General features: G+C 67.5%; 44 protein-coding genes, 2 tRNA genes and 1 pseudogene (2 of these 47 cut by a window edge). 26 read left to right on the top strand and 21 right to left on the bottom strand.

Translation table 11 applies throughout. The features are described 5' to 3' along the window. Positions 1-2,335: the 3' portion of a two-component regulator propeller domain-containing protein gene (locus ACE3OK_RS07590; RefSeq protein ID WP_374248931.1), read on the top strand. It extends 680 nt beyond the left edge of the window; 2,335 of the gene's 3,015 nt are visible here — the last part of the coding sequence; its start codon lies beyond the left edge, outside the window; its stop codon occupies positions 2,333-2,335. Between the two features lie 6 nt (positions 2,336-2,341). On the opposite strand, the gene ACE3OK_RS07585 is transcribed toward ACE3OK_RS07590, so the two are convergent. From ACE3OK_RS07585 to ppsA, 5 genes are all read right to left on the bottom strand, one after another. Next, positions 2,342-5,452, bottom strand: a complete 3,111-nt coding sequence (locus ACE3OK_RS07585; RefSeq protein ID WP_374248930.1) for an efflux RND transporter permease subunit — start codon at positions 5,450-5,452, stop codon at positions 2,342-2,344. Position 5,453: 1 nt separating this feature from the next. Next, entirely contained in the window at positions 5,454-6,863 is a 1,410-nt protein-coding gene (locus ACE3OK_RS07580) for an efflux RND transporter periplasmic adaptor subunit (protein WP_374248929.1), read from the bottom strand. Next, positions 6,860-8,164: a TolC family protein gene (locus ACE3OK_RS07575; RefSeq protein ID WP_374248928.1), complete on the bottom strand. Its 1,305-nt coding sequence runs from the start codon at positions 8,162-8,164 to the stop codon at positions 6,860-6,862. The genes ACE3OK_RS07580 and ACE3OK_RS07575 overlap by 4 nt, the downstream gene beginning before the upstream one ends. A gap of 103 nt (positions 8,165-8,267) precedes the next feature. Then, a complete protein-coding gene (locus ACE3OK_RS07570) occupies positions 8,268-8,672 on the bottom strand; it encodes a hypothetical protein (protein WP_374248927.1) in 405 nt (134 codons plus the stop codon). Positions 8,673-8,756: 84 nt separating this feature from the next. Continuing rightward, the gene (gene ppsA / locus ACE3OK_RS07565; protein ID WP_374248926.1) at positions 8,757-11,141 is read right to left on the bottom strand and encodes a phosphoenolpyruvate synthase; all 2,385 of its coding nucleotides are present in this window, start codon (positions 11,139-11,141) and stop codon (positions 8,757-8,759) included. Between the two features lie 69 nt (positions 11,142-11,210). On the opposite strand from ppsA, the gene ACE3OK_RS07560 reads away from it, so the two are divergent. The 4 genes from ACE3OK_RS07560 (at position 11,211) to ACE3OK_RS07545 (ending at position 12,853) form a co-directional block, all read left to right on the top strand. Continuing rightward, a complete protein-coding gene (locus ACE3OK_RS07560) occupies positions 11,211-12,032 on the top strand; it encodes a pyruvate, water dikinase regulatory protein (RefSeq protein ID WP_374248925.1) in 822 nt (273 codons plus the stop codon). 104 nt (positions 12,033-12,136) lie between these two features. Beyond that, positions 12,137-12,634 carry a DUF1249 domain-containing protein gene (locus ACE3OK_RS07555; RefSeq protein ID WP_374248924.1) on the top strand — a complete coding sequence of 166 codons (498 nt, stop codon included), beginning with the start codon at positions 12,137-12,139 and terminating at the stop codon, positions 12,632-12,634. Positions 12,635-12,678: 44 nt separating this feature from the next. Beyond that, positions 12,679-12,754 (top strand) — tRNA-Ala (locus tag ACE3OK_RS07550). Between the two features lie 23 nt (positions 12,755-12,777). Next, positions 12,778-12,853: transfer RNA gene (locus ACE3OK_RS07545), tRNA-Glu, on the top strand. A 77-nt stretch (positions 12,854-12,930) separates the two neighbouring features. Here the strand turns inward: ACE3OK_RS07545 and ACE3OK_RS07540 are convergent. After that, a complete protein-coding gene (locus ACE3OK_RS07540) occupies positions 12,931-13,368 on the bottom strand; it encodes a hypothetical protein (protein WP_374248923.1) in 438 nt (145 codons plus the stop codon). A 91-nt stretch (positions 13,369-13,459) separates the two neighbouring features. After that, the gene (smpB, locus tag ACE3OK_RS07535; protein ID WP_374248922.1) at positions 13,460-13,954 is read right to left on the bottom strand and encodes an SsrA-binding protein SmpB; all 495 of its coding nucleotides are present in this window, start codon (positions 13,952-13,954) and stop codon (positions 13,460-13,462) included. Between the two features lie 59 nt (positions 13,955-14,013). On the opposite strand from smpB, the gene ACE3OK_RS07530 reads away from it, so the two are divergent. After that, complete coding sequence (locus tag ACE3OK_RS07530; RefSeq protein ID WP_374248921.1) at positions 14,014-14,445, top strand: type II toxin-antitoxin system RatA family toxin; 432 nt, start codon at positions 14,014-14,016, stop codon at positions 14,443-14,445. Then, a complete protein-coding gene (locus ACE3OK_RS07525) occupies positions 14,445-14,708 on the top strand; it encodes an RnfH family protein (protein WP_374248920.1) in 264 nt (87 codons plus the stop codon). Before ACE3OK_RS07530 ends, ACE3OK_RS07525 begins: the two co-directional genes overlap by 1 nt. Here the strand turns inward: ACE3OK_RS07525 and ACE3OK_RS07520 are convergent. Continuing rightward, positions 14,705-15,100 (bottom strand): outer membrane protein assembly factor BamE, encoded by a 396-nt coding sequence (locus ACE3OK_RS07520; protein ID WP_374248919.1) that lies wholly within the window; start codon positions 15,098-15,100, stop codon positions 14,705-14,707. The two genes, ACE3OK_RS07525 and ACE3OK_RS07520, sit on opposite strands and share 4 nt — an antisense overlap. A 144-nt stretch (positions 15,101-15,244) precedes the next feature. On the opposite strand from ACE3OK_RS07520, the gene fur reads away from it, so the two are divergent. Further along, positions 15,245-15,643 (top strand): ferric iron uptake transcriptional regulator, encoded by a 399-nt coding sequence (gene fur, locus ACE3OK_RS07515; protein WP_374248918.1) that lies wholly within the window; start codon positions 15,245-15,247, stop codon positions 15,641-15,643. A gap of 117 nt (positions 15,644-15,760) precedes the next feature. Here fur and tsf read toward each other — a convergent pair whose 3' ends face one another. Further along, positions 15,761-16,642, bottom strand: coding sequence for a translation elongation factor Ts (gene tsf / locus ACE3OK_RS07510; RefSeq protein ID WP_374248917.1), 882 nt, complete (start codon positions 16,640-16,642; stop codon positions 15,761-15,763). A gap of 164 nt (positions 16,643-16,806) precedes the next feature. Further along, positions 16,807-17,589 carry a 30S ribosomal protein S2 gene (rpsB, locus tag ACE3OK_RS07505; RefSeq protein ID WP_374248916.1) on the bottom strand — a complete coding sequence of 261 codons (783 nt, stop codon included), beginning with the start codon at positions 17,587-17,589 and terminating at the stop codon, positions 16,807-16,809. Between the two features lie 530 nt (positions 17,590-18,119). Here rpsB and ACE3OK_RS07500 point away from each other — a divergent pair. The 9 genes from ACE3OK_RS07500 to ACE3OK_RS07460 are packed head-to-tail and all read left to right on the top strand — an operon-like array spanning position 18,120 to position 27,760. Beyond that, positions 18,120-19,121 carry an N-acetylornithine carbamoyltransferase gene (locus ACE3OK_RS07500; RefSeq protein WP_374248915.1) on the top strand — a complete coding sequence of 334 codons (1,002 nt, stop codon included), beginning with the start codon at positions 18,120-18,122 and terminating at the stop codon, positions 19,119-19,121. A 41-nt stretch (positions 19,122-19,162) separates the two neighbouring features. Continuing rightward, the gene (locus ACE3OK_RS07495; RefSeq protein WP_374248914.1) at positions 19,163-20,383 is read left to right on the top strand and encodes an argininosuccinate synthase; all 1,221 of its coding nucleotides are present in this window, start codon (positions 19,163-19,165) and stop codon (positions 20,381-20,383) included. After that, the gene (locus ACE3OK_RS07490; protein WP_374248913.1) at positions 20,376-21,470 is read left to right on the top strand and encodes an acetylornithine deacetylase; all 1,095 of its coding nucleotides are present in this window, start codon (positions 20,376-20,378) and stop codon (positions 21,468-21,470) included. Before ACE3OK_RS07495 ends, ACE3OK_RS07490 begins: the two co-directional genes overlap by 8 nt. A 6-nt stretch (positions 21,471-21,476) precedes the next feature. Further along, on the top strand, positions 21,477-22,823 hold the full coding sequence (locus tag ACE3OK_RS07485) for an acetylglutamate kinase (protein WP_374248912.1): 1,347 nt from the start codon (positions 21,477-21,479) through the stop codon (positions 22,821-22,823). Continuing rightward, complete coding sequence (gene argC / locus ACE3OK_RS07480) at positions 22,820-23,785, top strand: N-acetyl-gamma-glutamyl-phosphate reductase (protein ID WP_374248911.1); 966 nt, start codon at positions 22,820-22,822, stop codon at positions 23,783-23,785. Before ACE3OK_RS07485 ends, argC begins: the two co-directional genes overlap by 4 nt. Continuing rightward, on the top strand, positions 23,782-25,074 hold the full coding sequence (gene argH, locus ACE3OK_RS07475) for an argininosuccinate lyase (RefSeq protein WP_374248910.1): 1,293 nt from the start codon (positions 23,782-23,784) through the stop codon (positions 25,072-25,074). The genes argC and argH overlap by 4 nt, the downstream gene beginning before the upstream one ends. Then, on the top strand, positions 25,071-25,340 hold the full coding sequence (locus tag ACE3OK_RS07470; protein ID WP_374248909.1) for a YciI family protein: 270 nt from the start codon (positions 25,071-25,073) through the stop codon (positions 25,338-25,340). Before argH ends, ACE3OK_RS07470 begins: the two co-directional genes overlap by 4 nt. A 3-nt stretch (positions 25,341-25,343) precedes the next feature. Further along, positions 25,344-26,480, top strand: a complete 1,137-nt coding sequence (gene proB / locus ACE3OK_RS07465; RefSeq protein WP_374248908.1) for a glutamate 5-kinase — start codon at positions 25,344-25,346, stop codon at positions 26,478-26,480. Continuing rightward, entirely contained in the window at positions 26,477-27,760 is a 1,284-nt protein-coding gene (locus ACE3OK_RS07460) for a glutamate-5-semialdehyde dehydrogenase (RefSeq protein ID WP_374248907.1), read from the top strand. The genes proB and ACE3OK_RS07460 overlap by 4 nt, the downstream gene beginning before the upstream one ends. 36 nt (positions 27,761-27,796) lie before the next feature. Here the strand turns inward: ACE3OK_RS07460 and motB are convergent. Then, positions 27,797-28,738: pseudogene (motB, locus tag ACE3OK_RS07455) on the bottom strand (flagellar motor protein MotB); the annotation flags it as partial. A 3-nt stretch (positions 28,739-28,741) separates the two neighbouring features. Continuing rightward, entirely contained in the window at positions 28,742-29,596 is an 855-nt protein-coding gene (motA, locus tag ACE3OK_RS07450) for a flagellar motor stator protein MotA (protein WP_374248906.1), read from the bottom strand. A 223-nt stretch (positions 29,597-29,819) separates the two neighbouring features. Between motA and ACE3OK_RS07445 the strand changes: the two genes are divergently transcribed. The 5 genes from ACE3OK_RS07445 to ACE3OK_RS07425 all read left to right on the top strand — a co-directional run bounded on the left by ACE3OK_RS07445 (position 29,820) and on the right by ACE3OK_RS07425 (position 39,465). Continuing rightward, positions 29,820-32,054, top strand: coding sequence for a CHAT domain-containing protein (locus ACE3OK_RS07445; RefSeq protein ID WP_374248905.1), 2,235 nt, complete (start codon positions 29,820-29,822; stop codon positions 32,052-32,054). Between the two features lie 26 nt (positions 32,055-32,080). Then, a complete protein-coding gene (locus tag ACE3OK_RS07440; protein ID WP_374248904.1) occupies positions 32,081-33,721 on the top strand; it encodes a ShlB/FhaC/HecB family hemolysin secretion/activation protein in 1,641 nt (546 codons plus the stop codon). Positions 33,722-33,734: 13 nt separating this feature from the next. Further along, a complete protein-coding gene (locus tag ACE3OK_RS07435) occupies positions 33,735-38,267 on the top strand; it encodes a beta strand repeat-containing protein (RefSeq protein WP_374248903.1) in 4,533 nt (1,510 codons plus the stop codon). Positions 38,268-38,436: 169 nt separating this feature from the next. Continuing rightward, complete coding sequence (locus ACE3OK_RS07430) at positions 38,437-39,027, top strand: OmpA family protein (RefSeq protein WP_374248902.1); 591 nt, start codon at positions 38,437-38,439, stop codon at positions 39,025-39,027. 51 nt (positions 39,028-39,078) lie between these two features. Then, positions 39,079-39,465 (top strand): DUF4280 domain-containing protein, encoded by a 387-nt coding sequence (locus ACE3OK_RS07425; RefSeq protein WP_374248901.1) that lies wholly within the window; start codon positions 39,079-39,081, stop codon positions 39,463-39,465. A 77-nt stretch (positions 39,466-39,542) separates the two neighbouring features. Here ACE3OK_RS07425 and ACE3OK_RS07420 read toward each other — a convergent pair whose 3' ends face one another. From ACE3OK_RS07420 to ACE3OK_RS07380, 9 genes are all read right to left on the bottom strand, one after another. Next, positions 39,543-41,105 carry a hypothetical protein gene (locus ACE3OK_RS07420; RefSeq protein WP_374248900.1) on the bottom strand — a complete coding sequence of 521 codons (1,563 nt, stop codon included), beginning with the start codon at positions 41,103-41,105 and terminating at the stop codon, positions 39,543-39,545. Then, positions 41,102-41,458: a hypothetical protein gene (locus tag ACE3OK_RS07415; protein ID WP_374248899.1), complete on the bottom strand. Its 357-nt coding sequence runs from the start codon at positions 41,456-41,458 to the stop codon at positions 41,102-41,104. Before ACE3OK_RS07415 ends, ACE3OK_RS07420 begins: the two co-directional genes overlap by 4 nt. A 9-nt stretch (positions 41,459-41,467) precedes the next feature. Further along, complete coding sequence (locus ACE3OK_RS07410; RefSeq protein ID WP_374248898.1) at positions 41,468-42,013, bottom strand: DUF4123 domain-containing protein; 546 nt, start codon at positions 42,011-42,013, stop codon at positions 41,468-41,470. 176 nt (positions 42,014-42,189) lie between these two features. Beyond that, positions 42,190-44,412 carry a type VI secretion system tip protein TssI/VgrG gene (tssI, locus tag ACE3OK_RS07405; RefSeq protein WP_374248897.1) on the bottom strand — a complete coding sequence of 741 codons (2,223 nt, stop codon included), beginning with the start codon at positions 44,410-44,412 and terminating at the stop codon, positions 42,190-42,192. Between the two features lie 146 nt (positions 44,413-44,558). Beyond that, complete coding sequence (gene tssH / locus ACE3OK_RS07400) at positions 44,559-47,222, bottom strand: type VI secretion system ATPase TssH (protein WP_374248896.1); 2,664 nt, start codon at positions 47,220-47,222, stop codon at positions 44,559-44,561. After that, positions 47,213-48,313, bottom strand: coding sequence for a type VI secretion system baseplate subunit TssG (gene tssG / locus ACE3OK_RS07395; protein ID WP_374248895.1), 1,101 nt, complete (start codon positions 48,311-48,313; stop codon positions 47,213-47,215). The genes tssH and tssG overlap by 10 nt, the downstream gene beginning before the upstream one ends. Next, the gene (gene tssF, locus ACE3OK_RS07390) at positions 48,310-50,145 is read right to left on the bottom strand and encodes a type VI secretion system baseplate subunit TssF (protein WP_374248894.1); all 1,836 of its coding nucleotides are present in this window, start codon (positions 50,143-50,145) and stop codon (positions 48,310-48,312) included. Before tssF ends, tssG begins: the two co-directional genes overlap by 4 nt. A 117-nt stretch (positions 50,146-50,262) precedes the next feature. After that, on the bottom strand, positions 50,263-52,071 hold the full coding sequence (locus ACE3OK_RS07385; protein ID WP_374248893.1) for an MltA domain-containing protein: 1,809 nt from the start codon (positions 52,069-52,071) through the stop codon (positions 50,263-50,265). Between the two features lie 116 nt (positions 52,072-52,187). Next, on the bottom strand, positions 52,188-52,874 hold the full coding sequence (locus tag ACE3OK_RS07380; protein ID WP_374248892.1) for a response regulator: 687 nt from the start codon (positions 52,872-52,874) through the stop codon (positions 52,188-52,190). A 251-nt stretch (positions 52,875-53,125) separates the two neighbouring features. On the opposite strand from ACE3OK_RS07380, the gene ACE3OK_RS07375 reads away from it, so the two are divergent. From ACE3OK_RS07375 to ACE3OK_RS07360, 4 genes are all read left to right on the top strand, one after another. Next, positions 53,126-54,280: a TraB/GumN family protein gene (locus tag ACE3OK_RS07375; RefSeq protein ID WP_374248891.1), complete on the top strand. Its 1,155-nt coding sequence runs from the start codon at positions 53,126-53,128 to the stop codon at positions 54,278-54,280. A gap of 61 nt (positions 54,281-54,341) precedes the next feature. Next, the gene (gene tssK / locus ACE3OK_RS07370) at positions 54,342-55,772 is read left to right on the top strand and encodes a type VI secretion system baseplate subunit TssK (RefSeq protein WP_374248890.1); all 1,431 of its coding nucleotides are present in this window, start codon (positions 54,342-54,344) and stop codon (positions 55,770-55,772) included. A 3-nt stretch (positions 55,773-55,775) separates the two neighbouring features. Next, on the top strand, positions 55,776-57,194 hold the full coding sequence (locus ACE3OK_RS07365) for a DotU family type IV/VI secretion system protein (RefSeq protein ID WP_374248889.1): 1,419 nt from the start codon (positions 55,776-55,778) through the stop codon (positions 57,192-57,194). Next, a protein-coding gene (locus ACE3OK_RS07360; protein WP_374248888.1) for a type VI secretion protein IcmF/TssM N-terminal domain-containing protein crosses the window boundary here: on the top strand, positions 57,191-57,671 show its start. It continues 3,116 nt past the right edge of the window; 481 of the gene's 3,597 nt are visible here — the first part of the coding sequence; it begins with the start codon at positions 57,191-57,193; its stop codon lies off the right edge, out of view. The genes ACE3OK_RS07365 and ACE3OK_RS07360 overlap by 4 nt, the downstream gene beginning before the upstream one ends.

Raw genomic sequence — 57,671 nt, 5'->3', positions numbered from 1 at the left:
GGGCCTGCCGGATGCGCCGCTGCTGCGGTTGTTGCAGCGGCGCGACGGCACCCTGCTGGTGGGAACCGAGCGCGGCGTGTACCGCCGCATCGGTGGCGATCAGTTCACGCCGTTGTCTTCGGCGTTGCCGAATGACGCCGTTCCCAGCCTGGCCGAGGATGGCGATGGCAAGCTGTGGGTGGGCACCGTCAACAATGGCCTGTTCCGCCTCGACGATGGCGGCGTGGAGCACTTCACCAGTCGCCGCGAATTGCCGAACAATCGCGTGGTGTCGCTGCTGGTCGACCGCGAGGGCAGCGTGTGGGTGGGCACCGATGCCGGGCTGATGCGCCTGAGCAATCCGCCGTTCACCACCTGGGGCGTGGAGCAAGGCCTGACCGATGACTATGTCCGGGCGGTGGCCGAGTCCCGCCATGGCGGCATCTGGGTCGGCACCGGCCGCGGCCTCAACCTGTGGCGCGACGACGCCATCGTGGCGCACTACACGCATGCCGACGGGCTGCCGGGTGATTCCATCCTCAGTTTGCTGGAAGTCCCCGATGGCAGCCTGCTGGTGGGCACCTACACCGACGGCGTGTTGCGGTTGCGCGATGGCAAGGTGGTGGCGCGCTACGACAATGCCGCCGGCATGCCGGGCAGCAACCAGGTGCGCGCATTGGCGATCGGTGGGGACGGCGATGTCTGGATCGGCACGACCCGCGGGCTGGTGCGCCTGCGTGACGGCAACTACCACCGCGTGGACCTTGGGCCACGCTTGCCGCGCGCGTTCGTGACGGCGCTGCTGACGGCCCGCGACGGCAGCTTGTGGGTGGCGACCTCGGACGGTGTGGCGCGGGTCGTCAATGACCAGGTGCATCCGCTCGACGTGCATTCCCTGCGTGGCACGCAAGTGGTGTTCGGATTCCACGAGGACGCCGATGGCACGGTGTGGATGGCCACCGATCGCGGCTTGTTGCGTGAACGCAACGGCCGGCTTGCCGGCATCGGGCTGGAGAACGGCCTGCCGGTAGACACCCTGTTCGCGGTGGTCGATGACGGCCTGGGCTCCTTCTGGCTGACATCCAATCGCGGCGTGCTGCGGGTGGCACGCAGTGAAGTCGACGCGGTATTGGCGGGCCGGCACCATCGGCTGGCATTCGATCATTTCGGCGAGGCCGACGGACTGATCAGCGCCCAATGCAATGGCGGCTCCGGCCCGTCCGCCCTGCGCGACAGCCATGGCCGCATCTGGGTAGCCACGGCTCATGGGGCAGCCATGGTCGCCCCCGGCACCCTGAAGGCCTACCGCAGGCCGCTGCCACGCGTGGTCCTGGAGCAAGTGCTGGCCGATGACAAGCCGCTGCCCACCAACCGGGTGCTGCGCCTGCCCGCAGGTACCAGCAAGCTGGAATTTCATTACGTGGCCCCCAATTTCGTGATGCCGCGTTTCCTGCGGTATCGCTATCGATTGGTGGGGGTGGATGACGGCTGGATGGAGCGTGGCAGCGAGCGGTTGGCGCAGTACACCAACCTCGGCCCCGGCCGCTACCGCTTCGAGGTCGAGGTCTCCGCGCCGGGGTTGGGGCAGGGTTGGAGCCGGGACATCACGTCGATCAATGTCGAAATCGCACCACAGCCCTGGCAGCGGCGCAGTTTCATTGCGGTGGCGGTGTTGCTGGGGTTGCTGCTGGCGTACGGGTTCTATCGGTGGCGCGTGGGCAGCCTGCGCCGGCATGCCGTGCAGCTGGAAGTGATGGTGGCGCAGCGAACCGCCGACCTGCACGCGCAAACGGAACGGCTGCGCGAGTCCGATCATGAAAAATCCGTGCTGCTGGACCGCCTGCGGCAACAGTCGCAGGCGTTCGAGCGGATGGCGCACGAGGACGCGCTGACCGGCATCGGCAATCGCCGCAGCATGGACAGTCGCCTGGCGCAGGTGTTCCAGCGCGCGGTGCGCAAGAACCAACCATTGAGTTTCGCCTTGTTCGATATCGACCGCTTCAAGCAGGTCAATGACAGCTATTCCCATGATGCCGGCGACCGTGCGCTGATCGCGGTGGCGCACGCGCTGCGTGATGGCGTGGGCCTGCCCGACATGGTGGCGCGCTGGGGGGGCGAAGAGTTTGCGGTGCTGCTGCCGGGGATGCCGCTGGAACAGGCGCGCGCACTCTGCGAACGCCTGCGGCAGGCCGTCGAGGCCATCGACTGCAGTGGCTACGCCCCGGGCTGGAAACTGACCGTCAGTGTCGGCGTGGCCGAGCGCACCGGCCTGGGCCACCACGAAAAACTGGTCAGTCGCGCCGATACCCGGTTGTATGAGGCGAAGGACGATGGCCGCAACCGGGTGTGCGGCTGAGCCGAGTCAATCCATGCGCCGCCCCTTGATCCACGCATAAATCACCGGGATCACCACCAGCGTCAGCACGGTGGACGACACCATGCCGCCCACCATCGGTGCGGCGATCCTGCGCATCACCTCGGAGCCGGTGCCGTGGCTCCACATGATCGGCAGCAGGCCGGCCATGATCGCCACCACCGTCATCATCTTCGGGCGAACGCGCTCCACCGCGCCGCTGACGATGGCGCGGTGCAGGTCGAAGGCAGACAGCGTCCGGCCTTCCGTCGCGCAACGTGCCTGGATGTCTTCCAGCGCGTGGTCGAGGTAGAGCAGCATCACCACGCCGGTCTCCGCGGCCACCCCGGCCAGTGCGATGAAGCCCACCGCCACCGCCACGCTGAGCTGGTAGCCCAGCAGCCACAGCAGCCAGACCCCGCCGACCAGCGCGAACGGCACCGACAGCATCACGATCAGCGCTTCGCTGATGCGCCGGAAGTTGAGATACAGCAGCAGGAAGATCAGCGCCAGCGTCACCGGCACCACCACCTGCATGCGCGCCTTGGCCCGTTGCATGTATTCGTACTGGCCGCTCCAGCTCGCGTAAGTGCCAGGCGGCAGCCGCACCGATGTGGCCACGGCCTCCTGCGCGCGCCGCACGTAGGCACCGAGGTCGCTTTCGCGGGTGTCCACGTAGATGTAGGCCGCCAGCTGTGCGTTCTCGGTGCGGATCGACGGCGCACCCTTGCGGATGTCGATCGAAGCCAGTTCGCCCAGCGGCACCTGCGCGCCGCCGGGTGTGGCCACCAGCACTTGCGTTGCGATCTGCTCGGGCGTGTCGCGCAGTTCGCGCGGATAGCGCACGATCACCCCGAAGCGTTCGCGGCCTTCCACCGTGGTGGTGACCAGTTGCCCCCCCAGCGCGCTGGCGACCACGTCCTGCACGTCGCCCACCGACAGCCCGTAGCGGGCCAGTTGCGGCAGCTGCGGCACGATGTCGAGGTAATAGCCGCCGGTCAGGCGTTCGGCGTAGGCACTGGTGGTGCCGGGCACCTTGCGCACCGCCGATTCGATTGCGCGCGCGGCCTGCTCCAGCTCGGTCAGGCTGTTGCCGAACACCTTGATCCCCACCGGCGTGCGGATGCCGGTGGACAGCATGTCGGTGCGCGCCTTGATCGGCATCGTCCACGCATTGGCCACGCCGGGGAACTGCAGCGCCTTGTCCATTTCCGCAATCAGCTTGTCCACCGTCATGCCATCGCGCCACTGGTCTTCCGGCTTGAGGTTGATGGTGGTTTCGAACATCTCCAGCGGCGCCGGGTCGGTGGCGGTCAACGCGCGGCCGGCCTTGCCGAACACCGATTCCACCTCCGGGAACGACTTGATGATGCGGTCCTGCTGCTGCAACAGCTTCTGCGCCTGCGTCACCGACAGGCCGGGCAGGGTGGTGGGCATGTACAGCAGGGTGCCTTCGTTGAGCGTGGGCATGAATTCGCTGCCCAGTTTCGATGCCGGCCACAGCGACGCCAGCAGCACCAGCCCGGCCACGCCGAGGGTGAGCGCGCGGTGCTTCAGCACGCCGTGGATGACCGGCCGGTACAGCGCGATCAGCAGCCGGTTCACCGGGTTCCTGTGCTCGGGCACGATCTTGCCGCGCACGAACAGCAGCATCAGCACCGGCACCAACGTCACCGACAGCAGCGCGCCTCCCGCCATGGCGAAGGTCTTGGTGAACGCCAGCGGCTTGAACAGCCGGCCTTCCTGCGCTTCCAGCGCGAACACCGGCAGGAACGAGACGGTGATGATCAGCAGGCTGAAGAACAGCGCCGGCCCCACTTCGCGGCAGGCCTCGACGATGATCCGCGCGCGCGGCTTGCTGCCGTCGTCGCGCTCCAGGTGCTTGTGGGCGTTCTCGATCATCACGATGGCGGCGTCCACCATCGCGCCGATGGCAATCGCGATCCCGCCCAGGCTCATGATGTTGGAGTTCATGCCCAGCGCGCGCATGGCGATGAAGGCGATCAGCACCCCGACCGGCAGCATGATGATGGCCACCAGCGCGCTGCGCACGTGGAACAGGAACAGCACGCAGACCAGCGCCACGATCAGGCTTTCCTCCAGCAGTGTGCTGCGCAAGGTGGCAATGGCGCGGTCGATCAGCTGCGAGCGGTCATACACGCTGCGGATGCGTACGCCCTCCGGCAGCCCGGACTGGAGTTCCTGCAGCTTCTCTTTCACCGCCAGGATGACCGCGCGCGCGTTCTCGCCATAGCGGGCGATGGCAATGCCGCCCACTGCTTCGCCTTCGCCGTCGAGTTCGGCGATGCCGCGGCGTTCGTCCGGCACCAGCTCGACGTGGGCGACGTCGCGCACCAACACCGGCACGCCGCCGTCGGCCTTCAGCACCAGGTTTTCGATGTCCCCGATCCCGCGCAGATAGCCGCGCCCACGCAGCATGTATTCGGTTTCCGCCAGCTCCAGCGAGCGCCCGCCGACGTCGCGGTTGCTGGCCGCGATCACATCGTTCACGTGCTGCAGCGGGATGCCGTATTCGCGCAGTTTGACCGGGTCCACCGTCACCGAATACTGGCGCACGAAACCGCCGAGGCTGGCCACTTCGGCCACGCCATGGGCGGCGGTGAGCGGATAGCGCACGAACCAGTCCTGCAGCGCACGCAGCTGATCCAGCGAATGGCGCTTGCTCTCCAGCACGTACTGGTACACCCAGCCGACGCCGGTGGCATCCGGCCCCAGCGTGGGCGTGACCCCGGCGGGCAACTGGCGGCCGGCGGAGCTGAGGTATTCAAGCACTCGAGAACGCGCCCAGTAGAGGTCGGTGCCGTCTTCGAAGATCACGTACACGAACGACGCGCCGAAGTAGGAGAAGCCGCGCACCACCTTTGCTTTCGGCACCGCCAGCATCGCGGTGGTCAGCGGATAGGTGATCTGGTCCTCCACCACCTGCGGGGCCTGGCCCGGGGCTTCGGTATAGACGATGACCTGCACGTCGGACAGATCCGGCTGCGCGTCCAGCGGCGTGTGCAGCAGCGCGTGGATGCCGCCGGCGATGAGCGCCACGGTCAGCGCCAGCACCAGGAACACGTGCCGCGCCGACCATTCGATGATCCGGGTCAGCATGTCAGTGCTCCATGTCGGACATGTCGTGGCCGCGCATGTCGTGGCCGGCGTGCGGGTCGGGCTTGGGCTTGTCGGGCATCGCGTGGCCGGCGTGCGGGTTGGCGGCCGCTTGCGATGCTGCGGGCATGGCGTGGCTGCCCATGTCGTGGCCGGCATGCGGCGTCGCCTGCGCTGGCGTCATGTCCTGCAATGCGGCGCGCAGGTTGCTTTCGGCGTCGATCAGGAAATTGCCTTCCACCACCACGCGCTCGCCTTCGTGCAAACCCTCCAACACTTCGACGCGGTCGCCGTTGCGCTGGCCGGTGGCGATCGGCCGCGGCGCGAAGCGGCCCGTCGCCACTTCAACCAGTGCGATCTGGCGCTCGCCGGAATCGATCAGCGCCGAACGCGGGATGGTCAGCCCTTCGCGGCCATCGTCCCCGGCCAGTGCCACGTTGCCGAACAGGCCCGGCCGCAGCCGCCCGTCGGGGTTCGGCAACGCCACCCGCACCGCCAGCGTGCGGCTGGCCGCATCCAGCACGGGCTGCAGGAAACTCACCTTGCCATCGAACGACTGGCCGGCCAGCGCCGGCGAGGTGAAGCGGGCGGGCTGGCCCAGCCGCACCTGGCCGATCTGCGCGGCCGGCACGTTCACCGTCACCCACACCATGGACAGGTCGGCCAGCCGCAGCAGGGTGTCGCCGGCGACGAAACGCGTGCCTTGCACGACGGGTTTTTCCACGATCACGCCGCTGGCCGGCGCGGTGATGGCAAGGTTGCCCGGCGGCAGGTGGGCGATGTGCTCCAGCTGGTCGGCACTGATGCCCCAGTTCAGCAGGCGGCGCTTGGCGGCGTCGCGCAGGCGCTGCATCGATTGCAGGCTGGCAGCGTCGCCGCCGCGCAGCTGACGCAGCGCCGCATCGGCCACGCGGTAGTCTTCCTGCGCGGCCAGCAGCTGCGGGCTGTACACGGTCGCCAGCGTCTGCCCGCGCTTCACCGCCATGCCGGTCTGGTTGGCCTGCAGGGTGTCCACCCAGCCGTCGAAGCGCGGGGCGATCACGTGCTGGCGGGTTTCATCGACGGTAATCGTGCCGCTGGCCTGCAGGCCGGCAGCCAGTGGTTGCCGCTGTACCGGCTCGGTGCGCACGCCGAGGGTCTGGATCTTCTCCGGCGACAGCGCCACCGTGCCGGGTGCGGCATTGGCTTCGTCCTCGGCATACACCGGGATGTAGTCCATGCCCATCTCGTCCTTTTTCGGCACCGGCGAGGTGTCGGGCAGGCCCATCGGGTTGCGGTAGTACAGCGGCTTGCGCGCTGCGGGTGCAGTTGCGGTGGTGGTAGCTGCGGGTTTCGACAGCCGGCCCAGCGCGATGCCGCCGCCCAGCGCGACGATCAGGCCGGTGGCGATCAGGATGCCGTGGGAATGCTTCATGGGGTGTCTCCTTCGAGGGCGCGCACGCTGGCGGCACCGAGCTGTTCGTCGCGGGTGGCATCGAGTTGGGCAAGCCGGGCGTCCTGCCAATCGTTCAAAGCATCAAGCAGGGCGTTGAAATCGACCTCGCCGACCTGATAGCTGGCCAGCGCGGAACGGTAATTGGCTTCCGCCTGCGGGATGCGGGTGGTGCCCAGCAGGGCGCGCTGGCGCTGCGCGCTGCGCCACTGCGCCCAGGCCACGCTCAGTTGGCCGCCGAGCGTCGTGTGCACACCCTCGGCACGCGCCTGTGCGGCGTCTTCGAGGCGTTGAGCTTCGCGCTCGCGGGCATGCAGTGCGCGTCGCTGCAGTGGCAGCTCCACTTCCAGCATCAGCTCATAACCGTCGATGCGGTGGCCGCGCTGCATCGCGCCGATCCCTACCGAGATATCCGGCCAGCGTTCGCGCTGGCGCAGCCGCAGGCCGTCCTGCGCCGCCTCCACCTGCGCGTTTGCGGCCTGCAGGGCCGGGTGGCTGCCCTTGTCGAGCCGGGCCAGTGCATCGCCCAGGCTGGCGCTGGCCACCGCCAGCTGCGGTGCCTGCAGTGCGGGCGCGAGCGGTGCATCGGCGCGGCGGCCCAGCAGCAGGTTGAGCAGCATCCCCGCCTCATTGCCGGTCTCTTCCAGCGCGATGCGTTCCCCGCGCAGGCGGGTGGTCTGCACCTGTGCGCGGATGGCGTCCTGCTGCGGCACCATGCCCAGCGCGTAGCGCACGCCGGCGATTTCCTCCAGCGATTGCAGCAGCGCGATCTGTTCATCGACCAGCCGCAGCGCCTGCCCGGCGTGCCAGTAGCGCACGTAGGCGGCTTCGGCCTGCGCCAGCAGGTCCAGCGCGGCGGCTTCGCGGCCGGCGTCGATGGCGTCGGCATTGCGTTCGGCGATGCCGCGTGCCAGCCCGCGCTTGCCCCACAGCGGGATGCGCTGGCGCAGCTGGTAGCTGGTGGCGCCCACGTTGGCCGGCAGCAGACTGGGACGGTCCGGCGAAATGCCCTGCAACGAGATGCCGAGGCTGGGATTGGGCAGGCTGCCGGCGGCGATGGCCTGCGCTTGCGCGGCTTCGGTTTCCGCTTGCCGGGCGCGCAACTCCGGGTTGTGGGTCAGCAGCCAGCTGCGAATGGAGGCGACATCGGCACCGGGTGGGGTGGCGTCTGCTTGTTGGGCGGCAACGGGCAATGCGGGCAGCAGGCAGGCCAGCAGCAGCGTGCGCGAACACCATTGCGCGAGAACCGTGCGCAAGATGCGGTGGAATCTGGAAACGGGCATGTTCGACCTCGATCAATCCGGATCGCCGATGCGCGTTCGACGCGCACACGGCATGGCAGCGGCGATGCCGTGTGCATCGCCACCGGGAGCGAGGGTCAGGGGGTCAAATCAGCAGGATGGCTGCCGGATGCGCGGTGGGCCGCTTCCATGGAATGGGCGGCGGGATGTCCGGTTGCAGCCTGGCCTGTGCCAGCGTCGGCAGCAGGGCCACAGTCATGGCCGGCACCAACGCCGGCAGCACGGGCACGGCGGGGATGCGGGCAACGTCAGGGCTGGGGGTGCCTTGGTCGCAATGCGCCGCGCACAGGCTTGCATCGTCGCCTGCCGGCGGCGGGGCATCGTGGCAGTTGCCATCGTGGCCAGCCATCGCCGGCATGACCTGCGCGACCGTCGCCGATGGCCCTGCCGCGCACAGCGCATGCCATGCCAGCGCGGTCTGCGACCACAGCAGCGCCAGCATCGCGACGAGCGCGATGCGAAGGCGAAGGCGGTGGCGCAGCGGTTTCATCGGGAATTCGGTCGTCGGGGTCGGGCTGGACGGAGCGCGGCCAGTATCGACCTTGCCCCGGGGGCAAGGTCAAGCCGCGATGCGTCAGTGCTTGGCCTTCGCCAGCGCCAGCCAGGTATCGACCACGGTGTCGGGGTTCAGCGACACCGATTCGATGCCCTGTTCCATCAGCCACTGCGCGAGATCCGGATGGTCGCTGGGGCCCTGTCCGCAGATGCCGACGTACTTGCCCTTGGCGCGCGCCGACTGGATCGCCATCGACAGCATTTTCTTCACCGCCGGGTCGCGCTCGTCGAACAGGCCGGCCACGATGGCGCTGTCGCGGTCCAGGCCCAGGGTGAGCTGGGTCATGTCGTTGGAGCCGATCGAGAAGCCGTCAAAGATCTCCAGGAACTCGTCGGCCAGCAGCGCGTTCGAAGGCACCTCGCACATCATGATGATCTTGAGATCGTTCTCGCCCTGCACCAGGCCGTTCCCGCGCAGCTCCTCGACCACCTTGCGGCCTTCGTCCAGCGTGCGCACGAACGGGATCATCACCCACACATTGTCCAGGCCCATCGCCTCGCGCACGCGCTTGACCGCCACGCATTCCAGCGCGAACGCGTCCTTGAAGCTGGGGTCGATGTAGCGCGAGGCGCCGCGGAACCCGATCATCGGGTTCTCTTCATGCGGTTCGTACTTGCCGCCGCCCAGCAGGTTGGCGTATTCGTTGGACTTGAAGTCCGACAGCCGCACGATCACCGGCTTCGGATACACCGACGCGGCAATCGTGGCGATGCCTTCCTTCAGGCGTTCGATGTAGAACTCCACCGGGCCTTCGTAACCGGCGATGCGGGCGTCGATCTTCGCCTTGGTGTCGGCGTCCTGCTTCGCATATTCCAGCAGCGCCTTCGGGTGCACGCCGATGTGGCTGGCGATGATCATTTCAAGGCGGGCCAAACCAATCCCGGCGTTGGGCAGCTGGCCGAAGTCGAAGGCGCGGTCGGGGTTGGCCACGTTCATCATGATCTTCAGCGGCGCCGGCGGCATGTTGCCAAGATCCGTGGTGGTGCGCTCGAAGGGCAAGGCACCCTGGTAGATGAAGCCGGTATCGCCCTCGGCACAACTGACGGTGACCGTATCGCCATCGTGGATGCAATCCAGTGCATCGCCGGTGCCGACCACTGCCGGCACGCCCAGTTCGCGGGCGATGATCGCCGCGTGGCAGGTGCGGCCACCGCGGTTGGTGACGATGGCGGCGCTGCGCTTCATCACCGGCTCCCAGTCGGGATCGGTCATGTCGGCGATCAGGACGTCGCCGGGCTGCACGCGGTTCATGTCGTCCAGCGAGCGCACCACGCGCGCGGTGCCGCTGCCGATCTTGTGGCCGATGGCGCGGCCTTCGGCCAGCACCTCGCCGCGAGCGCCCAGCGCGTAGCGCTCGATCTGGGTGGCATGCGCGCGCGACTTCACCGTCTCCGGGCGCGCCTGCAGGATGTACAGCTTGCCGGTGTGGCCGTCCTTGCCCCATTCGATGTCCATCGGCCGGCCGTAGTGCTGTTCGATGACCAGCGCCTGCTTGGACAGCTCCTCCACGTCGGCATCGGTGACCGAGAACCTGCCGCGCAGTTCGGCCGGCGTGTCCTCGGTGCGCACGCGCTCGCCCGGCGCATCGGAATAGACCATGCGCAGCTGCTTGCTGCCCAGCGAGCGGCGCAGGATCGCCGGCTTGCCGGCCTGCAGAGTGGGCTTGTAGACGTAGAACTCGTCCGGGTTCACCGCGCCCTGCACGACCATTTCGCCCAAACCATGGCTGGCGGTGACGAACACCACGTCGCGGAAGCCGGACTCGGTGTCCAGGGTGAACAGCACGCCGGAGGCACCCACATCCGAGCGCACCATCAGCTGGATGCCGGCGGACAGGAACACGTCCTCGTGCTTGAAGCCGTGGTGGACGCGATAGGCAATCGCGCGGTCGTTGTACAGGCTGGCGAAGACTTCCTTGACCTTGCGCACCACGTCGTCGGCGCCGGTCACGTTGAGGAAGGTTTCCTGCTGGCCGGCGAAGCTGGCGTCCGGCAGGTCTTCGGCGGTGGCGGAGGAACGCACGGCCACGGCGATGTCGGCTGCGCCGCTGTCGGCGCAGAGCTGCGCGTAGGCGCTGCGGATGTCGGCATCCAGCTGCGGCTGCAGCGGGGCGTCGATCACCCAGCCGCGGATCTCCGCGCCGGCGGCGGTCAGCGCCGGCACGTCCTCCACGTCCACCGTCGCCAGCTTGTCGTAGATGCGCGCATGCAGGTCGTTGTGGGCGATGAAATCCTTGAACGCATCGGCGGTGGTGGCGAAGCCGCCCGGCACCGAGACGCCCAGGTCGGCCAGTTGGCCGATCATCTCGCCGAGCGAGGAGTTCTTGCCGCCCACCTGGGCGAGGTCGGACAGGCGCAGGTCGTGCAGCCAGAGGACATTCTTGGCGGAAGCGAGGGAAGTCAAGGCAGGCTCCGTGGGGGCAGGGCAGCTGGAAGTCCGCTATTTTAACCTGCCCGCCAGCGAGGAATGCCGATGGATTCCGCCCGCCCCGTTTTTTATGTCTCCGACGGTACCGGCATCACCGCCGAAACCATCGGCCACAGCCTGCTGACCCAGTTCAGCGGCTTGCGCTTCGTGAGCGATCGCTTGCCGTTCGTGGACTCCGCCGACAAGGCGCGCGAGGCGGCGGCGCGGGTGCGGGCTGCCGGGGAGGCGTTGGGCCTGCGCCCGATCGTGGTCAATTCCTGCGTGGATGAAGCGCTGAACCGCATCCTGGCGGAAAGCGGGGCGTTGATGCTGGACGTGTTCGCGCCGTTCATCGCGCCGCTGGAGCAGGAATTGGGGTGCAGCCGCGAGGCACAGATCGGCCGCGCGCACGGCATCGTGGACTTCGACATCTACCACCAGCGCATCAACGCGATGAACTACGCGCTGACCCACGACGATGGGGTGAAGCCCGACTACAAGGATGCCGACGTGATCCTGGTGGCGGTGTCGCGCGCCGGCAAGACGCCCACCTGCGTCTATCTGGCCCTGCAGCACGGCGTGAAGGCGGCCAACTACCCGCTGACGCCGGAGGATCTGGAAAGCGAGCACCTGCCCGCCAAGTTGCGCCAATACCGCGGCAAGCTGTTCGGCCTGACCATCGACCCGCTGCGTCTGCACCAGATCCGCCAGGAGCGCCGGCCGGATTCGCGCTACGCGCAGCTGGACACTTGCCGTCGCGAAGTCGCGCAGGCCGAGACGATGCTGCGCCGCGAGGGCATCGAACTGCTCAGCACCACCAATGCCTCGATCGAGGAAATCTCCAGCCGGGTGATGAAGCACCTGGGCATCAGTCGCGAAATGTACTGAGCGCGTGCAGTCGGCAAGCAGGCAGCCGGCCTCTTCAAAACTAGGCCGGAAGCGGCCTGCCGTCAATCCTGCCGGAGCGCGATGGGCGCGTGTAGGATCAGGCCATGCCGCTTGCCACCGTTCATCGCAAACCACTGCCCATGCTCAGCCGCTTCGGCTGGCTGATGGGCCTGTATGCCGAGAACCATGCCCGCATGCAACGCCTGTTCGAAGCCGGCGATCTGGCTTGCGGCCACTACGTGTCGCAAGTGGGCGATGGGCTGGACGTGCACCTGCACGTACTGGAGCAGCATGCCTATACCACCGAGCTGCGCCTGAGTTATGGCCTGCTCGACCCGCAGACCGGCATGGCCGATCCGTCCGCCAGCCTGCGCCTGTACCGCGACGCGCGACAGGTCGAGGCCACCCATTGCTACGCCGGTCGCCGCTGGCAGGACGTGATCGGCATGTATCCGCCGCCACGGCGCGTGCTGGATCATCGCCTGCGCATGAACACGTTCCTCGGCAAGTGGTTGCAGTACCTGGCCGAACGCGGGCATGGCGTGGCGACCTTGCGCCTGCTGGATGACGCACCGCCAAAAAAAGTTGCAGAAAACGCTTGACGGTTCCCGATTTCACCCCCAGAATGCGCGTCTTTCCAGCCCGTGGGGCCATAGCTCAGCTGGGAGAGCGCCTGCATGGCATGCAGGAGGTCGCCGGTTCGATCCCGGCTGGCTCCACCACGTTTCACAATGTTTCCGGTTCTGTCCCCATCGTCTAGAGGCCTAGGACATTACCCTTTCACGGTAGCGACCGGGGTTCGAATCCCCGTGGGGACGCCACCTTCGGAATCGGCAAGCAACGCACCACGCAAACGGCCACCTTCGGGTGGCCGTTTGCGTGGTGGCTCAGAGATAAATCATGCGTTGCTGGCGCAGGATTTCACTCGTGTGAAAGAGTAGCTTTGCAACACCCAGCCACCGTTGCCGCTGGTACCTACCCAGAGATACACCCATTGCTGGGAAATTTCGCCGCCGCACGAACTAATGCCGATGGTTTGGCCTGGGCTGCCGCCGGCGGGAAGCGGGACAGGCGGGTAGGGATCACTGAAGGTGTTGCCGGGGGAGGGCGTGTCCACGCGAACCGTGGTCTCCCCCAGACTGTCAAAGTCACCCAGCAATTGTCCCTGTTCGGTTCTGGATGCACGGTCGATCAGCCAGCGTTTGACAGCAGCAGCCTCTGCAGTATTCGCGCGATAGGTGGCTTGAACGCTGGATCTGTACTTGACCTGCGCCTGCAAGGGGAGCGATGCGACGCAGGCAAGGACGATTGCGAAAAAAGCGATCCTCAGGCGCATCGAAATTCTCCTGAAATGGGACTTTCTGGCGGGCAGTCGCTTGAACCTACTATTGGATGGGGGGGGGGGATGTCAACAAGTCTGCGGTGCCTCACGCGTCCTTGTTGTGCCGTCGCATCAGCCGCTGTTTCTCGCGATTCCAGTCGCGTTCCTTGCTGGCCTCGCGCTTGTCGTGGGTTTGCTTGCCGCGTGCCAGTGCCAGCTCGGCCTTGACCTTGTTGCCTTTCCAGTACAGCGCGGTGGGAATCAGGGTGTAGCCGTCGCGCTGCACGCGACCGATCAGCATGTCGATCTCGCGACGATGCAGCAGCAGCTTGCGGGTGCGGCGGTCGTTGGCCACCACGTGGGTGGACGCCTGGATCAGCGGGGTGATCTGCGCGCCGATCAGGAACAATTCGCCTTGCAGCACCACTGCATAGGCGTCGACGATGTTGGCGCGGCCGGCGCGGATCGCCTTCAGCTCCCACCCCTGCAATGCCAGGCCCGCTTCGAATTTTTCCTCGAAGCTGTATTCGTGGCGCGCACGCTTGTTCAGCGCGATGGTGCCGACGCCGTTTGCCTTATCCTTGTGGTTCTTCTTGCTCATCCCGCCATTCTCGCCGATTCGCCCGTGCAGCGGTGCGGATTGCCTGCACGGACCCTTCGATGCCCATCATCCAGCGCAGTGCCTTGGTCGAACATTCCACCGCGCGCATGTTCGCGCTGGTCAACGATGTGCTGGCGTATCCGCGCCGTTTCGACTGGTGCCGGCAGGCGCTGGTGCTGGAGGCGGGCGAAGGACGCCTGCTGGCGCGGCTGGACCTCGGGGTTGGCGGGTTCCACACCTGGTTCACCACCGAAAACCTGCTCAGCCCCCCGCACCACATCGACATGGCGCTGCGCGACGGCCCGTTCCGTCAATTGCAGGGGCGCTGGGAATTCCATGCGTTGGACGAGTGTGCCTGCAAGGTGCTGCTGCGCCTGGAATTCGAACCCCTGTCGCGGTTGCTGGCGCCGGCCCTGCAGATCGGGATGCAGGGCCTTGCCGACCGCATGGTGGACGATTTCGTGCGCGAGGCCGACAAGGGGGGCGATTGATGCAGGTGCAGCTTGTGCGTGCCTGGCCGGAACGTCACGAGGCCGTTGTCGTGGATGTCGCAGCCGCGGCCGACATCGCGGCGGCGTTGGCGGCCGCGGGCTGGCAGCTGGATGCGGAATTCGTTGCGTTGGCGGTGTTCGGGCAGGCGGCCACGCCGGCCACGCGGTTGCATCCCGGCGATCGCATCGAGTTGTTGCGGCCCCTGCAGATCGACCCCAAGCAGGCGCGCCGGTTGCGTGCCCAGCGCGGCAAGCCGCGTTAACGACGCCGCTTCTTGTCCTTGTCCTTGGCCAGGTTGGGGCCGAAGTACTTGATGGAGTCGCGTGCCAGCTCGGCATCCTGCTCCGGGAAGTATTCGCCTTCCCAGCGCGACAGCTGGCCGTTTTCGAACCACAGCGTCATGGTCTTGACCACCGGCTTGCCGGTGCGGCCGATGCGCTGGCTGGCCACGTAATCCCAGCGGTTGTGGTGGAAGGGGTCCTGGATCGATGGCGTTCCCAGCAGCATCATCACCTGGCGCTGGTCCATCCCGGCCTGCAATTGGTCCACTGCGGTCTTTTCCAGCAGGTTGCCTTGGAAGACGGGTTGCCGGTATTGCAGGCCACAGCCGGTTGCCAGCAAGGTTGCAAGGAAAAGAGGCAGCAGCTTTTGCATCGGCGGGGCGGGGCAGTGGTGGAAGCGCCGATGATACACTCCAATGCCAGCTGTTCGGCTGGTTCGTTTTCCGGCATGAGCGGCCCGCGATGTTCCGTTCACGCGCCGTTACCCACTACCGGGCGTACCCACGGAGGAACACCGATGTCGCAGGATCTTCGCAAAGCCGGGCTCAAGGTCACCCACCCCCGGCTACGCATCCTGGAGTTGCTGGAGCATGCCAAGCCGCAGCACATGACCGCCGAGGACATCTACCGCCAGTTGCTGGCGGAGGGTGAGGACATCGGTTTGGCCACGATCTACCGGGTGCTGACCCAGTTCGAATCCGCCGGGTTGGTGCTCAAGCACAACTTCGAAGGCGGCACCGCCGTGTACGAGCTGGATCGTGGCGAGCACCACGACCACATGGTCGACCTCGACACCGGCAAGGTGATCGAGTTCCACAGCGATGAAATCGAAGCCTTGCAGCAGAAGATCGCCGCCAGCCACGGCTACGACATCGCCGACCATGCGCTGGTGTTGTACGTGCGCAAGCAGCGTTGACCTGCCCTGCCTGCGGCGTGCCATGCGCGCAGGGAAGGGGCGGGGCCGCGAAGGGAGCGCCAACGAAAAAACCCGCCGTCACCGGCGGGTTTTTCATGGATCAGGCGTCGCAGCGGATCAGACCTGCATCGCCTTGGCGACTTCGGCCAGGTAGTCTTCCTGCACCTTCTCGATGCCTTCGCCAACCACCAGGCGCTGGAAGCCAACCACGTCGGCACCGGCGGCCTTGACCACGGCTTCCACGGTCTTGTCACCGTCCAGCACGTAATTCTGGCCGTACAGGGTCACTTCGCTGACGATCTTGTTGATCTTGCCGCTGATGATCTTTTCCAGGATCTCGGCCGGCTTGGCCTTGTCCTTTTCGCTCATCTTGGCCAGCTCGATTTCCTTTTCCTTGGCCACGAACTCGGCCGGCACGTCGGCGGCCTTGTTGTGCGGCGGGTTCATGGCGGCCACGTGCATGGCCAGGCCGCGGGCCAGCTCTTCGCTGCCGCCGGCCAGTTCCACCAGCACGCCGATCTTGCCGTTGGTGTGCACGTAGGTGCCCACGTTGTTGCCGGTGTCGAGCATGATCAGGCGGCGAATCTGGATGTTCTCGCCCAGCTTCTGCACGGCGGTGGCGCGGGCTTCCTCGACGCTCTCGCCGGACACCAGCTTGGCTGATTTCAGGGTTTCGACATCGGCGCTGCCAGCGGCCAGCGCGGCGGCGGCCACGGCATCCACGAATGCCTTGAAGTTGGCATCGTTGGCCACGAAATCGGTTTCCGAGTTCACTTCCACCAGCACGGCCTTGCCGCCGGCCTGGGCCATGGCCACGCGGCCTTCGGCGGCGACGCGGCTTGCCTTCTTGTCGGCCTTGGCAGCGCCGGACTTGCGCAGCGCCTCGGCGGCGGCGTCGATGTCGCCATTGTTTTCGGAGAGTGCCTTCTTGCACTCCATCATGCCGGCGCCGGTGCGCTCGCGCAGATCCTTCACGAGGGAAGCGGTGATTTCAGCCATTGGGGTAAACCTCTGAATTGGGTGCTGTGAGCCCCGCTCCCGTGACGGGAGGGGGGTTGGGGAAGGGGTGCGCGATTGCGCGCAACCCCCTCATCCGGCGCTACGCGCCACCTTCTCCCGCAAGGGGAGAAGGGAAAGCATGGCGTGCCCGGATTGCGAGGCGATTACTCGCCTTTCTTGCCGTTGCGGCGGGCCGGCTTGGCGGCTTCCTCGCCCTCGACCGCGGCGGCGAAGTCTTCTTCGCGCACGTTGGCGGCGTTCGGGGCGGCGGCCTTGCCTTCCAGCACGGCGTCGGCGGCGGCGCGGGCGTACAGCTGCACGGCGCGGATGGCGTCGTCGTTGCCGGGGATGGCGTAGTCCACCAGCTCCGGGTTGTAGTTGGTGTCGACCACCGCGATCACCGGGATGCCAAGCTTCTTGGCTTCCTTGATGGCGATGTCCTCATGGCCGATGTCGATCACGAAGATGGCGTCGGGCAGGCGGTTCATTTCCTTGATGCCGCCCAGGCTGGCCTGCAGCTTGTCGCGCTCGCGGCGCAGGCCCATCACTTCGTGCTTGACCAGCTTCTGGAAGGTGCCGTCGGTTTCCGCGGCTTCCAGTTCCTTCAGGCGCGCCACCGACTTCTTCACGGTGGCGAAGTTGGTCAGGGTGCCGCCCAGCCAGCGCTGGTTCATGAACGGCATGCCGCAACGCTCGGCTTCTTCCTTGATCGCCTCGCGCGCGCTGCGCTTGGTGCCCAGGAACAGGATGGTGCCGCGCTTCTGCGCAACGCCGCTGATGAAGTTCATCGCGTCGTTGAACAGCGGGACGGTCTTTTCCAGGTTGATGATGTGGATCTTGCCGCGGGCACCGAAGATGTACGGGCCCATCTTGGGATTCCAATAGCGGGTCTGGTGGCCGAAGTGGACGCCGGCTTCCAGCATCTGGCGCATGGTGATCTGGGGCATTGCTGAAACTCCTGTAGTGGAACCCGCGCCGGTTGAATGAAGGCGCTGCGCCGCGGCCGCAGGGGCTGGCGCTGGATTCCGGGGTTGGGCCTCCCCGTCGTCACCGCTTCCGAACCCGCTTGCGCGGGCACCCCGGAGCGGGGATTGCCGACAGGTGTGGATTCGACGTGCCGGGCACATGGTTCCGGCTTGGCAAGCCGCCCGTCGTGGCGACCGTGAAACCAGACAAGTATGTCGGAAATGCGACGGAAGCGCAATTTCGGCCGGCAAGGCAGGGCTCACAAGCTGTTGCGCATTGCAGCATGACATGCGAGGATTCGCCCACGATGCACGCCTACCTCGCCACGCGCCATGCTTGCTCTGCCCGGATGGCCTCCGGCATGACGTCGCGCGCGCGCCGACCGGAACCCTCACATCCCGCTGGGTAATCCGGACGCGTCGTCGTGCTTCACCATCCGAACCCAGCCCCCAGGCTGGGTTTTTGCGTTTCTGGCCCCCGAAAATCTCCCTTCCCACCGAGTCGACCGTCGATGAAGCATTTCCTCAACACCCAGGACTGGAGCCGCCCCGACCTGGACGCCCTGCTGGCGCAGGCCGCCATGTTCAAGCGCAGCAAGCTGGGCGACGCCATGAAGGGCCGCTCGATCGCGCTGGTCTTCTTCAACCCGTCCATGCGCACCCGCACCAGCTTCGAGCTGGGCGCGTTCCAGCTGGGCGGCCATGCGGTGGTGCTGCAGCCGGGCAAGGACGCGTGGCCGATCGAGTTCGACCTGGGCACGGTGATGGACGGCGACACCGAGGAGCACATCGCCGAGGTGGCGCGGGTGCTGGCGCGCTACGTGGACCTGATCGGCGTGCGCGCCTTCCCGAAGTTCGTCGACTGGTCGGTGGACCGCGAGGACCGGGTGCTCCAGGCCTTCGCGAAGTACTCGACGGTGCCGGTCATCAACATGGAGACCATCACCCATCCCTGCCAGGAGCTGGCCCACGCGCTGGCGTTGCAGGAGCACTTCGGCACCAGCGACCTGCGCGGCAGGAAGTACGTGCTGACCTGGACCTACCACCCGAAGCCGCTGAACACCGCCGTGGCCAACTCGGCGCTGACCATCGCCACCCGCCTGGGGCTGGACGTGACCCTGCTGTGCCCGACCCCGGACTACGTGCTGGACGAGCGCTACATGGGCTGGGCCGCGCAGAACGTGGCGGAAAGTGGCGGCTCGCTCCAGGTCAGCCACGACATCGAGAGCGCCTATGCCGGCGCCGACGTCGTCTATGCCAAGAGCTGGGGCGCGCTGCCGTTCTTCGGCAACTGGGAACCCGAGAAGCCGATCCGCGACCGCTACAAGCACTTCATCGTCGACGAGGCGAAGATGGCGCTGACCAACGACGGCGTGTTCTCGCACTGCCTGCCGCTGCGCCGCAACGTCAAGGCCACCGATGCGGTGATGGACTCCCCGCGCTGCATCGCCGTCGATGAAGCCGAAAACCGCCTGCACGTACAGAAGGCCGTGATGGCCGCGCTGCTGCGCTGAGCCCCGATTCCCCTTTCCCGTCGTCCCCCTCGGAAATCCCAATGACTGCCCCCAACGACTCCCGCGACATCGTCCTCGCCTTCTCCGGCGGCCTCGACACCAGCTTCTGCGTGCCCTACCTGAAGGAGCAGGGCTGGAACGTGCACACCGTGTTCGCCGACACCGGTGGCGTGGATGCCGAGGAGCGCGCCACCATCGAGGCGCGCGCGGCCGAACTGGGCGTGGCCTCGCACGTCACCGTCGACGGCGGCCCGGCGATCTGGTCCGGCTTCGTGAAGCCCTTCGTGTGGGCGGGCGAGGGCTACCAGGGCCAGTACCCGCTGCTGGTCTCCGACCGCTACCTGATCGTCGACGCCAGCCTGGCGCGGGCGCGCGGGCTGGGCACCAATGCCATCGCCCACGGCTGCACCGGCATGGGCAACGACCAGGTGCGCTTCGACCTGGCGGTGAAGTCCAGCGGCGACTACCGCATCGTCGCGCCGATCCGCGAAATCCAGAAGCAGCACACCCAGACCCGCGCCTTTGAACAGGCCTACCTGGAGGCGCGCGGCTTCGGCGTGCGCGCCAAGCAGAAGGCCTACACGATCAACGAGAACCTGCTGGGCGTCACCATGTCCGGCGGCGAGATCGACGCCTGGGAAGCGCCGGGCGAGGGCGCGCGCGGCTGGTGCGCGCGCCGCGAGCACTGGCCGGCGGAGCCGCTGGAAGCCACGCTGCGCTTCGAGAACGGCGAGGCGGTGGCGCTGGACGGCCACGACCTGCCGGGCGAGAAGATCCTGGCCAAGCTCAACACCATGTTCGCCCAGTACGGCGTCGGTCGCGGCCTGTACACCGGCGACACCACCATCGGCCTCAAGGGCCGCATCGTGTTCGAGGCGCCGGGTCTCACCGCGCTGCTGGCCGCGCACCGCGCGCTGGAGGAAGCGGTGCTGACCAAGCAGCAGAACCGCTTCAAGCCGGACGTTGCCCGCAAGTGGGTGGAACTGGTCTACGAGGGCTTCTTCCACGATCCGCTGAAGGCCGACCTGGAGGCGTTCCTGGCCTCCAGCCAGCGCATGGTCAACGGCGAGGTGGTGCTGCGCACCAACGGCGGCCGGGTGGATGCCATCGCGGTGCGCTCGCCGCACCTGCTGAACGCCAAGGGCGCGACCTACGCGCAGTCCGCCGACTGGGGCGTGGAGGAGGCCGAGGGCTTCATCAAGCTGTTCGGCATGAGCAGCACGCTGTGGGCCGAGGTGAACGGCGGGCAGGGCGGTGGCTGACATGCTCGACGCGGTCCTGCGCCACCTCGACGCGCTGGTGGCCTTCGACACCCGCAACCCCCCGCGCCGGATCGGCAGCGGCGGGATCTTCGACTACCTGCGCGCGCAGCTGCCGGGGTTCCGCTGCGACGTCGTCGACCACGGCGACGGCGCGGTGTCGCTGCTGGCTGTGCGCGGCACCCCGCGGCGCGTCTTCAACGTGCACTTGGACACGGTGCCGTCGTCCGAGGCCTGGGACGCGGACCCGCTGCGGCTGCGGGTCGTTGGAGATCGCGCCGTCGGTCTGGGCGCCTGCGACATCAAGGGCGCGGCGGCGGGACTGGTGGCCGCGGCCAATGCCACGTCGGGCGATGCCGCGTTCCTGTTTTCTTCCGACGAGGAGGCCAACGACCCGCGCTGCATCGCCGCGTTCCTCGCCGAGGATCGCGGCTTCACCGAGGCGATCATCGCCGAGCCCACCCGCTGCGAGGCGGTGCTGGCGCATCGCGGCATCAGTTCGGTGCTGCTGAAGTTCAAGGGCGAGGCCGGGCATGCCTCGGGCGCGAACGCGATGAACGCCAACGCGCTGCACCAGGCGATGCGCTGGGGTGCCAACGCACTCGCGCTGGTCGAAGGCGAGGCGCATGCGCGCTTCGGCGGCCTGACCGGTCTGCGCTTCAACATCGGCAAGGTCGAGGGCGGCATCAAGGCCAACGTGATCGCGCCCAGCGCGGAGGTGCGCTTCGGCTTCCGCCCGCTGCCGTCGCACGACCTCGATGCGCTGCACGCCCGGTTTGGCGCTTGCGCCGCGCCGGGGGCACTGGAGCGTTACGAAGAGACCTTCCGCGGGCCGTCGCTGCCTGCCGGCGATATCGCCACTGCGGAGGAGCGCCGCCTGGCCGCGCGCGACCTCGCCGACGCGCTGGGCCTGCCGATCGGCAACGCCGTCGATTTCTGGACCGAAGCCTCGCTGTTCTCGCAGGCCGGCCTGACCGCGTTCGTCTACGGCCCGGGCGACATCGCCCAGGCGCATACCGCCGGCGAATGGGTGGCTCTGGACGAGCTCCAGCGCTACGCCGAGTCCATCACCCGCATCCTTGGAACCTGACCTGCCGTGACCCCGATCCTCTCCCCACACGCCGTGCACGATCCGCAGACCCGCCAGACCATCGTGCGGCTGCTGTCCAGCATGGGCAGCGCGAAGGAAATCAGCCAATACCTGAAGCGCTTCTCGCAGCTCGACGCGGCGCGCTTCGCCGTGGTCAAGGTGGGTGGCGCGGTGCTGCGCGACGACCTCGACGCGCTGGTCTCCTCGCTGGCCTTCCTGCAGGACGTCGGCCTGACGCCCATCGTCATCCACGGTGCCGGCCCGCAGCTGGACGTGGAGCTGTCCGCCGCCGGCATCGTCAAGCAGACCATCGACGGCCTGCGCGTGACCTCGCCGGAAGCGCTGGCGATCGTGCGCCGCGTCTTCCATGCCCAGAACCTGAAGCTGGTGGAAGCGCTGCAGGCGGCGGATGCGCGCGCCACGTCGATCGTGTCCGGCGTGTTCGAAGCCGACTACATGGACCGCGAGCGCTACGGGCTGGTGGGCGAGGTGAAGCGCGTCGACCTGGCGCCGATCCAGGCCAGCCTGCAGGCCGGCTCGATCCCGGTGATCGCGTCGCTGGGCGAGACCATCGGCGGGCAGATCCTCAACGTCAACGCCGACTTCGCCGCCAACGAGCTGGTGCAGGAACTGCAGCCCTACAAGATCGTGTTCCTGACCGGCACCGGCGGGCTGCTGGATGCCGACGGCCACATCATCGACTCGATCAACCTGTCCACCGAATACGACCACCTGATGCAGCAGCCGTGGATCGAGGGCGGCATGCGGGTGAAGATCGAGCAGATCAAGGACCTGCTGGACGGCCTGCCGCAGGCCTCCTCGGTGTCCATCACCCGGCCGTCCGAACTGGCCAAGGAACTGTTCACCCACAAGGGTTCGGGCACGCTGGTGCGCCGCGGCGAGCGCGTGCTGCAGGGTGATGCCTGGACGGACTTCGACCTGCCACGGCTGCGCGGACTGATTGACTCGGCGTTCGGGCGCAAGCTGGTGCCGGACTACTTCGAGACCACCCGGCTGCATCGCGCCTATGTCAGCGAGAACTACCGCGCCGCGGTCATCCTCACCCGTGAGGAGGACGGCGTGTACCTGGACAAGTTCGCGGTGCTGGACGAGGCGCAGGGCGAGGGCCTGGGCCGGGCGGTGTGGCTGGTGATGCGCGAGCAGAACCCCGCACTGTTCTGGCGTTCGCGCCACGGCAACCCGGTCAACGCGTTCTACGACGCAGAATCCGACGGCTGCATCAAGCAGGAGAAGTGGAAAGTGTACTGGTACGGCGACGCCGGCTTCCCGCTGATCGAACGCTATGTCGCGCTGTGCGCGCAGCGACCGGCCACGCTGGAGGAGCCGGCGTGAGCGCGGCGATCAAGGTGGGCCTGGTCGGCGCGCGCGGTTACACCGGCGCGGAGCTGATCCGCCTGTTCGCGGCGCACCCGCGCTTCGAACTGGCGTTCGTGACCTCGCGCGAACTGGACGGCCAGCGCGTGGCCGATCACAACGCCGGCTTCGCGGGCGAGCTGCGCTACAGCTCGCCCGACTACCGCGACCTGCCGGGGCTGGGCGCCGACGCCGTGGTGCTGGCGCTGCCGAACGGCAAGGCCGCGCACATCGTCCAGCAGTTCGACGCCGCCGGTGTCGATCCGGTCATCGTGGACCTGTCCGCCGACTATCGCTTCGATCCGTCCTGGTACTACGGCCTGCCGGAGCTGACCCGCACGCGCTATGCCGGGCAAAGGCGCATCAGCAACCCGGGCTGCTACGCCACCGCGATGCAGCTGGCGATCGCGCCGATGCTGAATGTGCTGGACGGGCCGGTGCAGTGCTTCGGCGTCAGCGGCTATTCCGGCGCCGGCACCACGCCCAGCGACAGGAACAATGTCGAATTGCTGCGCGACAACCTGATGCCGTACGCGCTGGCCGGCCACGTCCATGAGCGCGAAGTGCCGCACCAGCTGGGCCATCCGGTGGAGTTCATGCCGCACGTCGCCCCGCATTTCCGTGGCATCACCCTGACCGCCAACCTGCACCTGTCGATCGCGTTCGAGCGCGAGGAAGTGCGGGCGCGTTACCGCGGTCGCTATGCCGGGGAGCCGCTGGTGCGGGTGCAGGATGAAGCGCCGTGGGTCAGCCGCATCGCCGGCAGGCACCACGTCGAGATCGGTGGCTTCACCCTGTCCGGCGACGGCAGGCGGCTGGTGGTGGTGGCCACCGAGGACAACCTGCTCAAGGGCGCGGCCACCCAGGCGCTGCAGAATCTCAACCTCGCCTTCGGGCTGGACGAACTGGCCGGCATCCCGGCGTACGAGGAGGCGGCATGAGCGATCTTCTGTGGCAGAAGCCCGGGGTGGCGGTGGACGCCGGCATCCAGGCCTTCCTGGCCGGCGACGACGTGCTGCTGGACCGCGCGTTCTTCCTGCACGATATCGCCGCGAGCACGGCCCATGCCGAAGGCCTGCAGCGCATCGGCATCCTCACCGTGGACGAACTGGGCGGGCTGAGGCGCGAGTTGGCCAATCTGGCCGATGATTTCAGCAACGGTGCCTTCGTCCTCGACGAGCGTTTCGAGGATGGCCATTCCGCCATCGAGGCGCGGTTGACCGAGCGCCTGGGTGATGCCGGCCGCAAGATCCACACCGGCCGCAGCCGCAACGACCAGGTGCTGGTTGCGACGCGCCTGTGGCTGAAGGAGAAACTGGCGCGGGTGGCGCAGCTCTCGCGCGAGATCGCCAAGGTTGCGCTTGACCGCGCCGAAGCGGAGAAGGACCTGCCGGTTCCCGGCTACACCCACATCCAGCGCGCCGTGGTGTCGTCGGCCGGGCTGTGGTGGGCGGGCTGGGCGGAGGCGTTCATCGACGATGCGGTGCGCGCCGCCGACACGCTGGCGCTGGTGGACGGCAACCCGCTGGGCACGGCGGCCGGCTACGGCGTCAATCTCAAGCTGGATCGCGAGCACACCACCCGCGCACTGGGCTTCGCGCGCATGCAGGTGTCGCCGGTGTACGCGCAGCTGTCGCGCGGCAAGTTCGAGCTGGCGGCGCTGGAGGCCTTGGGCAGCGCGACGCTGGATCTGCGTCGTCTGGCCTGGGACCTGTCGCTGTTCACCAGTGCGGAGTTCGGCTTCGTCGCGCTGCCGGCGCAGTACACCACCGGCAGTTCGATCATGCCGAACAAGCGCAACCCCGACGTGATCGAACTGATGCGCGCCACCCACGCCAGCGTGGCCGCGGCGCGTACCGAGATCGAGCAGCTGCTGTCGCTGCCGTCCGGCTACCACCGCGACCTGCAGGCGTCCAAGGGCGCGATCTACCACGGCTTCGGCCGCGGTCTCGCCGCGCTGGAACTGCTGCCGGCGCTGCTGGCCAATCTCGACTGGCGTGAAGACCGCCTGCGTGCGGCGATCGACTCGGGCATGTATGCCACCGACGTGGCGGTGGAGGCGGCGGTCGCTGGCGTGCCGTTCCGTGAGGCTTACAAGGCGGCAGCAGCGACGGCCGGAGAGGCCGGACAGGGCCGCACGCCGGAAGGCTCGCTGGCGGCGCGCACTTCGCCGGGTGCCGCCGCCGATCTCCTGCTGGACGTGCTGCGCGCGCGCTGGGAGGCGCTGTGAACACCACGCCCCTGCGCCATCTGGTGCTGGTGCTGCGCCGGCCTGGATTCGATGCCGGCCTGCTGCCGGCGCATGCCGCCTTCCTTGATGGACTGCGCGAACGCGGCGTGCTGGACACCAGCGGCGGCTTCACCGATGGCAGCGGCGGCGCCTACCTGCTGCGCGGCATCGCCGGGGTGGAGGAGGCGCGCAGGATCGCGGCGTCCGATCCGCTGGCGGTGCATGGCGCATCGGACATCGTCGTCCACGAATGGAAGATGCATTGAGCCATGGACACGCAGGCCTTCCCCGCCCAGATCCTGCCGCCGTGGAAACGCGCGGTGCTGAAGGTCGGCAGCAGCCTGCTTGCCGCCGAGGGTGGCGGCCTGAGCCCGCGCTTCGCGCTGGGGCTGGCGCAGTTCGTGCTGGCCAGCCGGCAGGCCGGTCGCGAAGTGGTGATCGTCTCTTCCGGTGCAGTGGCCGCCGGCCGCGCATTGCTGGCCAACGGCAGGGACGCCGCCCCGGCGATTGCCGCCAAGCAGGCACTGGCGGCACTGGGGCAGGCGCAGCTGGTCGCGCTGTGGCAGCGTTTTTTCGAAGCGCCGGTGGCGCAGGTCCTGCTGACCCACGATGACCTGCGCAATCGCCGACGCTACCTCAATGCGCGCACTGCGCTGCTGGAGCTGTTGCGCGTCGGCGCGGTGCCGGTGGTGAATGAAAACGACACCGTTGCGGTTGACGAGTTGAAGCTGGGCGACAACGACAACCTGGCCGCGGCGGTGGCCTCGCTGGTGGATGCCGACCTGCTGCTGATCGCCACCGACATCGACGGCCTCTACAGTGGCCATCCCGTGCGAGACCCGATGGCCCGCCCGATTCCGAGGCTGGAGGCGGTGACGCCCGAGGTGCTGGCGATGGCGGGCGAGGCCGGCGCGCTCGGCACCGGCGGCATGCGCACGAAGCTGGAAGCGGCGGCGAAAGCGGCGGCGGCAGGCGTGAGCACCGCCCTGTTCTGTGGCCGCACCGCCGCCACCGTGGCGGCACTGGGGCAGGGCGTGCTGCACGGCACCCTGATCGCCGCGCACGACAGCCGCCTGAGTGCACGCAAGCAATGGCTGCGGCATGCGCCGCTGACGGGTGCGGTGGTGGTGGATGCCGGGGCGCAGGCGGCGTTGCTGCGTGGGGCGTCGCTGTTGCCCGGTGGTGTCTCCAGCGTGACGGGGGATTTTCGCCGTGGCGATGTCGTCGCCGTGCATTCGCCCGGCGGCGCGCTGCTGGCGCATGGCCTGGTGCAATACAACGCCCGCGATGCATCGCGCATCGCCGGCCACCACAGCCGCGACATCGACGGCCTGCTGGGCTTCCATTACGACGAAGCGATGATCCATCGCGATGACCTGGTGTTGCTGCAACGGGAGGGCACATGAGCGGATACGTACGCGCACTGGCACAGGCCGCGCGCGCGGCGCAGGCGCATGTCGCGGCTGCCAGTGGCGACATGCGGCAGGCCTTGCTGGAGGCGATGGCCGCGCAGTTGCTGGCCGGGCAGGACGCCATCCTTGCCGCCAATGCGCAGGACATGGCCCGGGCGCAGGCAGCCGGTGCCAACAAGGCCGCGCTGGATCGCCTGCGGCTGGATGCCGCGCGCGTGCAGGGCATGGCCGATGCGCTGCGTGAAGTGGCAGCGCAAACCGACCCGTTGGGTGAAATCACCCGCCGCGACAGTCGCCCCAATGGCATGGTGGTGGAGCGCCAGCGCATTCCGCTGGGGCTGGTGGCGATGATCTTCGAGGCGCGTCCGAACGTGACCGCCGAAGCTGCCGCGCTGTGCCTGAAAGCCGGCAACGCGGTGCTGTTGCGCGGCGGCTCCGAGGCGGCGGCCAGCAACGCGGCGATCGCCGATTGCCTGCACATGGCATTGCGCGAAATGGGTCTGCCGGAAGCGGCGGTGGCGCTGGTCACCGATACCGCCCGCGAGCACGTGCTGGAATTGCTGCAACTCAGCGACCTGGTCGACCTGGCGATCCCGCGCGGTGGCGAAAGCCTGATCCGCTTCGTCGCCGAACACGCCCGCGTGCCGGTCATCAAGCACTACAAGGGCGTCTGCCACCTGTACGTGGATCGTGCCGCCGACGTCGAACAGGCCATCGCCCTGCTGCTGGATGGCAAGGCTTCGCGTCCCGGCGTCTGCAACGCGCTGGAAACCCTGCTGGTGCATCGCGACATCGCGCCGGCGTTCCTGCCGCGTGCGCTGGCGGCGCTGAAGGCGCGCGGGGTGGTGGTGCGCGGCGATGCCGCCGTGCGCGCCTGCGATCCCGCGCTGGCCGCCGCCACCGACGCGGATTTCGATGCCGAATTCCTCGACCTCGTCATCGCCGCGCGCGTGGTCGACTCGCTCGAGGACGCCATCGCCCACATCCATCGCCACACCTCCGACCACACGGAAGTGATCGTGACCGAAGACCCGGCGGCGGCGGCGGCGTTCGTGCATGCCATCCGCAGTTCGGCGGTGATGGTGAACGCCTCCTCGCGCTTCAACGATGGCGGCCAGCTGGGGTTGGGCGCGGAAATCGGCATTTCCACCACCCGCCTGCACGCCTACGGGCCGATGGGGGTGGAGGCGCTGACCATCGAACGCTTCGTGGTGCGCGGCAACGGGCAGGTGCGGCACCCGGAGCTGCTGCGCGACCCTCCAGCCGACTGCTGAGCGATCACCGGCGGCGGGTCACTTCGCGCTGCCGGGTGGGGTGGCCGGTACCGCAGGGGCGGCGGGCGGGGTGGCGGCGGGCCCCATCTTCACCGGCAGGCTTTCGCCGATGCCCAGCGCCGCATCCTCGGCCGACTTGGTCATCACCACGATGCTGATGCGGCGGTTGATCGGGTTCAGCGGGTTCTGCTTGTCGAACGGCACCGATGCGCCGAAGCCGACCACGCGCGCCATCCTCGCGGTGTCCATGCCGCCTTCCAGCAGCGCGCGGCGCGCGGCGTTGGCACGGTCGGCACTCAGCTCCCAGTTGCTGTAGCCGATGCGGGTGGAATATTGCGCGGTGTCGGTGTGGCCGGCGATGCTGACCCGGTTCGGCACCTTGTTGATGAAGTGCGACAGCTCATGCAGGATCCCCTCGGTGTAGGGCATCAGGCGTGCGCTGCCAAGGTCGAACATCGGCCGGTTCAGCTTGTCCACGATCTGGATGCGCAGCCCTTCCGGGGTGATGTCCAGCAGCAACTGGTCCTTGAACGGTTCCAGCGCCTGGCTGCTGTTGATCGCCTCCTGCAATTCCTGCATCAACTCTTCCAGCCGCTTCTTTTCCTGCTGGCGCTGCTCGGCATCGCTGGCGGATTTGTCGGCCGGGTCGCGGGTGAATTCAGCGCCGGGGCCCTTGGGCAGCTCCATGGTGCCGCCCAGCTTGATCATCGAATTGCTGGCACCACCGGGGCCGTTCATGCCGCGGGCCGGGGCCGGGCTCTTGCCGGCCAGCGGGCTTGGGCTCTTGAAGTAGTCGGAGACCGCCTCGCGCTGCTTGGTGGTCAGTGCGCCCACCAGCCACATCACCAGGAAGAACGCCATCATCGCGGTCACGAAGTCGGCATAGGCGACCTTCCATGAACCGCCGTGATGGCCGCCGCCATTGATTCTCTTGATCCGCCGGACGATGACCGTCGGCTTGTCGTCGTTGCCGGCCATGGCTTATTTCAATGTCTTGAGATGCTGTTCGAACTCCAGGAAACCCGGTCGCAGTTCGGTGGGCACGGTCTTGCGGGCGAATTCAAGCGCGATCTTGGGTGGATATCCGCGCAGGCTCGCCAGCAGCGCGGTCTTCACCGATTCATAGATGCGTGAGTCCTGTTCGGCGCGGGCCTCGATGGCCGATGCCAGTGGAGCCACGAAGCCGTAGGCCAGCAGGATGCCGAGGAAGGTGCCCACCAGCGCGCCGGCCACGTGCGCGCCGACCAGGGCGATGTCGCCGCCGATCGAGCCCATGGTGATGACGATGCCCAGTACCGCCGCCACGATGCCGAAGCCCGGCAGGCTGTCGGCCATCTTGGTCAGGGCATGGGCGGGGGCCAGGGACTCATGATGATGTTTTTCCAGCTCCAGCTCCAGCAATGGCTCCAGCTCATGCGGTTCGATATTGGAGCCGATCATCAATCGCAGGCAGTCGGTCATGAAATCCAGCAGGTGATGATCCCCCTGGATGCGCGGGTAATTGGCGAATACCGCGCTTTCATGCGGGTTTTCGACATGACTTTCGAGGGCCATGAAGCCTTCCTTGCGGGCGCGATTGAGCAGGTCGTAGAGCAGGCTGAGTGCGTCGAGGAAGTCCTGCTTGGCATAGCGGGGGCCCTTGAGCACGCCGGTTGCCGCGGCGATCGTCTGTTTGACGGTCTTGATGGGCGTGGCGACCAGGAAGGCACCGATGGCGGCACCGCCGATGATCACGAACTCGTAGGGTTGCCAAAGTGCGGCCAACTTGCCATGCGAGCCGATGAAGCCGCCGATGACGCTGAGAATGACGACGACGAAACCGACAATGATGAGCATGGGCGCGCGCGCGGCGGAGACGTCTGCATCTTAGCGCCTGTCTCCGGGAAAAGCTGCAGTGCGCCCACTCCGGCAACCCGCACGGCAAGCACGCGCCAATCCGGACATGCGGACATACCCTGTTCGCGCTATGCCTTATCGCGAATAGCCTAGACCGGCGGGGTGTTCCTAGACTCCACGGATCGCGCAGGCCCCGGCCTGCTGACCCTCGGGAGTCTTCCGCATGCCCCGCGCCGCATTCCGTTTCTCCGGCCTTGCCATCCTGTGGTTGGGCTGTTCGCTGGCCTGCACCACGGCCAGTGCCGCCTGTGCGCCAGACACCGGCGCGTCGATGCCGGCATCGCCTCAGCACGCGCAAGTGGCTGCCGCCGGAGCGGGCGATGCCGGCCCAGCGGCATCCGCTGCCGCCCCCGATGCCACCCAGGCGGCCACCCAGGAGGCGCGTGAGGTACTGGCGGCCATCGGCAGACTGGATGATGCCGACACCGCCCTGTCGATGGCGACCGAAGGCGCGGCGCTGTACCAGCAGGAAAAAGTGAAGCTGGATGGTTACGCCTATTGCAGCCAGGCGGTGGAGCTGGCCGAGCGCGGCGAGTTCCGCGAAAGCGCCCAGGCTGCCAGCAAGGCCCTGCATGTGGCCCTGCAGACCGGCAATATCGACCTGCTGGGCAAGGCGTATCGCGACCTGGCCATTGCCTTCAGCTACGCCGGCCGGCTGGAACGTGCCGAACAGTTCGCGACCCTCGCACTGAAATACCCGGGCACGGACCCCTCCCAGGTCAATGGCCCGGCGCGCAAGACGCTGGGCGACGTGCGTACGCGCCAGGGGCGCTATGCCGAAGCGATCGCCTATTACGACCAGGCGCGCGAAGCCAGCTCGCCGCGGTTCCGGCCACTGGTGGAGGCATCGCTGGCCAATGCCCTGATCCTGTCCGGGGATCTTGCGCGCGCGCGCAGCACCCTGGACGCCTTGCCGGTGCCGGCCGACGCGGCGCAGCAGGCGCAATTGCAGCGCACTCGCGGGCGTCTGCTGCTGGCCGAGAACAAGCCTGCCGAAGCGCTGGCGCTGTACCAGCAATTGGCGGGCGCACCGGTCTCCGGTGACGAAGGTTTTTATCGCGCGTGGGCGCTGGACGGCGTTTCCAAGAGCGAGCAGGCCCTCGGCCGCGATGCCGAGGCGGCGCAGGCGCTGGATCAGGCCATCGACCAGTTCGACAAGGCCCGCGCGCAGTTCCGCAGCGACGAGTTCAAGATGGGCCTGTTCTCCGACCTGCAATCGGTGTTCGAACGGGCGATCGCCCTGCACGGCAAGCTGGGGCAGGCCAGCCAGGCCTTCGACATCAGCGAGCGCAGCCGCGCGCGCGCGCTGCTGGATGCGGTGGCCGGACGGGTGGAGATCGACAAGGGCGAGGCGGTCGCCATCGATGCCAAATCCTTGCAGGACATGCTGCGCCCGGACGAGACCGTGGTCGCCTTCCACACCCTGCCGGACCGTTTGCTGGCATGGGTGCTGACCCGCGAAGGCGTGCGCGAGGTCAAGTTCCCGGTGGCCCTGCCACGCGCCGACCTGGCGCGGTTGGTGGATGCCTACCGCGATGCGTTGATCCGGGTCAGCCCGAATGCGCAGGCCGTCAGCGACAAGATCGGCCAATTGCTGCTGGCGCCGCTGGGGGTGCCGGCCGGGCAGCGGCTGGTGATCGTGCCGCATGGCCCGCTGCATTACCTGCCGTTCCAGGCCTTGCGGCTGGACGGCCAGTACCTGATCGAACGCAACCCGATGTCCATTGCCCCGTCGATCAGCGTGGCGGCGCGGTTGGCGGCCCGCACCCCGACGGTCGCCCCGCAATTGCTGGCCTTCGGCAATCCGGCGATCAACCCCGAGGTGGCCGATCCGCTGCCCGGTGCCGAGCGCGAGGTGCATGCATTGGCCCAGCAGTTCCCGGGGGCCACCCTGTTCTTCCGCGAACAGGCCAACAAGGACAATTTCCTCCGCGATGCGCCGAATGCACGCTTGGTGCACATCGCCGCGCACGCCATGGCCGATACGCTGGACCCGCTGCATTCCAAGGTCTTGCTGGCCGATGAAAACGGCCAGCCGAACTACCTGGAAGCCAAGGACGTGCTGTCGATGCGGCTGGGCAATGTGGCGATGGTGGCGCTGTCGGCGTGCGAATCCGGGCTTGGGCGGGTGGAAAACGGCGACGAGGTGCTGGGGTTCACCCGCTCCTTCCTGTCCGCCGGCACTTCCACCTTGCTGGCATCGCTGTGGCCGGTCTCGGACGCCGCCACCGAAAAATTGATGACCACGCTGTATGGCGATCTGGCCAAGGGCGAGGAAGTGCAGGATGCCATGCGCGATGCGCAGCGGGCGGTGTTGGCCAATCCGGAAACCGCGCACCCGTATTACTGGGCGCCGTTCAACCTGATCGGCAATTGGCGCTTGCAGGTGGGCAAGTGAACGCGGCGCGCAGGAGGAGCACGGGGATGACGAGGGACAACCACGGGATGCAACGCACCTTGCTGGCGCTGGCGCTGCTGGCCTGCCTGCCGCTGGCGCACGCCGCCGAGGCGGATGATGCGGCCCTGCCGCAGCAGGCGCAGGCGTTGCCGGAGCCGCAGATGGCGGCGCAGACGCAGGCCAGCTTCGTGCTGCGCGCGGTCGAGTTCGATGGCGTCACCGGCGTGCCGGAGGCCGAATTGCAGGCCGCGGTGGCCGGCAGGATCGGGCAGACCGTGAGCTTCCACGACCTCGAGCAACTGGCGGCGCAGGCCGCCGAAGTCTATCGCCGGCATGGCTATGCGCTGGTGCAGGTGTTCGTGCCGGTGCAGGAGGTGGTGGACGGCAAGGTGCACTTGAACGTGGTGGAGGGCGCGCTGGGCGATGTCGATATCGACATCGCCCCCGGCGCACCGATCCGGCAGGAGCGGGTGGCCAGGACGCTGGCGGTGCTGGAACCGGGCAAGCCACTCAACAACCGCCGCTACGAGCGCGCGATGCTGTTGTTGTCCGACATGCCGGGCATCAAGCCGCAATCGGCGGTGTCGCTGGGCGGGGCTTCCGGTGCGGCGGACCTGAAGGTGCAGGTCACCGCGCGCGACCGGGTCAACTACGGGCTGGAGCTGGACAATTACGGGACCCGGGATTCCGGGCGTCTGCGCCTGACCGGCAGCCTGCGGTGGGCCAGCCCGTTCCAGCGCGGCGACAATCTCGACCTGCGGATGATGGTGGCCGAGGGCATGCACACCGCGTTCGGCCGGCTGTCCTACGAGTCCCCGGTAGGCTATGCCGGCCTGCGCCTGGGGGGCGGGCTGGCCCGCGTGCAGTATGAATTGGGAGGGCCGTTCGCACCGCTGCGCCCCACCGGCGTCGGCGAGGTGGCCGACCTGTCCTTCAGTTACCCGCTGCTCCGCCAGCGCAGCGTCAACCTGTTCCTGCGTGGCGGGCTGGATGACAAGCGCCTGACCGACCGCTTCGAGGCGGTGGGCTTCAAGAGTCGCAAACGCATCCATGGCGTGAACCTCGGGTTCTCGTTCGAACGCCGCGACCGCTTCGGCGGTGGTGGCTATACCAGCCTGAACGGGCAGGTCTACTTGGGCACGCTGGATATCCGCGACCCCTTGAGCGCGGCGTTCGACAAGCCGCCGTTCGGGTACGGCACGGCCGGTGATTTCACCAAGTTCACCCTGCAATTCGCCCGCCTGCAGTACCTGGCACCCAGATGGAGCCTGTTCGTCGGTGGCGGCATGCAGCAGGCCAGCCGCAACCTCGATGCCTATGAAAAGCTGTCGCTGGGCGGGCCGAAAGCGGTGCGCGCCTATCCCGTTGGTGAGGTGCTGGTGGATGACGGCTGGCTGGGCACGCTGGAGCTGCGCTACGCCCTGCGCCCGGAGGCCACCTTGTTCGCTTTCTACGATGCCGCGCATGGCGATCTGTTCCATCGGCCACGGCCGTTCGATGGCGATCCCGGGCGCAGCCTGCGTGGTTACGGCATCGGCTTCAACTGGAGCAAGCCGGGCAACGTCAGCATCAACCTGAGCGTGGCGTGGCGCGGCACCGGGCCGGGGCTGACCGACGGCGGGGACCGCAATCCGCGGGTGTTCTGGTCGATCCAGAAGGCATTTTGAGGGAGCGATGGCAATGGGCATCAACAAGACCACCCACAAGCAGTTCCGAACCCTGCGCCGCCGTCGCCTGGCCTTGGCACTGGCCGGGGCCATGGCCATGCCGGCCGCATTCGCGCAAAGCCTGCCGGACACCGGCAACGTGGTGTCGGGGACGGCGACCATCGGCCAGACCGGCACCCAGATGACGATTACCCAGTCCAGCCAGGGCGCGATCATCGATTGGAACGGCTTCAGCATCGACGCCGGCTACGGGGTCACCTTCGACCAGCAGTTCGGCACCACCAGCGTGACCCTGAACCGGGTGGTGGGGGCGTCGCCGTCGCTCATCAACGGCAGCCTGAGCGCCAATGGCAGCGTGTTCATCATCAATCCCGCCGGCATCACGTTCGGCGGCACGGCGCAGGTGAGCGTGGGGGGGCTGGTGGCGGCCACCATGGACATCAGCAACGCGAACTTCAACAGTGGCGTCGGCAGCGGGCATTACCAATTCGAGCCGATGACCACGACGGGCAACCAGACCATCAGCGTGGATGCCGGCGGCACCATCACCACCGACGCTGCCGGTACCGTGGCCCTGCTGGGCCGCCAGGTCAGCAACAGCGGCACCATCACGGCCCCCGGCGGCAGCGTGCTGTTCGGTTCCGCGGAAACCATCACCCTGGATTTCCAGGGCGACGGGTTGACCATGTTGACCCTGCAGGGCCCCGGCATCGCCAAGCCCGGCGCGGTGGCGTGCCCTTCGCTGCCCTGTCCGGGGCCGGTGAATCCGCTGCTGGTCAATGCCGGTACCATCACCGCCGATGGCGGGCAGATCCTGCTGCGCACCGCTGCCACGGCGGTCGGTGGGGGCGGCGACATCATCAACATCGGCACGCTGCGTGCGCAAAGCCTGGTCAGCCGCCATGGCCGCATCGAGTTGACCACCGACCTGGGGGTCGTGTCCCTGGGCTATTCCTCGTCGGTGGCGGGGGGCTTCGCCGGCACCGTGGATGTGTCCGGGCAGTCCGGTGCCGGGGGCGGCACCGTGCTGGTGCGGGCCGGTGATTTCGCGATGTTCAACAACGACAGCAATCCGCTGAATCCCACCGGCCCGAGCTCGGTCGGCAGCGTGATCGATGCGTCCGGCGACGTGGACGGCGGCACGGTGGATATCCAGGTCGCCAACGCGGCCACCCTGTATTCGCTGTCGTCGATCCGTGCCGACGGTGCCAATGGCCAAGGCGGGCAGGTGTCGCTGGGCGCCGATACGCTGGCGTTCGGTGCCCAGGCGCGGATCAGCGCCAATGGCGGTGCCGGTGCCGGTGGCAACCTGCTGCTGTCCGGCACCAATGGGCTGTCGTTGTACGGGCTGCTGCAAGCCACTGGCAGCAGCGCCGGCGGTACCATCGGCACGTCCACCAATGCCGACAGTTTCGACCTGCGCGGTCTGCGGGTGGAGGCGGGTTCGCCTGGTGCCGCCGGGACCTGGACGCTGGGCGTGCCTTCCCTGACCGTCATCAACGGCAGCGATGCCGGTGAGTTGGACGGCATGCTGGGCGGCAACACCTTGCAGGATGCCGAACTCAACCATGCGTTGGGTTACGGCACCAGCGTGGTCATCAACGCCAAGAGCGACGTCTATTTCCGGGGTGCCCAGATCCTGGCCGGCAGCGCCGTGCCGCAGCTGTTGCAGGTCAACGCCGACGGCCGGATCGGTGGCAGCGGGTTTTCCATCGGCTCGCTCGCCGCGCCGCTGGACATGCACTTCAATGCCGATGCGTCCGGGGCCAATGCGGGCGTGGCCGGCATCGATTTCAGCAGCGGCAATTTCGACAGCCATGGTGGCGACATCCTCATGTATGGCCAGTCGGACGCGGCCAACGGGTTTGCCAGTGATGAGTCCCACGGCATCCAGCTGTATGACGTGAATATCCTGACCGGTGGCGGTGACCTGCTGCTGCGCGGGGACAGCACGGGCGCGGTGGTCACGTCGGGCGACGCGGGCGTTTCGCTGTACCAGACCACCATCGATACCGGCGGTGGCCAGGTCACGCTGACGGGGACCGGCGCCAATGCCGCCGGGGGCGTGTATGCACGCGGCGATTCGGTGCGGATCAACGCCGGTGCCATCGACATCAACGGTACCGCCAGCGGCAACAGCGATGGCGTGGCGATTTTCGACGTGGGGCTGGTGACTTCGGCCGGCGACATCCACATCGTCGGCGTGGGCGGCGGGCGTGGCGTGGTGTGGTCGGACTATGGCAGCGGCATGCTGGCTTACGGCGGTGCCATCTATGTCCATGGCATGAGCAGCCAGGGCAACGGCACCGACCTGACCGGCACCATCGACAGTGGCGGCGGTGCGATCACCCTGTATGGCAACAGCAAGGCGGGCACCGGCCTGCATTTCGATGCCGGCTACAGCGGTACCCTCGTCAGTGGTGGTGGTGACATCAGCCTGACGGGCATCGGTGCTTTTGCCGGGGTGGCGCTGGTGGGGTCCAGCTATGCCAGCAGCATCATCGACAGTGGATCGGGTGCGATCGACGTGTCGGGCATCGCCAGTGGCTCGGGAGGGACGGGCGTGGCTCTGGATGCGATCCAGGTGCAGGCCGGCGGTGGTGCCATCACCCTGTATGGCATCGACACCGACGGGGCCGGCGTGCAGTTCACCAGCGGCGGCGGCGTGACCACCACCACCGGTGACATCCTGGTGTCCAGTGTCGGCCTGTTTGTGGGGTTGGGCCTGTACGGCGGGGAAATCAATACCGGCAGCGGCAACATCGACCTGCGTGGCCGCGGCATCGGCACGGATGCCAGCGGGCTGGTGATTGGCCAGTACACCAACCTGGTCAGCAACGGCGGCGACATTCTTCTCAGCGGCGAGGGCCTGGGTGGCGCCGGCGTGCGCATCGACAGCTTCGCCAACGTGGATGCCGGCAGCGGCATCGTGGTATTGCGCGCCGCCAATGACGGCAACAGCGATGCCGCCATCATCGACGGGGCCATCCACAGCACCACCGGCGTCAATCTGCGGCCGGGCGGGGTGGATCTGAACGGCATCGCCTACGACCGCGTCAACGACGCGATCCTGCTGGGGACCGGTACCGGATTTGCGCTGGACGATGCCGAACTGGACCGGATCGCGGCCCCGGAACTGGTCATCGGCAGCCAGCAGCATACCGGCGCGATCCAGGTGGCGGAGGCCGTCACCCATGCCGGCAACCTCACCTTGCAGAACGGTGGCGGCAGCGGTGGCATCGACCTGCAGGCGGGCATCGATGTGGGGACCTACAACCTCGCCCTGCTCAGCGGCGGCACCATCGGCCAGACGGCTGCTGCCCCGATCCTCGCCCACAGCCTGCTGGCCACTGCCGGCGGTGACGTGCTGCTGGATGCGGCTGGCAACGACGTCGCCAGCACCACCCTGGCAGGCTCCGCGGGCGGCGACTTCCGCTTCCTCGACGGCAACGACCTGGCCATCGGCAATGTGTCGGCGGCGGGCTTCGATGCCACCTCCGGCGCGTTCTCCAGCGTGGGCAGTGCCGGCATCATCGCCACCGGCAATGTGCAGGTGCAGAACCAGTCCGGCAACCTGACGCTGAATGCCGGCATCACCGGTACCGACATCCTGCTGGCCACCGCCGGCACCCTGCAGAACACGGCTGCGGCCAGCCTCAATGCCAGCGGCAACTGGCAGGTATGGGCCGCGACCTGGGTGGGTGAACTCCGCGGGGGGTTGGGTGGCAGCGGCACGTTGCCGAACCTCTATGGCTGCGCCTACCTGGGCGCGTGCGGTGTCACCGTGGGGAGTGGCGAGAACCACTTCATCTATGCACAGCAGCCCACGCTGTTCATCACCATCGACGATGCCGTCCGCGAGTACGGGTTGGCCAATCCGTCGTTTGCCTACAGCGCCACCGGGTTGATCCTCGGGGACAGTCTGGCCAATGCCATTGCCGGTGCACCCACCACGGTGGCCACCCAGGGCAGCGACGTCGGCAGCTACATCATCGGCAGCGGTTTCACCTCGGCGGCCGGCTACCAGATCCAGTTCGCCACCGGCACCCTGTCCATCACCCCGGCCACGTTGCTGTTCACCGCCGACCCATTCGTGCGTTTCCTCGGCCTGCCGAATCCGGACTTCACCGGCACGATCACCGGTTTCCGCAACGGCGATACCGCGCAAAGCGTGTTCGGCACCGCCATTCCCTGGTATTCACCCGCCGGCAGCAACTCGCCGGTGGGGTATTACCCGATCATCGGCGGCGCCAGCGCGAAAAACTACGTCTTCGTGCAGGCCCCGGGCAATGCCACGGCGTTGCGGATCGTGCCGCCGCAGTTGCCGGACGTGCCGGTGACCATCGTCGGCGATACGCCCAATACCTACGTCTATGACCGCAATTTCGGCGGTGCGCCGGCCTGTGCGGTGAATGCTTCGCTGGACGATCAGCGGTTGGCGGGCGGCGGGGACATGCTTTCCACCGAGTGGTCGAAGGTGCGTACCCGGCCGAACCTGACCAATTGCTTCGACAGCGAACGGCGCAGCGCCTGCGGGGATTTCTGAACCCCGCAGCGGCCCTGGGCGGCGGTACCCGGACTAGGCCGAACGGGGTATCGAAATCGCTGCCCGGGCGGGGCAGACTGCCGACATGCGCGGCAGTTTCCGCGCTGTCCCGCGCCATGGCACGGGCACACCATTCCGGCCGGCAGGCCGTATCTTCGAGGACGCAACGATGAACATCAGGAACGTATTGCGCGGCGCGCTGGTGGTGGCCTTGCTGGCAGGTGCCGGCAGCGTGTTCGCCCAGGACGCGCAGAGCGCGCCACCGGCACAGAATGCACAGTCGGTGGATTCGATCATCGACAGCCTGAAGGCCGACAGCTCCGCCCAGTCGCAGGGGCAGACCCGCGCCTTGCGCCCGGGTGCCGCCTCGATGGCCACCACCGCCCCGGCACCGGCCCCGGTGCCCAAGCCGGCCAAGCCGGCGTCGATCAACATGCAGATCAATTTCGAGTTCAACTCCGATCGCATCTCCGGCAGTTCCGAGCACACCATGGCCAACCTGGCGGCGGCGCTGGCATCGCCGCAATTGCAGAACCGCAACTTCACGGTCATCGGCCACACCGATGGCAAGGGGTCGGCGGCCTACAACAAGGCGCTGTCCGACCGTCGCGCAGCCGCCGTGCGCCGCTACCTGATCGACAAGGGCGTGTCCGCTTCGCGCCTGCGTGCAGTGGGCAAGGGCATGGGCGAATTGCTCAACAAGGATGATCCGTTCGCCGCCGAGAACCGGCGCGTGGAGATCCTGGCCACCGGCGGCTGAGAGGGGCTGTCCCACCGCCGGCCCTTGGCTGGCGGCGGGCGGAAGCGAACCATGCCGATTCAGGTCGTCAATGGTGCCACCCTGATGTGTGCCTTCGGGGTGGCGCCTTCCACGTTGGTCGTGACACCCGAAAAGCGGGTGCTGTCCGGCTCGATGCCGGCGGCCACGATCATGGATTTCGTGCCGATGAAGAACATCCTCCCGTTCGGCATGTGCATTACCCCCAGCAACCCGCAGGTGGCGGCGGCGACCGCCGCGGCGATGGGTGTCCTGACCCCGCAGCCCTGCATTCCGGTGACCACGCCGTGGAAGCCCGGGGCGCCGACGGTGATGATCGGCAACATCCCGGCACTGGACAACGTCAGTACCAGCCAGTGCACCTGGGGAGGGGTGATTACCGTGGTCAACCCGGGGCAGATGACCGAGATGATTCCCTGACCGCGCAGCGGCGGAGCTGCCGGGTGGTGCAAGCAGGCGGCCATGGCCGCCTTTTTCATGCCTGCCGGGGGCTGCCGTCAGCCGAACAGATTGCCCAGCGAGTTGGCGGCATTGCCGATCGCCTGCGTGGCTCCCGCCACCGCCGATTGCGCGCCGGCCACCGCCGAGTTGGCCGCCTGCGCGGCGGCGGAGGAGGCATTGCCGATGGCGGACTGGGCGCTGGCGATGGCGTCCTGCGCGGCGGCACCGGCACTGGCCGCCGCTTCCTGCGCGGCGGTCTGCGCACTGTTGAGTGCCGACTGTGCCGCGCCGTTCAAGGCCTGCTGCGCCTGTTGCGCGGCCTGGTTGGCCTGCGCCAGGGTTTGCTGGGCCGCCTGTCGGGCCTGCTGCTGCGCCTGCTGGGCGGCTTGATTGGCGGAATCCAGCGCTTGTTGCGCGGCATCCCCCGCTTGCTGCTGTACCGAGTCCACCGCGGCCATGGCCCGGTCCATCGCGCCGTTGACGGTCTGCTGCACCTGGTCCCTGGCCGAATTCACGGCGTCCTTCGCTTGCGCGATCGCCTGTCCAGCCTGTTCGCGCACGACGTTCTGGGCTTGTTGAACGGCCCCCTTGGCGGTGTCCACGGCCTGTCGCGCGGCCGCATTGGCGGTGGCCTGGGCCGCATCCAGCGCCTGCATCGCCTCGTCCATCGCACCCATTGCCTGGTCTGCCAGTGCATCGGCCTGGTCGAGCATGCCGTTGGCCTGGTCGAGCAGTGGCCCGGCAACGTTCTGCAGGGCATTGGCGGCATTGCCCAGCGCGGTGTTGGCGCTGGCGGCACGGCGCGCCAGCGCATCGTACAGGGCGCGCACGTAGGGACAGTCCGAGGCCGGGAAATCGACCGGCAGGTTGGGGAACGACGTGGGGAGCGCATCGAGCGCGCCGGCGACGGTACCCAAGGCATCGCGGGCGCGATCCAATACCTCGCTGCGCGCCTGCTGCAAGGCGTCGGTGGCGGCGTTGCGCAGCAGGTCCTGGGCTTGGTCGATGGCCGAGTTGGCGGCGTCGAGCGCGTTGTTCACCCCGTTTTCCACCAGTGCAGTGGCGTTGTCGACCATGCCCATGGCGCGGTCAAGCTGCTCTTGCGCAGCCTGTTCGGCGGTTTGCATGGCATCGTCCAGCGCCTGGCTGGCGGTATCCAGTGCGCCCTGCACCATAGTGCGGGCCTGCTGCTGGGCCGCATCCACCGCAGCGTGTGCCTGGTCCAGTGCCCCCTGCGCGGCCGCACCGGCCTGCTCACGGGCCTGGGTGAGCGCTGCATTGGCTTGTGCCAGCGCGTTCTGCGCCATGTCGTTGGCGGCATTGCGGGCGTTGTCCAGCGCCTGGTTGGCTTGTTGAAGCGCGCCTTGTGCGGCGGCACCGGCCTGGGCAGCCGCCTGTTGCGCCGCTTGCTGGGCCTGCGCCACCGCCCCGTTGGCGGCACCGGCTGCGGCGGTGGCGGCATTGGCAACGGCGGTTTGCGCTTCGGCGATGGCACCTTGTGCGGCGGCCGCGGCCTGCTGCGTGGCGGCGGTGGCGGCTTGCTGCGCCTGCTGCACGGCTTGCCCGGCGCCGGCGCCGATGCTCGTCAAGCCTTCGGTCAGGGATTCGAACATGCTCATGCCCCCTGCATCCGGCGATGGTCGCTGTAAGCGGACGCGGTCCACATCTCGATCAGCAGGGCGCGGTCGATCTGGGCGCTGTTGCGGTCGGCGAGGATGCCGATGATGGAGGGATCGCCCGCCACCCGGTCGTTGCCGAACAGGGAGCAGGCAAGCGCATAGGCGGCCACCGCGCGCTGGCTGCGCAGGCCGGCCTTGCGGCAGTGCTCGATCACCGCGTCGAGCTCGGCATCCAGCTGGTCAAGTTGCAGCGGGGCCTTGCCGCCCAGGTGGCGATTGAGGAAATCCGCAAGATTGTTGCGCAGCTGGGTCTCGCCGATGGCGGCCATCTGCTTGCGGTCAAGCTCGAGCATGGGGGGCTCCTAGGCGGCGGCCGGCAACGGCAAGGTGTCCGGTTGCTCGGCACCGTCGCGGCGGAACTGCAGGACGCTGTCGCCACCGCGGCCTTCGATGTAGCAGGTCTGGATGGGGCCGAAGAAAGCCATGCGCTGTTGCGCATCGAAGGTGGGTACCACGCTGCGGAAGGCGCGCGGGTCGTAGAACCGGAACAGCATGGATTGCCCGCCGGGCGTGCTGACGCGCAGGATGCGCCGCAAGTGCGCACGCAATGCATTGGCATCGGTGCCGGGATCGGCCACCAGGATGATGCCCCAATGTTCGTTCCAGCCGTCGCGCAGGGCCAGCGCGCTGGCGCCGGAACCGGCCCGCATCGGCACCAGGTAGGGAGCTGCCGCCGCCAACGCCGGGTCGAGGTCGCCGGAGAACAGGCACATCGCGTCCGGCGCGTGCTGGCGCAGGCGCGCAGGCAGATCATCGATGATCGCGCCGTCCAGCACCGCGTAAACCGGTTGCGGCCCTTGGGTAAAGACCGTGCGTTGCAAGTGTTCGAACTGTCCCTGACCGATCACGAAATCTGTTCCACGTTGTCCTGTTCCGCGAGATGGACCTGCCGCGCCATCGCCGCCCCCCCCGGATGCGATGGATGCCGATTGCCCGGTGTGCAATGAAGCAATACGGAAGCTGGAGGTCAATTCGGACATGGCGTGTGCAATTGAGGGAAAATCGAGGATCGGAGGAGGGTGGATCAGCCGCCGCCGAGTGCTCCCAGCGCCCTGCGCGCGGCCTCGCATTCCGCGCAGAACGGTTGCGCGTTGCGTGCGGCATTGCGCAGGGCGCGGGCCTGGAGTTGCTGGGCCGGGTTCGGTACCTGGCCGGCCTTGCCTTCGATGGCCTCCTTGGCCTTGGCGGGCTTGTCTGCCTTCTCGGCTTTTTGTGCTTTCTGCGCGGACAGCGGGCTGCCGCCGGAGTTGATCATCACCAGGTTGCCGGTGATGAACACGCCTGCCGGGTTGATGACGATGGAGTTGCTGCCCGCCTTCAGGCTGATGATGACGCCGGCCTCCGCCACCAGGTTGACGCCGGCCTTCATGTCGATGTTCACGCCGGCGCTGACCGCGGTGTTCACGCCCGCATTCAGGTCGATGTTGACACCGGCGGTGACCGCCATGTTGGCACCGACGTTGGTGTGCTGGTTGGCACCGACGGTGAGGTAGTCATCGACCCCGGTGGTGAAGGCGCGGTTCATGCCCACCGAAACGGACTGGTTCTTGCCGATGGAGAGCTGCGCGTTCTCGCCGATGCTTTCCACCCGGTCCTTGCCGATGGTCAGGTTGGAATGGGTGCCGATGTTCTCGGTGCGGCAATCGCCGGTGCGCAGTTGCAGGTCCTTCTGCGCGTGCAGGAAGATTTCCTCGTTGCCCTTCTTGTCTTCGAAGCGCAATTCGTTGAAACCGCCGCCGCCCTTGGACGACAGGGTCTTGATGGTGGAGCGGGTGGCCTCGTCCGGCAGGTTCAGCGGCAACGGATTCTGTCCGTTGTAGACGCAGCCCACCACGATCGGGCGGTCGGGATCGCCTTCCAGGAACTCCACCACCACTTCCATCCCCACGCGCGGCAGGAAGAAGGTGCCGTAACCGCCCCCGGCCCACAATTGCGCCACCCGGACCCAGCAGGACGCCTTGTCGTCGGGCGCGTTGGTGCTGCGCCCGGGCTGTTTGCGGTCCCACGGGAAGCGCACCTTGATCCGGCCCAGCGCGTCCGTGTACACCTCGTTGCCCTGCGGCCCCGTCACCACGGCGGTCTGCGGGCCGCGGACCTGCCCGCGCGGGGTGTTCATCGGCGGGCGGAAGGTGGCCTCCTTGGCCTGCAGGACGAAGGTATTGGAATAACCCGCCACCGCACCCGGCACCATCAGGTTGTTGCGCGCGTGATGCTGTACCGACACCACCATGTATTCCGCGTTGAAGGCGTCGATGAGGTCGTGGTTTTCCAGTTCGAACAGATAGCCCGGCGTGAGCGAGCGCACCTGTCCTTCACCGTGGAACAGGTGATGGCTGCTCTCCTGCGCCTCCATCAGCACCTGTGCCAGATGCTTGCCGGTGGCGGCGTTGGCCTGGCCGCTCTGGGCCGCGAAGCCGCCGGGATAGCGGTACAGCCCCAGGTCGAATTCGCTGCCGGCGTGCAGCAGGGTGGGGGTGTTCGCGCTCAGCGCGCTTTTCTTCATGTAGTCCCAGTCGGCGAGGGTGGCTTCGCGCGTGCGCACTTCCTGCGCCGACGACAGCTTGCGGATGGCGTCGGTGCCCTCGGCGTGGCCTTCGTGATGGAACGGGACGTGGAACGGGTCCAGGCGCGGGTTGTGGTCCTTGTTGTCGCTGAACACCAGGATGTGCCGGGATTCCTCGTGCTCGTCGTGGCGGAAGTAGAAGTAGATGCCGTCGCGCTCGATCAGCCGGCACAGGAAGGCGTAATTGCTTTCGTTGTACTGCGTGCAATATTCGAGCTTGGGGTAGGTGGCCGACAATTCCAGCTTGTAGTCGCTGTAACTGAATTCCTTCAGGATCTCCTCGATGATGTCCGGCACCGACAGGTTCTGGAAGATCCTGCAGTCTTCGTTCTGGGTCATGAACCAGAACCACGGCACGATGTCGCATTCGTAGCAGTAGATATCGCCGCTCTTGTCGTGCGCGGCGGGGATGCAGCCGGTCACCGCGAAACGCGAGACGTAGCCGCTCCAATGCCGTTCGCCGCCGTCGTGGTGGGTATCCCAGGTTTCGATCCGCAGGTTGGCGCTCTTGCCGATGAAGTCTTCCGGCTTGAAGTGCGATTCGCTGGACAACAGCTTCAGGCGGAAATGGAACAATTGCGAGACGCCTTCCTCGCCATGCATTTCGTCGATCAGCAACTGGTCTTCCTGGTGGCCGTCCAGGGTCAGGAAATACATCCGGTTGCGGGTGGACAAGTTGGACATGGCGGTTTCAGGGTTGCTGGTGCCTATCGTCGTGGCTGCGGGTGCCGGCGAACATTCACCCGAAGTGCTATGCCCCGCGCCGGCTGCGGAGCCGGCATAGGGCAAACGGGCTAGGTCGCGCGCCCTTGCGAGGGCGCGCGCAGCACTCAGGTCACGGCATAGGTGAAGTGGCCGCTGCCGTCTGCACCGATGTGGATGGCGGTGATGCCGCCACCCTCGGCCATCCGCTCCAGCACGTGGCCGGAGACCTCGGGCAGCACCGTGCCGGTGAGGATGTTGTCGATGTTGCGGGCGCCGGAATCCACTTCGGTACAACGGTTGGCAATGGCGTCCACCACTGCTTCGTCGTACTCGAACGCGGCACCGTGGTTGGCACGGATCCGCTTGCCGATCTTGTTGAGTTTCAGGCGCACGATCTTGCGCAGGTTCTCGTCGCGCAGCGGGTAATACGGCACCACTGCGGTGCGGCCCAGGAAGGCGGGCTTGAACACGCGGTTGAGCTCGGGCTTGAGCAGCTCGTTGAGATATTCGACTGTGGGCAGCTCCTCGGACTCGGTGCAGGCCTGCATCACCAAATCAGTGCCGGCATTGGAAGTGAGGATGATGAGGGTGTTGCGGAAGTCGATTTCGCGGCCTTCGCCATCTTCCATGCGGCCCTTGTCGAACACCTGGAAGAACAGTTCCAGCACGTCCGGGTGGGCTTTCTCGATCTCGTCCAGCAGCACCACCGAATACGGCCGCCGCCGCACGGCTTCGGTCAGCACGCCGCCTTCGCCGTAGCCCACATAGCCGGGCGGGCTGCCCTTGAGGCTGGAGACGGTATGCGCTTCCTGATACTCCGACATCGCAATGGTAATCATGCTGCGCTCGCCGCCGTACAGCGCATCGGCAAGGGCAATGGCGGTCTCGGTCTTGCCGACGCCGGAGGTGCCTACCAGCAGGAACACGCCCTTGGGCTTGTCCGGGTCTTCCAGGTTGGCGCGCGAGGTGCGCACGCGCTGGGCGATGGCGTCCAGCGCATGGCTCTGGCCGATCACGCGTTCTTCCAGTGTCTCTTTCAGCTTGAGCACGGTCTGGATTTCGTCGGCCACCATGCGGCCCACCGGGATGCCGGTCCAGCCGGCGATGATCTGCGCCACCGCGGAGGAATCCACCACCGGGATGACCATCGGCTCGAAGCCTTGCAGGGCTTTCAACTCGGCGCGCAGGGCATTGAGCGTGGCCACCGCATCGGCGCGTTCGGGGGCATCGGGTGCCAGTGCTTCCACCTTGTCCAGTTCTGCGTGGATTTTGCCCACCAGCTCTTTTTCCTGGCCGAAACGGGCTTCGTCTGCCGCCAGTGCTTCGCCGAGTTTGGTGGTTTCTTCGGTGATTTCGTGCAGGCGCTTGCCGTGGTCGGCACCGCCGGCGGCTTCTTTTTCCAGCTGCGCGCGTTCGGTGGCCAGCACGTCCAGTTGCCGGCGTGCGTCCTCGATTCTTGCCGGGGTGGCATTCTGGCCGATCGCGATCTTGGCGCACGCGGTGTCGAGCACGCTCACCGCCTTGTCCGGCAGTTGGCGGCCGGGGATGAAGCGCGAGCTGAGTTTCACCGCCTCGGTGATCGCCTCGTCGAGGATGCGCACCTTGTGGTGCGCGGCCATCGCCTGGCCCACGCCGCGCAGCATCGCCACCGCCTTGGCATCGTCCGGCTCGTCCACCTTCACCACCTGGAAGCGGCGGGTCAGGGCAGGGTCCTTCTCGAAGTACTTCTTGTATTCGCTCCAGGTGGTCGCGGCAATGGTGCGCATCTCGCCGCGCGCCAGCGCCGGCTTGAGCAGGTTGGCGGCATCGTTCTGGCCGGCCGCGCCACCGGCGCCGATCAGCGTGTGCGCCTCGTCGATGAACATGATGATCGGCTTCGGGCTGGACTTGACCTCCTCGATCACGCCCTTCAACCGGTTCTCGAACTCGCCTTTCACGCTGGCGCCGGCCTGCAGCAGGCCCAGATCCAGCGACAGCAGCTCCACGCCCTGCAACTGCGGCGGCACGTCATCCTGCGCGATGCGCAACGCCAGGCCTTCGACCACCGCGGTCTTGCCGACGCCGGCCTCGCCGGTGAGGATGGGGTTGTTCTGGCGGCGACGGGTCAGCACGTCGATCATCAACCGGATTTCCGCATCGCGTCCGAGCACCGGGTCCAGCTTGCCTTCGCGCGCGCGCTGGGTGAGGTTGATGCAGTACTGGTCGAGGTTGGGCGTCCGGCTGGGCTTGCCGCCGCCGGCGGCCGCACCCGGTGCCGGTGCATCGCCACCCACGCCGGCGCTGCCGGCATCGCCGAGCGCACGCGCGTCCTTTGCTTCCGACGATGCCTCGGTCAGGGCGTGGAAGTTCTTGGTCAGGGTTTCGAGGTTGATCTTCTCCAGCGAGCGCGCACTCACCGACACCAGCCGGCGCAGTTCGGCATCCGCCAGCAACGCCACCAGCACGTGGCCGCTGCGGATCTTCGCCTCGCCGAATTCGATGGACGCCCAGCCCCAGGCGGCTTCGAACAGTTTTGGCAGCATCGCCGACAGTGCCGGGGTGCGCTGGTTGCCGCTCTTGAAACCATCGAGTGCTTTGCCCAATTCGCGTTCCAGCGCCTCGGGCGCGATTTCGAATTGGCGCAGGATGCGGCGGATGTCGGTGTTTTCCACCTCCATCAATTTCACCAGCACGTGCTCCACTTCCACTTCGTAATGCCCGCGCGACATGCACAGGCCTGCCGCGCCCTCCATCGCGCCGCGGACGGTGGTATTCAAACGCGCGATCAGCGCACGCAGGTTCAGTGCCATGATTGGCCTCCCATTGCGGAAAAGTGGAATTCGGTATCGGTGGTGGGGTGGTGGCCGCGACGTCCGCGCAGCCAGGTGTTCCAGCCCAATTGCGGGCGGTCTTCGCCGCGTGCGCCCAGCCGCAGCGGCGGGACTTCGTCGGCGCGCAGCGACAGCCGCACGCGCAGGTCCAGTGCCAGCCCGGTAAGGAAGCGCGACAGTTCGATCACGTCGCCCAATTGCGTGCCGCGTGGCAGCAAGGCGTTGAACCTGGCGCGCGGCAACGGGCCGATGGTCAGGCGCAATGTGGTTTGCCGGTCCCAGTAGCGCTGGCCCAGCATGCAGCCATCGCCCAGGCGGTGGCTGCTGCGGCCGAGGCGGGTACGCGCATCGGCGGGCACCGGTTGCCAGGTCCCCAGGCAGCCGCTGGCCTGCACGGGGGCGGCCACCACCGCGGAGACCACCTGCGCGATCGCGCGTTCACCGTGCGGGCGCTGGGCGATGAGCCCGGAGAAGTACGCCATCGCCGCCGCCGGGAGTGGTTTCTGGGCGTCGGTACCATTGCGCCTGACCGGATGCAGGCGCGCTTGCAGCGCCGGGGTGCCCAGGCCCACCAAGTGTTCGAGGTAGCGCAGCACCGAGTTGTTGAAGCCGAACTGGCGGCCGATTTCGGGGCGGTGCTTGGCCCATGCCAGCCAGAACAGGGCGATCAGGCGGTGGTTGAAGATGTCGAGGAAATCCTGCGCGCTGCGGTCGCGGCCCAGCTTGCGGGCGATCAGCAGCTCGGTGTAGCTGCGCGGCAGCACGCCGGACGGGCCGGTCAGGCCCATGAAGTTGACACACACGCGGGTGTGGCCGTCGGCCTGCTCGACCGATGCCAGCTCCGATGGCGGGAATGCCAGCGATGCCGGCGTGGTGAAGCGCAGCGGGCCGGGCCGCGCCCCCGTGCCGCGCCCGTCGAAGCCGTGTTCGGCATACAGCAGGCGCACGCTCTGGAAGAAGCCGAAGCGGCCGGGTTGTGCTTGCAGCCGCAGCAGCGCCGGCGCCATCGGGTCGATGCCGCCATCCGGCGTGGGCGAGAAGTGCGTTGGCGTGCCTGCCGGTTCGCTCATGTCAGCGGCAGGCTCCCGCTGCGGGGTGCAAACCGCACCATCACGTCCTCACGCTGCGTGGTGCGCACGCTCAGGCGCGTGTAGGAATTGGCGGTGCAATACAGGCCGAAGAAGCGATCCAGCATGCAGGCCATCAGGTACACGCCGGAGCCGACGTACTGGTTTTCGTCGAAGGTCAGCTCGATCTCGGTGCCGCGTACGAACGCCTGTCGCGGCGCGCGCCCGACCCGCGTTACCGACGGATGGCCACGTACGTCGGTGATGCCGGCGATCTGCTTGCGCAGGGTGCCGGAGTCGGCAAAGTTGTACAGGTTGAGGATTTCCAGCAGCGCCTCGCGGCCGCCGTCGACGATCGACAGGTGGTTGAGCGACAGGTGCGAAATCAGCCGCCACTGGTTGGCCTGCCGCATCGGCGCGCGCCAGGTGGCACTGGGTTTCTTCAGCAGGCGCGCGGACGCGATCACGCCGCCTTGCTCGGGTTGCAGGATGCTGTCCTCGCCGCCGAAGGGCAGTTGCGAGGGCAGGTCGCGATTGGTGCAGGTCAGGTTGATCGACAGCGTGTCCACGCCGGGCGTGCCCGGGTTCATGTCGCGGTCGACCAGGCTCAGCATCACGTCGGAGCCGTCGTCGTTGGGCAGCAACGAGGGCCGCCGTTGCAGGTACCAGTAATGGCCGTCGCCGTCGTCGTGCAGGCCGTGCTTCACGGAGTAGGCGGGGTGGAATTCGATCGAATCGTTGCCCTCCGGCGTGCGGCTGAACTTGCGCACCCAGTCCACCGAATAGACCTCCAGCCCCAGTGGCCGGCGCACATCGGGGATGACCTGGTATTCGTGGCGCTCCTGCGACAGGCGGATGGGCTCGCCTTGTTGCTTGAACAGGTTGACCACCGGCGTGCAGAACAGCCGGAAGGTGTCGGCGCTGATGGTTTGCTCCAGGCGTTGCAGGCGGTCCGGACGCCCGAAGGGCTTGAATTCGATGGCCACTTCCAGCGCGCGGTCGAAATGCGAAAGGTCCAGCCCGACCAGGTCGACGAACAGGAATTTTTCCGGCAGCACGAAATATTCCTGGATCAGGCGATAGCCCAGGAACGAGCGCGGGTCGTACTCGAGCAAGGCGTCGTCGTCCTCGAAGCCCACCGCTTGCAGGCTGTCGGCGGGCAGGCGCTGCGGCGGCACCGGCGCGGCATCGCCGGGTGCGCGCACGGTGATGCCGGCTGCCGAGTTCAGCAGCAATTCGTGCAGGGCATGCACCAGCGGGCTTTCGCCGTCCAGGTACAACCGCAGGCGCGGGATGGCCAGTTGCGAGAGGGGCATCTGCCCGGTGGCTTCGATGCGCAGGCGCAGCGTGGCCACGGTGTCGTTGCGGGTGACGGCGAAGGCCGAGCGTTCGGCCGCCTCCAGCCGTGCCTCGGCGATGCGGATCGGCCACACCTGGACCGGGTAGGCGGTGCGGTAGCGTACCGGCAGCCCTTGTACCGGGCGCGTCAGCAGCTCGCTGTGGCGCGGCATTTCCTGCATCTCGTTGATGTCCGCGCCCGGTGCCAGCTGCAGTTGGGCAATCGACATCGACGGGACCGGACGCAGGAAGTGCGGGTACAGCACCGACAGCATGGCCTCGGTGATCTGCGGAAACTCGTCGTCCAGCTTCTTGTGGATGCGCGCGGTGAGGAACGAAAACGACTCGATCATCCGCTCGACATGCGGGTCTTCGCAGGCCTCGCCTTCCATTTGCAGGCGCGCGGCGATCTTCGGGTAGCGCGCGGCGAACTCCTTCGACAGCCGCCGCAGGTAGGTCAGTTCGTTCTCGTAATACGGCAGCAGATCGTCGAGCATGGCGGCCCTGCGTCGGAAACCGCGGCGCAGGGCGCGCGCGCGGTGATGGTTCAGGCTAAAGAGCCATCGTCCGCAAGGCCATTCGCCGGATGGTCTATGCCCTCCGGCGCGGGGCCGTCAGTCTTCCACGCACAGCTCGTCGTCGGGTACCGCGCAATCGCGCAGTGCCGCGCCGCCACGCGTCTTGATGCCGCTGGCGGCGGCGCTGCCGGCCACCGACTTCGGCAGCAGCAGCCACATCCGCACCGGCTGGTTGGTGGCCAGCGCCATCTTGCCGGCCTTGTCGCCGAAGCCCCAGAAGAAGTCGCCGCGCACGCTGCCGCGGATCGCGCCGCCGGTGTCCTGGGCGAAGACCAGCCGCTGCATCGGCGCGCCGCTGCCGGGCTGGGTACCGGCAATGAAGACCGGGGCACCCAAGGGCGTGGCGCGTGGGTCCACCGCCATCGAGCGACCGGCGCTCAAGGGCACGCCGAGTGCGCCGATCGGGCCTTCGGGGCCGTCGCTGATGCGGCGGAAGAACACGTAGCTGGGGTCGGGGATGCCGGTGGCAGCCACCGGTACGCCGGTCCCCACCGCCTGCCCGGCGGGTTTGCCGGTGGCGGCCGCCTGGTAGGCGGACATGTCCATCGGTGCGGAGTTGCCGGACGAGCCGTTGGCGCCGCCGGCAATCGCCGGGCCTTTCGCCGCCGCCATTGCAGGTGCCGGCGCTTCGGGTGCAACGCTGCCGGTGTCGGCCACCGGCGCGTGCAGCAGCAACTGGATCATGGCGGCCACTTCCTCGGTGTTGGTCGCTGCCGGCGCGGCGCTGGCGGGGCGGACCCCGGGGCGCTTCGGCTTCACGCGTGGTGCAGGCCTGGCAGAGGCCGTCGCGGCCGTCGCCACGCCACCACCGCCCTGCAACGCGGCGATGATGCGGGCGACATCCGCGTCCACGCCGTTGCCGGTGCCGGGTTTCTTCATGCCGCGGGTCGCGCCGACACCGGGGACGTCCACTTCCAGCGGCGCGTCCAACCCGCGCGCCTTGATCGCCAGCAGCACCGCGTCGGAATCGCCGCGGGTGGCATTGGGCATGAACGGCAGGCCGTTCTGCTCGGCATAGGCCAGCCGGATCAGGCCGCCGTCCTTGAGCTGGATCTTGCCGGAACCCTGGACCTGCATCGAATACAACTTGTAGGGGTCGGCCACCCACGCCAGCACCGGCGCGTCGATGCCGTTGGCGTCGATCTGCTGGCGGGTGTAGTAGGCGCGCACCACGTTGCCGTCGATGCGCACGCGGTAGCGCTTGTCGCGCGGGTTGGGCGCGGCACCGGCGAGGTCGATGCGGTACTCGCGCGCACCGGGCTCGCCGGCGTCGGCACCCGCCAGCCGCCCGTCCACCACCTTCAGCCAGCGGCTGGGTTGCCCCGCCACGGTGCGGGAATCCACCGTCAGCATGTCGGCCGGAGTGCCGTACACCGGGTACCGGTAGGCCCCTTGCCGCGTCAGCGAGCCGGCGATCAACGGTTCGAAATAGCCGGTCAGCTTGCCAGTGCCGCTGCGGGTGGGGGTGAGCATCTGGTAGGCATAGAACTCGTCATGCAGGAATTGCTGCAAGGCGGCATTGTCCTTCGGCAGCCGTGCCAGACGGGCGCACAGCGGTGCCCAGGCGCTGCGCCGCTGCATGGCCTTGCAATTGCCGATGAAGTTGGCCTGCATGCCGGCGAAATCCTCATTTTCCCAGCCGGGGATTTCGTCCAGCAGCACCGGCACGTAAGCGGCGTTGCGGGTGGAGAAAGCCGGGCCGAGTTCCGGATTGACGGGCAGGGGGGGCTGTTCGGGCGCGCTTTGTGCGGCGGCAAGGCTGCAGAGCGCGATGCCGAGGGTCAGCAGCGCGGAGCGCAAGGGGGAAGGCAGTCGGTGGAGCGACGGGGGGGCGATGTGGGTCATGCGGCAGTCTCCACGGCCATGATGGCCATGCGTTGCCGCTCAGGCTGCGCCGCCACGGCGGGCCGGACAATACGGCGGATGCACTATGGCGGGGAGGCGGGGTGGAGCGAGGCGGGTCAAAGCCCTTGCAGCTTGCGCGAGGCCACCACCGCTTCCACCCGGTTGCGCACGTTCAAGGCGCGGAAGATCGCGGCCAGGTGGATTTTCACCGTGCCTTCGCTGATCCCGAGGTCGCGCGCGATCAATTTGTTCGGCTTGCCCTGCGACAGCAGCCGCATCACGTCGATCTGGCGTTCGGTCAACAGCTTGCGCAAGCCATCCAGCGAGTGCGCGCCGCCCTGCGCGGCCGTGGAGGCCGCCGCCGGCGCGCGGGTGCCGCCGGGTTGCCAGCCCTGTGCCTGCGCATTGGCCAGCAACAGCGGCGGGATGTAGACGCCACCCGCCAGCACCAACCGGATGGCCGACAGCATCACGTCCGGGGAATAGGCCTTGGGGATGAAGCCCAGCACGCCCAGGTCCATCAAGGCGCGCATCAATTCCACGTCTTCCGAGCCAGACAGCACGATCACCGGCAGGTGCGGCGCCTCCGCGCGCAGGCGCGCCACGTGCTGGTGGCCCTGGGTGCCAGGCATGGCGATGTCCAGCAGCACCAGGTCCAGGGTGGCACCGTGGTCGGCGATGGCGCGGTCGAGCTCCTCCAGGTTCATCGCCACCACGGTTTCCACCGCGGGATCCAACTCCGCCAGCTTGAGTTTGACGCCTTCGATGATCAGGCGATGGTCGTCGGCCAGCAGTACTTTCACGAGAATCCCTGCATGCTTGCGCCGCCAGGGCGCATGTTCGTGGTGGTGGCGCGACGGTGGCCGGGTGTTGCCGGCGGCGAGGCTGCTTCCAAAGCAATTCACGATAGATGGCGTCGCCAGCGGACAGCAAGGCATAAGCGCCGTTCCAACGGCATACGCCCTACGGCATATGGTTGCGGCATCGCTGCAACCGAAGAATGCCGCAGATGCGCGCCGCGACCGGCGTTGCCCGTCTTCGTCGAGTCATGCCGATGCCCGTTGCCTTCCGCACGCACTGCCCGTTGCCCGCCGCGCGCCGCGCGCGGTGGCTTGTGCTGGCGTGCCTGCTGGGCGTGTCGTCCGGCCTTGCGTTGGCGCATGCCGGCATGCGCGACGCACGGGGCGCGCAGCAACGCCGGGGGTCGGCGCAGGCCGCCAGCCATGCAGCCACCGCCGATGTGCAGGCCGTGGAACCTGCGGCGGCGGTGCAGCAGCCGACGCCGGCTGTACCTGATCCCGCATTGCCGGCCGCAGCCCCGCCGCCGGCCGCCATGCCGCCGCGCGATCGTGGCGTGTTGTTCCGGGTCACTGCGCCGGCGCTTCGGGAATTGCCCGCCGAGGCCGCGGAGATGGCGTCACCTCCCGCCGCCCCCGGCGACACGCGCCCCAGCTACCTGCTGGGCACCATCCATTTCGGCACGCCCGAGGAACAGGGAACCGATTACGAACACCTGGGTCGCCTGCTGGCCGACACCGATACCTTCGTCAGCGAAGCCGACATCGACTCCCCGTGGAAGCCGGAGTACGACGGCTATCGGTGGCTGCCGGTCGGCACGCCATTGGGCGGGATGCTCGACAAGCAGGGCATGGCGATGGCGCAGGCGTTGCTGCCGGCGGTGCGTCCGCAGGACTTGCAGCGCATGAAACCCTGGGCGGTACTGGCGCTGCTGGAGGCGCGTGGCGAAAGCGGCAGCGATGCCAGCATGGATGCGCGCCTGCAGAAAATGGCGCAGGCTGGCGGCAAGCGGTTGGTGCATCTGGAAACCCTGGAGCAGCAGTTGCAGGCACTGGATTGCGTGCCGGCAGCCGAGCAGGCGGTGGTGCTGGCCGAGCGCCTGCGCAAATCGTGGATCCTGCGCATCGAATCGGCCGAAGCCATGGCCTTCTATCGCAGCCGCAATCTTGATGCATGGCTGGCCAGCGTCGACCGCATGGACGGGCTTGGGGAGGCCGCCAAGGCCATCGAACAGCGCGCCCGCGTATGCCTGCTGGAAGAGCGCAACGCGCGCTGGATCGGGCCGCTGGAAACCTTGTTCCGGGACGGCCCCGGGTTTGTCGCGGTCGGGGCGATCCACCTGGTGGGCCCGGATGGGCTGATCGCCCGCCTGCGGCGCGACGGGTTCACGGTCGAGGCGGTGCCGCCATGAGCGGCACCTTGCGTTTGGAAGTGGGCGGGGCAGTGCAACACAAGTCTAGGGAGCAGGCGGCATGGCATTCGGCATGAACGGGGATCGGCAGGTGCATTGGGGGCAGGGTGCATTCCTGAGCCCGCAACACCTGCAAGCGCAGGACGCCTGGGCGCGGGCAGGGCAGCATGCGTTGCACCTGCGGGTGACGCCGTTTCCCTGGGGGTACGAGGCGCTGCGCCTGCGTGAAGAGGCGCTGGGCAGCGGGGTGGTGGATGTGGAGCACTTCGTGCTGAGTACCCGCGACGGCGAGCGCCTGCAGGGCGGCTCGGCGGACACCGTGCCGGGCAACGCGCGCGTGGCCACCCGCAACATCGCCGACTTGCGCGTGACCGGCAACGACCCGATCCCGCTGTGGCTGGTGTTCACCGCCGAGCGCACCTTGCAGGGGCTGGGGCGGCGTGATGGGGAGCGGTTGCTGGCGCGGCACACGCTGGCGACCGAAACCCTGGCCGATCCGTTCGACCCGCAGGCCCCGGAAGCCGATGTCGACTTCCTGGTTTACCAGGCCAACATCGTCACCGGGCTGGACGAGAACGCCGAGGCCATCGTGCGCGGCTCCGACAGCTACAAGTTCGCCGAACTGCTGCCCGCCGGGCCCGGCAAGTTCAAGTTGTCGGCCGATTACATCCCGCCCGTCACCGCCATCACCGCGTCCCGCAACCTGGCGCGCTGGACGCGCGCGCTGCGCGACCTTTTGGTGTCGCGCGGGCAGGACTTCGCCGCGATCAAGCGCCAGCGCGGCATCCGCGCCGCCTCCACCAGCGCGCAGGAAGTGATGCGCGTGCTGATGATGCAGACCTTCGCGCGCCACATTCCGCAGTTCCAGGAGCACGCGCGGCTGGATACCGTGTCCGCGTATGCGATGTACCAGGACTTGCGCCGCCTGGTGGCGGAGTTCTCGGTGTTCTCGGAGGACATCGGCTACTTCGGCGAGCTGGCCTCCAACCCGCGCGAAACCGAACTTCCGGACTACGATCACGACGACCTGCGGCGTTGCTTCCGCGTCGGCTTCGACCGTGCCGAGACGCTGATCAAGGCACTGACGGTGGGTGCCGAAGTGGGCATCACCCTGACCTACGACGGGCGCTTCTACCGCGCCGACCTGCCGGTCAACCTGTTCGAAAGCGACAAGACGCGGTTCTACCTCGCCTTCGAGTCCGAGCAGAAAGGTGCGGATCTGTTCGCCCGGCTGTCGCGCACCGGCAAGATCGCGTCGATGGACGAAATGCCGCGGCTGCTGTCGGCGGCGCTGTTCGGCCTGAAGATCGACCTGCTGCCGGTGCCGCCGGAAGAGCTGCCGCAGAAGAGCCCGAACACCACCTATTTCCTGGTCGATACCACCCATCCGTTCTGGCAGATGATCAAGAACGGCCGCAACATCGCGGTGTTCTCCGACCTGCCGCCGGATTCCACCGTCATCAAGCTGTTCCCGGTCGCGGGGCAGGACTAAGCCATGGCCAGACTCCTGCATCACTTCTCCGCGCTGTTTTCGTTCGGGCTGGCGCTGGACGAACAGGTGGCCGGCAACCAGGCCAGCGAGCCCGCGGCGGCCGTGGTGGCGCGCGCGCGCGAGCTGATCGAACGCGCCAAGGCTGCGGCGATGGCCGATGGCAAGCGCCCGGAGCAGGCCGACAATGCCGCATTTGCGGTGGTGGCGTGGATCGACGAGATCATGGCGCGCAACCCGGTCTGGCTGACCAGCGGCGTGGCCCCGCTGCAGGTCACGATGTTTACCACCAACAATGCCGGCAACGAGTTCTTCACCCATCTGTCGGCCCTGGGGCAGGATCAGGACGAAGTGCGCGAGGTCTATTACCACGCGCTGCTGTGCGGCTTCGTCGGCCAGTACTACTACGAGAACGGCGACACCGGCGAGCTTGGCAAGCTCAAGGAGATGCACGGCCGGCAACTGCCGGTGGCACCGGCACCCATCCATACCCTGCGCGAGGAAAAGATCACCCCGCAACCGTATGGCGTGGCCGATCCGGCCGGCCCGCGCCTGCCGCGGCAATGGGACCGCGCGCTGCTGGGCATCGGCGCGTTGCTGGCATTGCTGATCCCGGTGTTGTACCTGGCGTGGATCCTGCTTGCCGCGCCCAAGCCGACCATTTCGGTACCGGTGCAGCAAGTGGTGGCCCGGTTCAACGCCGATTGCGCCGACCTCAAGGTGGAAACCGACGACGACAAGGGCAGCGTCAAGGTGGCCGGCTATGCCAAAAGCACCGACGACATGGCCTCGATCAAGCAGCAGCTGGCCGCCATCGAAGGCGTGAAATCGGTGGATGCGCAATTGCAATTGCGGATCTGGCCGCATTGCGAGGTGGTGCGTGCGCTGGCGCCCTACAAGGCGCGCAACGACGACAGCGGCCAGCATCTGACCATCACCCCCAGCGTCGGGCACTCCGACCGCTTCATCGAGGGCGAGAACGTGATCGTCAAATTGCAGGAGCCCAACTACGACGGCTACCTGTATGTCGACTACTACACCGTCAACGGCGACGTGGCGCACATCTACCCGAATGCCGGCGAGCCGGACAGCGGCCGCCTGCTGCATGCGCTGGAACAGTTCGAAGTCGGTGCCACGCCCTCCAGGACCTGGACGATCTGCGCGCCCTTCGGGCAGGAGCTGATCACCGTGATCTCGTCGCCGAAGCCGCTGTACCAGGAGGCGTTGCCGGAAATCCAGACCGCGCAGGAATACCTGCCGAAGCTGCGGCAATTCCTCGAATCCAACCGTGGCAATTCCCAACTGCTGGCCTCGCACCTGTTCATGCAGACCGAGCCGGAAACCGACCCATCCAGGAAGCAGCACGCACTTGCGGCGTGCCAGCCGGCGCCCGAGAGCGCGCCGCAGCAGGAGCTTGCGCAATGAATCCGCTGACCTCCGTGGAAAACCTGTTTTCGATCATCGGCAATGTGTTCAACCGCATCGGCTCGCTGTATTCGAAAAGTTCGGAAGCCGCCAAGACGCCGTGGTTGCGCCGGATCGTGGTGACGTTGCTGCTGTTGATCGTGCTGGCCGGCCTCGTGTTCCTGGCCATGGCGATCCTGCCGCAATTGCCGATGCGTTTCTGGCAGGTGCTGGGGTTGTGCGTGGTGGTGGCGGTGGTGCTGTGGTGGTTCATGGCGGGCCAGCGCAAGGCCTCCCTGAAGGGGCGCACGCGCAAGCGCATGGGGGATCTTGGGCCCGGCAACGCCGACGACGAGCGCGAGCCGGTGGCGAAGATGGCGGCCGCCATCGCGGAAGCCAAGCGCACCATTGCCAGGGCACCGGAGATTGCCCAGGGCCGCACGCCCCTGTACCGCATTCCGTGGTTGCTGTTTGTGGGCGATGCGGCCGCCGGCGTGG

Origin of the sequence: Thermomonas sp. (assembly GCF_041905325.1) — a bacterium.
Classification (GTDB): Bacteria; Pseudomonadota; Gammaproteobacteria; order Xanthomonadales; family Xanthomonadaceae; genus Thermomonas.
This window is presented reverse-complemented; position numbering and strand designations above follow the sequence as displayed.

Coding starts and splice junctions, on each gene's coding strand:
- tssK (WP_374248890.1), top strand. CDS start 54,342: ATGGCATTCGGCATGAACGGGGATCGGCAGGTGCATTGGGGGCAGGGT.
- ACE3OK_RS07575 (WP_374248928.1), bottom strand. CDS start 8,164: ATGCCCGTTTCCAGATTCCACCGCATCTTGCGCACGGTTCTCGCGCAA.
- ACE3OK_RS07430 (WP_374248902.1), top strand. CDS start 38,437: ATGAACATCAGGAACGTATTGCGCGGCGCGCTGGTGGTGGCCTTGCTG.
- ACE3OK_RS07445 (WP_374248905.1), top strand. CDS start 29,820: ATGCCCCGCGCCGCATTCCGTTTCTCCGGCCTTGCCATCCTGTGGTTG.
- ACE3OK_RS07540 (WP_374248923.1), bottom strand. CDS start 13,368: ATGCGCCTGAGGATCGCTTTTTTCGCAATCGTCCTTGCCTGCGTCGCA.
- proB (WP_374248908.1), top strand. CDS start 25,344: ATGGACACGCAGGCCTTCCCCGCCCAGATCCTGCCGCCGTGGAAACGC.
- fur (WP_374248918.1), top strand. CDS start 15,245: ATGTCGCAGGATCTTCGCAAAGCCGGGCTCAAGGTCACCCACCCCCGG.
- ACE3OK_RS07500 (WP_374248915.1), top strand. CDS start 18,120: ATGAAGCATTTCCTCAACACCCAGGACTGGAGCCGCCCCGACCTGGAC.
- tsf (WP_374248917.1), bottom strand. CDS start 16,642: ATGGCTGAAATCACCGCTTCCCTCGTGAAGGATCTGCGCGAGCGCACC.
- ACE3OK_RS07375 (WP_374248891.1), top strand. CDS start 53,126: ATGCCCGTTGCCTTCCGCACGCACTGCCCGTTGCCCGCCGCGCGCCGC.
- ACE3OK_RS07495 (WP_374248914.1), top strand. CDS start 19,163: ATGACTGCCCCCAACGACTCCCGCGACATCGTCCTCGCCTTCTCCGGC.
- tssI (WP_374248897.1), bottom strand. CDS start 44,412: ATGTCCAACTTGTCCACCCGCAACCGGATGTATTTCCTGACCCTGGAC.
- ACE3OK_RS07440 (WP_374248904.1), top strand. CDS start 32,081: ATGACGAGGGACAACCACGGGATGCAACGCACCTTGCTGGCGCTGGCG.
- rpsB (WP_374248916.1), bottom strand. CDS start 17,589: ATGCCCCAGATCACCATGCGCCAGATGCTGGAAGCCGGCGTCCACTTC.
- tssF (WP_374248894.1), bottom strand. CDS start 50,145: ATGCTCGACGATCTGCTGCCGTATTACGAGAACGAACTGACCTACCTG.
- ACE3OK_RS07365 (WP_374248889.1), top strand. CDS start 55,776: ATGGCCAGACTCCTGCATCACTTCTCCGCGCTGTTTTCGTTCGGGCTG.
- ACE3OK_RS07525 (WP_374248920.1), top strand. CDS start 14,445: ATGCAGGTGCAGCTTGTGCGTGCCTGGCCGGAACGTCACGAGGCCGTT.
- ACE3OK_RS07385 (WP_374248893.1), bottom strand. CDS start 52,071: ATGACCCACATCGCCCCCCCGTCGCTCCACCGACTGCCTTCCCCCTTG.
- ACE3OK_RS07560 (WP_374248925.1), top strand. CDS start 11,211: ATGGATTCCGCCCGCCCCGTTTTTTATGTCTCCGACGGTACCGGCATC.
- tssH (WP_374248896.1), bottom strand. CDS start 47,222: ATGGCACTGAACCTGCGTGCGCTGATCGCGCGTTTGAATACCACCGTC.
- motA (WP_374248906.1), bottom strand. CDS start 29,596: ATGCTCATCATTGTCGGTTTCGTCGTCGTCATTCTCAGCGTCATCGGC.
- ACE3OK_RS07420 (WP_374248900.1), bottom strand. CDS start 41,105: ATGAGCATGTTCGAATCCCTGACCGAAGGCTTGACGAGCATCGGCGCC.
- ACE3OK_RS07585 (WP_374248930.1), bottom strand. CDS start 5,452: ATGCTGACCCGGATCATCGAATGGTCGGCGCGGCACGTGTTCCTGGTG.
- ACE3OK_RS07580 (WP_374248929.1), bottom strand. CDS start 6,863: ATGAAGCATTCCCACGGCATCCTGATCGCCACCGGCCTGATCGTCGCG.
- ACE3OK_RS07460 (WP_374248907.1), top strand. CDS start 26,477: ATGAGCGGATACGTACGCGCACTGGCACAGGCCGCGCGCGCGGCGCAG.
- ACE3OK_RS07520 (WP_374248919.1), bottom strand. CDS start 15,100: ATGCAAAAGCTGCTGCCTCTTTTCCTTGCAACCTTGCTGGCAACCGGC.
- tssG (WP_374248895.1), bottom strand. CDS start 48,313: ATGAGCGAACCGGCAGGCACGCCAACGCACTTCTCGCCCACGCCGGAT.
- ACE3OK_RS07570 (WP_374248927.1), bottom strand. CDS start 8,672: ATGAAACCGCTGCGCCACCGCCTTCGCCTTCGCATCGCGCTCGTCGCG.
- ACE3OK_RS07425 (WP_374248901.1), top strand. CDS start 39,079: ATGCCGATTCAGGTCGTCAATGGTGCCACCCTGATGTGTGCCTTCGGG.
- ACE3OK_RS07530 (WP_374248921.1), top strand. CDS start 14,014: ATGCCCATCATCCAGCGCAGTGCCTTGGTCGAACATTCCACCGCGCGC.
- argH (WP_374248910.1), top strand. CDS start 23,782: ATGAGCGATCTTCTGTGGCAGAAGCCCGGGGTGGCGGTGGACGCCGGC.
- ACE3OK_RS07415 (WP_374248899.1), bottom strand. CDS start 41,458: ATGCTCGAGCTTGACCGCAAGCAGATGGCCGCCATCGGCGAGACCCAG.
- ACE3OK_RS07555 (WP_374248924.1), top strand. CDS start 12,137: ATGCCGCTTGCCACCGTTCATCGCAAACCACTGCCCATGCTCAGCCGC.
- smpB (WP_374248922.1), bottom strand. CDS start 13,954: ATGAGCAAGAAGAACCACAAGGATAAGGCAAACGGCGTCGGCACCATC.
- ACE3OK_RS07435 (WP_374248903.1), top strand. CDS start 33,735: ATGGGCATCAACAAGACCACCCACAAGCAGTTCCGAACCCTGCGCCGC.